A 47,036-nucleotide genomic window follows, 5' to 3' on the forward strand; every position below is an offset into this window, starting at 1 on the left:
ACGGAGAGACCCGGGTTCCGTTGGAACACTGCGCTTACTCGGCTGCAGCGTCCTCGGCAGGTGCTGCGTCAGCGGCAGGAGCGTCGTCCAGGACGGGCTCGAGCGAGAGCTTGCCGCGGTCGTCGATCTTCGTGATCTTCACGAGGATCTTCTGGCCGACCGAGAGCACGTCGTCGACGTTCTCGACCCGCTTGCCACCGGCGAGCTTGCGCACCTCGGTGACGTGCAGGAGGCCATCCTTGCCCGGGAGCAGCGAGACGAACGCACCGAAGGTGGCGATCTTCACGACGGTGCCGAGGAACTGCTCCCCGACCTCCGGGTTAGTGGGGTTGGCGATCGCGTTGACCTGGGCGCGGGCGGCCTCGGCCGAGGGGCCGTCGGTCGCGCCGATGTAGACGGTGCCGTCCTCCTCGATGGAGATCTGCGCACCGGTCTCGTCCTGGATCGCGTTGATCGTCTTGCCCTTCGGGCCGATCAGCTCGCCAATCTTGTCGACCGGGATCTGCACGCTGATGACGCGAGGCGCGGTGGGCGCCATCTCGTCCGGAGCGTCGATCGCGGCGTTCAGGACGTTGAGGATCGTCAGACGAGCCTCACGGGCCTGGGTCAGCGCGCCGGCGAGCACAGACGACGGGATGCCGTCGAGCTTCGTGTCGAGCTGGATCGCCGTGACGAACTCGCTGGTACCGGCGACCTTGAAGTCCATGTCACCGAGAGCGTCTTCCGCACCCAGGATGTCGGTCAGAGCCGCGTAGCGGGTCTCGCCGTCGACCTCGTCGGAGACGAGGCCCATCGCGATGCCGGCGACGGGGGCGCGCAGCGGCACACCCGCGTTCAGCAGCGACAGGGTCGACGCGCAGACCGAGCCCATCGAGGTGGAGCCGTTGGAGCTCAGCGCCTCGGAGACCTGACGGATCGCGTACGGGAACTCCTCGCGGCTCGGCAGCACCGGCACGAGGGCGCGCTCGGCCAGGAAGCCGTGCCCGATCTCGCGACGCTTCGGCGAACCGACACGGCCGGTCTCACCGGTCGAGTAGGGCGGGAAGTTGTAGTGGTGCATGTAGCGCTTGCTCGTCACAGGCGACAGCGAGTCGATCTGCTGCTCCATCTTGAGCATGTTCAGCGTGGTGACACCGAGGATCTGGGTCTCGCCGCGCTGGAAGATCGCAGAGCCGTGCACGCGCGGGATGACCTGCACCTCGGCGTCGAGCGGACGGATGTCCGCCAGACCACGACCGTCGATGCGGGCGCCCTCGGTGAGGATCCGTCCGCGCACGATCTTCTTCGTGACGGACTTGTATGCGGCGGAGAACTCGAGCGGCGCCGCGGCCGGGAGCGAACCCGCCTCGGTGGCCTCGATGAGCTCTGCCTTGACGCGGTCCTTGATCGCATCGTCAGCGGTCTGACGCTCGACCTTGTCCGCGATCTGGTACACGTCGCTGAGTTCGGCGAATGCGCGCTCCGAGACGAAGCTGTAGACCTCGTCGCTGTACGCGGGGAAGACCGGGTACACGCCCGGCTCCTTCGAGGCGGTCGCTGCGAGTTCAGCCTGAGCCTTGACGAGCTGCGCGATGAAGGGCTTCGAGGCCTCGAGGCCCTGGGCCACGACATCCTCGTTCGGCTTGGTGGCGCCGGCCTTGATCAGGTTCCAGCTGTGCTCGGTGGCCTCGGCCTCGACCATCATGATGGCGACGTCTTCCGTGCCATCGGCCTTGGTCACGACGCGACCGGCGACGATCAGGTCGAACACGGCCTCCGAGACCTGCTCGGCGGTCGGGAACGCGACCCACTGGTCGGCGTGCTCGCCCTGGCCGGGGATGAACGCGAGGCGCACACCGGCGACGGGACCCGAGAACGGCAGACCCGAGATCTGCGTCGACGCGGAAGCGGCGTTGATCGCGAGAGCGTCGTAGAACTCGCCCGGTGCGATCGACAGGACGGTGATGACGATCTGGACCTCGTTGCGCAGGCCGTCGACGAACGACGGACGCAGCGGGCGGTCGATCAGACGGCAGACCAGGATCGCCTCGGTGGAGGGGCGGCCCTCGCGACGGAAGAACGAACCGGGGATCTTGCCGGCAGCGTAGGAACGCTCCTCGACATCGACCGTCAGCGGGAAGAAGTCGAAGCCCTCACGCGGGTGCTTGCCTGCGCTGGTGGCCGAGAGGAGCATGGTCTCGCCGTCGAGGTACGCGGCGACGGCGCCCTGAGCCTGCTGCGCGAGGCGGCCGGTCTCGAAGCGGATGGTGCGGGTGCCGAAGCGGCCGTTGTCGAGAACGGCCTCGGTGGCGGTGATTTCAGGACCTTCCAAGAGGTCTCTCCTTCTTTGTTTAGACTCGCGAATCCATGTGACGCGCGAGCGTGTTCAAAGGAGCGGAACAGAGGGGTTCGGGCGCGCGGGCACTCCCGCGAATCTCGCCTGCGCTGGCCACCAGTAGAAAGCCACCCGACATCCGCCGAGGAACCCACCACAGGGGACCAGCTTCTCCGCCGATCGCTCCATGAGTCGATATGAAATTGTGCGGTTGACACACGTCAACCTCATCCACCCTACCAGCGCTGACCTCGAATCCTGCGTCTCGTCGCGCATCGCGGATCCGACATCTCGCGTCCACAGCCCGTTCACCGTGCGGACTCCGCGAAGCGACGGGCGTCCGCTGTGGTGGAGTCCATGCGCTTGTCAGTGATCGGCTGCGGCTACCTCGGTGCCGTACACGCCGCCGCCATGGCCTCCATCGGACACGACGTGATCGGCATCGACGTCGACGCGCAGAAGATCGCGGCCCTCGCTTCCGGCACCGCACCGTTCTTCGAACCACGGCTGCCGGAGCTGCTGGCGGATGGCCTGCGCTCGGGGCGGCTCCGCTTCAGCGACCGGATGGCGGACGCCGCGGGTGCGGACGTGCACTTCCTCGCCGTCGGCACTCCGCAGATGCCGGGTGGGCATGCCGCGGATCTGCGTCACGTCGATGCGGCAGTCGACGGGCTGCTCCCCCATCTGCGCGTCGGCGACGTCGTCGCGGGCAAATCCACCGTGCCGGTCGGTACAGCCGTCGCGGTGGCCGGGCGCATCGCCGTCACGGGAGCGACGCTCGTGTGGAACCCCGAGTTCCTGCGCGAAGGCTGGGCCGTGCACGACACTCTGAGCCCGGACCGCGTCGTGGTCGGCGCCGAGGCCGATGCGGCGGGTCAGCGCGCGGTCGGAGTCCTGCGGGAGGTGTACGCCCCGGCCCTCGACGCGGGGACACCCTTCCTCGTCACGGATCTCGCGACGGCCGAGCTGGTCAAGGGCGCGGCGAACGCGTTCCTGGCCACCAAGATCTCGTTCATCAACGCGATGGCCGAGATCGCCGAGGCGTCCGGTGCCGATGTGGCCCTGCTCGCCGACGCGCTCGGGCATGACACCCGCATCGGCCGACGCTACCTCGGCGCGGGCATCGGCTTCGGCGGAGGGTGCCTTCCTAAGGACATCCGCGCGTTCGCCGCACGGGCCGAAGAGCTGGGACGCGGCGAAGCGGTCGGGTTCCTGCGCGAGGTCGACAGCATCAACCACCGTCGCCGTGATCGGGCGGTGCAGCTCGTGGTCGACGCGCTGGGCGGGCTCGTGTTCGGCCGGCGGATCGCCATGCTGGGCGCCGCCTTCAAACCGTTCAGCGACGACATCCGCGATTCACCGGCCCTGGACGTTGCCGTGCGACTGCGCGGGCTGGGCGCGGATGTCGTCGTGACCGACCCGGCTGCCGTCGACAACGCCGCGGCTGCGCATCCTCAGCTCGGCTACGCGCGTGACCGCGACGAGGCGCTGCGGGAGGCCGACGCCGTCGTCGTCGTCACCGAATGGGACGAGTACCGGCGCGACCTCTCGCCCGAGCACGCCGGCGCACTCGTGCGGGGACGGATCATCATCGACGGACGGAACTGTCTCGACTCCCTCTCCTGGCGTGCTGCCGGTTGGCAGTACCACGGCATGGGGCGGCGTTGAGGCACCCACGGCAGGGGCGGCACCGAACACTCCACCGGAGCACGAGGTCAGCGGGCGAAGGCCGTCCTCGCTGCGGACGAGCGACCGAGGTAGACGTAGTCGTCGTGCTTCGCGAGCCGCCCGTCGCCCGCCGCCCGCCCGTGCAGCCGACGCCAGACCCAGGGCAGCGCGTGACGGCGCCACCATACCCCCGCGCCGATGGGCTCATGCTCGTGCATCGCGGCATCGAGCACTCCCAGTGTGTCCGCATCGGGCACTCCGAGCATCTCGCCGGCGCGATAGGCGAGGAAACGGTGCCCTCGACTGCTGAGGTGCACCAGGTCTTCGCCCCAGTTCGGGCGCTCGCCCAATGAGGGATGCAGGTCCGTGTCGATCAGGATCGCTCCGGTGCGAGCCGCGATACCGGTCAATGCGGTCGCGAAGGCGGAGAACCTCCTCGTGAAGAGCGATGCCGCGCGGCGCCCGGGAAGGAACGGCGTCACCAGAAGCACGTCGGCACCGATCCCCCGCAACTGTCGCACCGCCCCCTCGAGCTCCGCGGCGAGCGCTGTGACGTCGACACGGCGCTTCACGAGATCGTTCGCCCCGATCAGGATCGACGCGAGGTCGGGGCGCAGTTCGAGTGCTCGCGTCAGTTGCTGGCCGGTGAGGTCGCGCACGCGCTTGGACCGGACCGCCAGGTTCGCGTAGTGCAGGCTTCCTCTGGCGGCGAGCAGCAGGGCGAGGCGGTCGGCCCACCCGCGGAGGGCACCGTCGGGTGCCGGGTCGCACAGTCCTTCCGTCAGGGAGTCGCCGAGAGCGACGTAGCGGTGCCATCGACGGGCGGTGACCGGCGCGGACGGTTCCGGTCGCACGACGCGGCGGGAGCGCGCCCCGGAATCGGCCCTCTGCAGCATCCGAGCCTCGTCGAAGTGGCCGAGGAGCTGATCGCACACGCTCTCCCAGCTGCGCTCCTGCACGGCTACGCGCCCCGCATCGCCGAACGCGCGTCGCTTGCGCGCATCTCCGGCGAGATCGGCCACGCGCATCCGCAGATCGTCGAGGTCGCCCGGCCGGTAGAGCCAACCATCGATTCCCATGCGTACGAGGTCGAGCGGGCCGCCACGCCCCGTGGCTACGACGGGTACGCCACTCGCGTGCGCTTCCTGCAGGGTCTGCCCGAAGGTCTCACTCTCGCCCGGGTGCACGAAGAGGTCGAACGACGCCATCGCCGCGGCCAACTCACCGCCGTCGAGGTGGCCGAGGAACAGGGCGTCGGGGAGCAGGCCCTGCAGCCGTGCCCTGCTGGGTCCGTCTCCGACGATCACCAGTCGCGTGCCCGGGATGTCGCGGAGCGCGGCGAGGTCTTCGACCTGCTTCTCAGGAGCGAGGCGTCCCACATAGCCGATCACGACGTCGGCGCCCCACTCGGAGCGGAGCGCATACTGGCGCCGCGCGGGCTGGAAGCGTTCGGCATCGACACCTCTCCCCCACCGCCGGACGCGATCGATGCCGAGCGCGGCGAGCTGCCCGGCCGAGTCAGCCGAAGGCGCCAGGGTCAGGGTCGCGCGCCTGTGTAAGCGGGCGATGTGAGTCTGGGCGATGCCGGTGGTCGCCGCGATCCGGTAGCGCTCGGTGTATGCGGCGACATCGGTCTGGTAAGCGGCGACGGCAGGCAGGTCGAGGCGTTCGGCTGCGAGCACCCCCCGCCATCCCAGAGCGAACGGGGAGGCGAGGTGCACGACATCGGGCTGGAAGCGCGCGAGTGAGGACGCGACCCGGCGAGCGCTCGACGTGCCCACCCGCACATGACGGTACCCCGGCAGCGCGAGGCTCGGAATCGCCTCGATGCGTGCCCCGCTCACCTCGGCGGGGACGCCGACCGCAGCGGGGGCGACGACATGTGCCTCATGCCCTCGCCGCTCGAGGTGCCGCAGGATCTGCAGCACCGAGCCGGTGACGCCGTTCATGTGCGGAAGGAAGGATTCTGTGACGATCGCTACTCTCACAGCACCAGGATGACGGGACTCGGGAGCTCCATGCGCCGGAGACGCTCCCCTGCACCAGATGTTCACCGGATGCTGGAGAACGGGTCACCGGCTATCCGGTCTTTGGTTCCCGTTCACCCGTCGCGGGCACAGTGGGCGACGTGCCGACGGATCTGCTGACCGCATCGCTCGCCAGCCCGTGGAGCCTGGCGGTGATGAGTCTGCTCGTCGTCGGCGATGCCTTCTTCGTCGTCGTGCCGGGTGAGGTCGCGGTGACGGCGCTCGGCGCCGTCGCCGTAACCACGGGTTCCCCGCCGCTCTGGGCCGTGGTCATCTGCGCCGCCGTCGCCGCGGCCGTCGGAGACGCCTGCTGCTACCTCATCGGGCGTTCGGTGGGAACCGAGCGCTGGCGGTGGATGAGGATGCCCCGTGTGCAGCAGGCTCTGGTGTGGGCCCGACGCCGCTTGGACGGCGGGATGGCGACGGTGCTGTTCACCGCCCGGTTCGTGCCGTTCGCGCGCCTGGCGATCAACCTGGTCGCCGGAGCATCGCGCATCCATCCTCCCCGCTATCTCGCTCTCGTCGCCCTGGCCGCGACCGGGTGGGCGCTCTACCAGGCAGCGGTCGGTGCAGCCGTTGCGGCGATCCTTCCCGGCGGCCCCCTTGTCGCGGTGCCGGTGTCGATCGTGCTCGCGATCGGACTCGGAGCGGTGATCGACCTGTGCGTGCGCCGCACCAGAGGATGACCGGCCGGACCGGTTGCTCTAGGCTCGGGGCATGAGCACCGAAGAAGGCGCCTCCTCGTCCGAGGAGATGAAGCGCAAGTTCAAGGAAGCGCTCGAGAAGAAGAACGCGCACCACCGGCAGGGCGAGGCACACCTCGACGGCGACTCCGCCGTGCACAGTGCGAACGCCCCGCAGACCCGGCGCGAGTTCCGACGCAAGAGCGGTTGACCGCGCGGATGCGGGAGCCGGCTCGGCCGGCCTCCCGCATCCCTCACCCTCTCGTCGTGCGCGATCTCGCGTCAGGCGCGATCGGCGCGAAGCCTGGCCCGCTCCTCCTTCGCCGCCATCTCGGTGACCGCCGCCTCACGCAGCTCCTGCATGTCCGCAGCCTGCGGAGCGTCCGCGTTTCCGTGGGCGTCGACGCCGTCGAGCAGGGACTCGTCGAACGGCAGCTCGCCGCTGAGCACGCGCCGCACACGGTCGCGGTCGATCTGCTTCGTCCAGGTGCCGATCAGGAGCGTCGCCACCGCGTTGCCGGTGAAGTTCGTGAGCGCGCGGCCCTCGGACATGAACCGGTCGATGCCGACGATCACGCCGACACCGTCCACCAGATCGGGGCGGTAGGCCTGGAGACCACCGGCGAGGGTGGCGAGACCGGCACCGGTGACACCCGCTGCCCCCTTGCTGGCGATGATCATGAACACCAGCAGGCCGATCTGCTCGCCGATCGTCATCGGCTGCCCCATACCGGTGGCGATGAACAGCGAGGCCATGGTCAGGTAGATGGCCGTGCCGTCGAGGTTGAACGAGTATCCGGTCGGTACGGTGATGCCGACGACAGGCTTGGAGACGCCGACGAACTCCATCTTCGCGATCAGCCGAGGCAGCGCTGACTCCGACGACGAGGTGCCGACGATGAGCAGGTACTCCCTGGCGAGGTACTTCATGAGGGAGAAGATGTTCACCCGCGTGACCGTCCACAGCAGCACTCCGAGGATCACGACGATGAACAGGATGCAGGTGATGTAGAACGCGACCATCAGCGTTCCGAGGCTCCAGATGGCGGCGACACCAGTCTTGCCCACCACCGCGGCGATGGCGCCGAAGGCTCCGAGAGGCGCAAGCCACAGGATCATGCCGAGGATGCGGAAGACCAGTTTCTGCAGCTGCTTGACAGCCTCCATGATCGGGGCACCGCGATCGCCGAGCCCCTGCAGGGCGAAGCCGACGAGCAGCGCGATGAACAGCACCTGCAGCACGCTCTCCCCCGTGAAGGCCGAGAAGAACGTCGTGGGGATGATGCCGAGGATGAACTCCTGCGTGGTCTTGGCCTCGGTCTCGACCGCATCGTAGGTCGAGGAGGCCATGTCGAGACCGGCACCGGGGTGGATGATGTTGCCGACGACGAGGCCGATCGCGAGTGCGAAGGTCGACATGATCATGAAGTACAACAGCGCCAGTCCGCCGATCTTGCCGACGGTGGCCGCCTTGGCGATCGATCCCACCCCGACGACGATCGTGCAGAAGATGATCGGCGCGATCATCATCTTGATCAGAGCGACGAACCCCTTGCCCAGCGGCTCGAACGCCTGGCCGACCTCCGGCCACACGAGACCGACGACGGCGCCGAGGACGACCGCCAGCAGCACGGACACATACAGCCAGGTGTGCCGGTCCCACGATTGCTTCCCTCGCCGCCAATTGAATTTCGGCAGTGAGAATCCTGTTGTGAGCGCCATCGCGTCCTCCTCGATCATCGACGTCTTCGTCTGGTGGGCGGCTGCGTCGCCGCCGATCAGATCTCACGGTCTCCGACTTCGCGCACGGAGGCGAGTTGTGGTCGTATTGGTCACGGCACCGGAGCATCGACGATCGGAGGAAGCGATGGCGCATACCTCCCGCGCACGCAGCGCCGCATCCCGAGTCTTCGCGGTGCTGCTCGTCGCGGCCGTCGTGATCGGCGCGCTGGTGGCCGTCTACCTGGTGGTCGAGGCGCAGCGGTCGATCCGCGCCGAGGCCGAACGGGTGACGGCGGCCACCGCCGCCGCGTTCGCCTCCTCGCCCCTGGTGATCGACGGCCTGCGCGGGGATGATCCAGGCTCCGCGACCCCGGTGCTCGAGCCCTATTCGCTCGCGGTGATCGCCAGTGCAGGACTCGACTTCATCACGGTCATGACGCCGGACGGCACGCGTATCACGCACCCCGACACCGACCAGATCGGCGGACACTACCTAGGAACGATCCCGTCGTCGCCCATTCCACTCACCGAGGAGTTCACCGGCACTCTCGGCCCTTCGGTGCGCACCATCGCGCCGGTGACGACGACGGACGGCGCGCTGATCGGCTGGGTCTCGGCCGGCGTGACGACAGAGTCGATCACCGACACCCTGATCCGCCGCCTGCCTCTCACCCTCGGCATCACGATCGGCCTCGTCGCCCTCGGTGCCGGCGGTGCCGTGATCGCCCGACGCGTGACCCGCCGCATCGCGGGCGATCTGCCGCCCGGTCAGGTGCGCGACGCGGTCTCTTCCTACGAATCGATCCGCACTCTGGGCGAAGCCCTGCGCGCGCAGACCCACGAGCACGGGAATCGGATGCACGCCGCCGTCGCTCTGCTCGAACTCGGGCGCCGGGACGAGGCGATCGAGATCCTCACCGAGACTTCTCGACAGAGCCAGTCGCTCGTCGACCAGGTGACCGCACGACGACACGGGGATCCCGCCGTGGGTGCTCTCCTTCTCGGCAAAGCCTCCCAGGCCAAGGAACGCGGCATCGATTGGCGGGTGCGCATCGAACCCGACACACCTCGCACACCGCTGTCCCCGGTGGACGCCGTCTCGGTGCTCGGCAATCTCGTGGACAACGCCATGGATGCGGCCGCTGAGTCCGACGACCGCTGGGTTCAGGTCTCGCTCCGCCCGCACGGTGCCGGGATCATGCTCGAGGTCTCGGACAGCGGCCCCGGCATCCCGCCTTCCCTGCGGGAGCGTATCTTCGACCAGGGCTACTCCACGAAGCCCGCCGACGCGCAGGGTCGCGGCATCGGGCTCGCGCTCGTCCATTCCGTGGTCACCGGCGCCGGCGGTTCTGTGACCGTGAGTGACGATCCGACGACGTTCCGGGTCGTCCTCCCCGCAGCAGGGCCACGGAGGTCTCCGGCATGATCCGCACACTCATCGTCGATGACGATGCTCTGACCCTCGAACTGCATCGCGACTACATGGCCCGCCTCGACGGGTTCGTCGTCGCCGGCGAGTGCACGGGGGCTCGAGCCGCCATGAGGGCCGTGCTCGAGCGCCCCGATGCGTTCGACCTGGTTCTGCTCGACATCACGATGCCGGACGGCTCCGGCATCGACGTGCTCCGCACGCTTCGCGGGCGATCCGCGGCCGTGGATGTGATCGCCATCACCGGCGTCCGCGACGCCGACGCCGTTCGACAGATGGCCGCACTCGGTGTCTTCCAGTATCTGATCAAGCCGTTCCCCTTCGCGGTGTTCCGCGAGCGGATGGAGCAGTACCGTACGCACCGCGAACAGGCGCGGAGCACCGAGGGCGAAGCGACGCAGGCGGAAATCGACGCCCTGCTCGGGCGCTCCACCGCGACGATCCCCCTCCCCAAGGGGCTCTCGGCGGCCTCGCTCGACAGGGTCACCGCCGAGTTGCGCACCGACGGGCCGCTCTCGGCGAGCGAGGCGGCCGAGCGTCTCGGCATGTCGCGGGTCGCCGTGCGTCGCTACCTGGAGCACCTGGTCGCCGAAGGCGTGCTCACGAGGTCTGCGCGATACGGGACCCGCGGACGGCCGGAGACCGAGTACGGCTGGAAGAGGCGACCCGGCCCGGGGACCTGACCGTCAGCGCGGCAGCCGTCCGTCGTGCAGCACCGCGTGCGGATCGAAGCGCGCACGCAGATCACGAAGCCGGGCGATCTCGTCGTCGGACCCGCAGCGCTCGAGGGTCTGTTCCGGTTCGAGGAAGGTCGCCACGGTCTGCGATGCCTCGTTCGGTCCCAGCAGCTCTCGGAAGGCCTCGAGACTCATCTCTCCCGGTTCTGCGGGCACTCCCGGGATCACCGGCACGAGAGCGTGCAACAGCCAGCCCACGGATTCGAGCGAGGCGAAGCCCTCACGCCGCGGTGCATCGAGAGCACCGCCGAGCATACGGATGTCGATGCCCATGATCGGCCACTGCTCCGGCAGCTCCCGGAATTCGAGGAGGGCGTCGATGGTCGCATCGTCGAGCACGCTGAGCGCCATCGATGCCCCACGCCCCGGCGTGGGATCCGTCGGCTCGTTCGAGGCGGCCGCGAGTGCCGCCGGCGACGTCGGCCCGGTGATCTCCCTGCGCACCGTCCCTGCCCGCCGTATGGTGTCGATCAGCTCCTCCTGCGGCCCGTCGGCCGACAGCGCCTGGACCGTGAGGAAGCTCCTTCCCCTGATCTCCTCCGGAAGCTGCGGGGCGTCCGGCATGCGCATCGAGTTGAGGAAGACGTTGAGCGTCGACGGAGCCGAGGCTGCGAGGTCGCGGACGGCACGGACCACCGCTGGGGCATCAGCGACGTCGAAGGTGAGGTTCGCCCCCCAGACGGCGGGTGCCCGCACCAGATCGATCTCGGTCGCGGTCACGATCCCGACGAGGCCGCCGGCGCCCCGCAGCGCCCACATGAGGTCGGCATCGGTGTCGTCGTCGACGCGCTCGTGCGTGCCGTCGGTGCGCAGCACCCACGCCGCGCGCAGGTTGTCGGACCCGAGACCCGCCGTACGGCTGAACCACGAGTGTCCGCCACCCAGTGTGTACCCCGCGACGCTCACCACGGGACTGGTTCCGGCAGGAGCGACCCACCCCGTGCCTTCGAGCGCCTCGACGACAGCTCCCCAGCGCACGCCGGTACCGACTCTGACGATGCCGCTTTCGAGGTCGACCTCCAGATCGTCGAAAGCACCCATGCGCACGAGCACGGTGCCGGCCAGGGATCCGGAGGCGCCATGACCACTCGGCTGGATCGCGAGCGGCGTGCCGGACTCGCGTGCCGCACTCAGCAGTGCACGGAGGTCGTCGACGTCGGCAGGTATCGCCACCGCATCCGGCCGCTGCTCGATCGCGAGATTCCACGGCTGTCGCGCTGCATCGTAAGCGTCGTCTTCGGGGAGGAGGAAGGTGCCGGTGAGTCGTTCCTGGAGCGCGACGAGCGCGGGGTGTGTGGGCATGACGCCACCGTACGATATCCCTCGGACATCGTCGATGGCGTCATGCGCCGCTCACTCGCCCGCGAGACCGCCGAGCATGTGGCCGAAGGAACGCCCCTCTCCCAGGTACGTCGCCGGATCGTACGGGTCGGCGACGGCGGTCGCCTCGCGTCGGGCGATCGCCTCCGCCAACTCCCTGGCCCCCTTCTCGACGCGCTTAGCGAGCGGCGCGACGTCGTCTCCCGCCCCACCCCAGTCGCTCGACGCCGCGAACACCCCGGTCGAGACGGGTTCCGCATGCAGATAGGCGAAGAGCGGGCGGATCGCGTAGTCGATCGCCAGCGAATGCCGCGCGGTGCCGGCGTTCGCACCGATCAGCACAGGCGTGCCGGTGAGGGCATCCGGGTCGAGCACGTCGATGAAGGACTTGAACAACCCCGAGTAGCTCGTCGAGAAGATCGGTGTCACCGCGATCAGCGCGTCGGCGGAGACCACCGTGTTGATCGCCGTCTCCAGGGCCGGCGGCGCGAACCCGGTGAGCAGGTTGTTCGTGATGTCGTGCGCATAGTCCCGCAGCTCGATCACGTCGACGCTCGCTTCGATGTCGTGCTCGGCGAGGGCTTTCACGGTCTCGGCCGCGAGTCGGTCCGCGAGCATCCGCGTGGACGACGGGTTCGACAGGCCGGCGGAGACCACGGCGATACGACGCACGGTCATGTCACGCCTCCGTGCGGCCGAGCCCGAAGGCTGCGCCTGCGGGGGCCGGGCTGTCCTGGTAGGGCGAATCGCCTGTCAGGTTGTCACCGCGGTTGGCACCGGGGCGCGCCTGACGGGTCGGACCGTCGCCGAACTCGGCCCTGACGCGTGCCGCGTGGGTCGGCGCGTCGGGCACGGCGGCGGGGCGGTCTTTCGCGAGCTCCTTGCGGAGCACCGGCACGACCTCGGAACCGAGGATGTCGAGCTGCTCCAGCACCGTCTTGAGCGGCAGACCCGCGTGGTCGATCAGGAAGAGTTGCCGCTGGTAGTCGCCGTAGTGCTCGCGCATCGCGGCGTACCGGTCGATCACCTGCTGCGGGGAACCCACCGTCAGCGGAGTCATCTCGGTGAAGTCCTCCATGCTCGGCCCGTGACCGTAGACGGGCGCGTTGTCGAAGTACGGACGGAACTGGTCCACCGCGTCCTGCGACTTCGCGGCCATGAACACCTGTCCGCCCAGACCCACGATCGCCTGTTCCCGTGTGCCGTGGCCGTAGTGCTCGAAGCGCTGGCGGTACAGCTCGATGAGGCGCTGGTAGTGCTCCTTGGGCCAGAAGATGTTGTTCGCGAAGAAGCCGTCACCGTAGTACGCAGCCTGCTCGGCGATCTCCGGGGTGCGGATGGATCCGTGCCATACGAACGGCGCGATCCCGTCGAGGGGGCGCGGAGTCGACGTGAAGCCCTGCAGCGGCGTGCGGAACTTGCCCTCCCAGTCGACGACGTCCTCACGCCACAGCTTGTGCAGCAGGGCGTAGTTCTCGATCGCGAGCGGGAGCCCCTGGCGGATGTCCTGACCGAACCAGGGATACACCGGACCGGTGTTGCCACGACCGAGCATGAGGTCCATGCGGCCGTCCGAGACATGCTGCAGCATCGCGTACTCCTCGGCGATGCGCACGGGATCGTTCGTGGTGATGAGCGTCGTCGACGTGGAGACGATCAGGCGCTCGGTCTGCGCAGCAAGCGCCGCGAGGAAGGTCGTGGGGCTGGAGGACCAGAACGGCGGGTTGTGGTGCTCACCGATCGCGAAGACGTCGAGTCCGACCTCTTCGGCGTGCACGGCGATCGCCGTGGTCGCCTTGATGCGCTCCTGCTCACTGGGGGTGATCCCGGTGGTGGGATCGCGGGTGATGTCGCTGACCGACATGATGCCGAACTGCATCGCCTGCGCGCCTGACTGCTCGCTCATGATTGCTCCGTGTCTCCGAACCGGACGACTCGCATCCCGTTCTATTCATTTGAATGTATCTGTGTCAACGCGCTCACTTCAACTTTATTCCCGGCCTGTAGCCTCGAACGATGAGCAGTGCCGGCGCCGACATCTCAGGGCCCACCACAGGATCGGTTCCCCGCAGGCGGAGACGTGTGCCGTTCTGGGACAACGCGCGCTACGTCTGCATCGTGCTCGTCGTGCTCGGTCACGCGATCCAGCGCCTGACGTACGACTCCGACATCGCCTTCGCGTTCTACCTCGCGTTGTACGCGTTCCATATGCCGGCGTTCGCCATCATCTCCGGCTACTTCTCGAAGTCCGGCTCGCCCTCCAAGACGCAGATGGCCAGGGTGATCACGGACATCCTGCTCCCCTACGTCATCTTCGAGACGCTGTGGACACTCACCAAATGGCTGGTCGAGGGCCAGGTCGATCCGAACATCACGAAACCGAGCTGGACGCTGTGGTTCCTCCTCGCGCTCGGGATCTTCCGGCTCGTGCTCCCGTACCTCGCACTTCTTCGGTGGCCACTGCTGTGGACCGTGGTCATCTCGGTCGGCGTGGGATACCTGCCGAACGTCGACAGCACGTTCTCGCTGTCCCGCACCCTGGGGCTCCTTCCCTTCTTCACGCTGGGCTGGTGGCTGCGCGAGCACGACATCGTCGACAGGTTCCGCCTCCTCGACTTCCGCCCCTGGTGGATCCGGGGCGGCGCCGTCGCGATCTTCGCTCTGGCCGGCTTTGCGGCCTGGAACTGGCTTCCGCTGTGGCAGGCGTCCGACCTGCGGCACTGGCTCTTCTACGAGGACTCCTATGCCGACCTGGGCGGGGAGCAGTGGTGGGCCGGCGGGGTGCGGATACTCCTGATGTTGCTCGCCGTCGTGCTCAGCGCCGCCTTCTTCGCCCTCATCCCACGGGGCGCCCACTGGTGGACGGCATTCGGCCAGTACACGATGTACGTGTTCCTCCTGCATTCGTTCGTGCTGTACCCCTTCCGCGAGAGCGGGATCCTGCAGAGCCTCGAGCCGACCTGGATCTGGCTCCCCCTCGTCACCGTGGCGTCAGTGCTGATCGCCCTCGCGCTGGCGACGAAGCCGGTCAGGTGGGTCTTCCGCCCGCTGGTGGAACCCCGCCCAGGGTGGCTCTTCGCCGACCCGGCGCTCGCCTCCAAGGAGGGGCGCCGGAACGACCCGACGGGCTCGCGGCGCCCGCGCCAGACCGGACGATAACCTCGAAGGTGTGAGCCGCGCACAGACCGTTCGAGACCGCATCGTCGAACGCATCGAGGAGACGGGGTTCGGCGCTCACGGGCTGCACGTCCGCGTCGCCACCGAGACCGCCGACCACCGCTGGACCGACGACGTGCGGGAGGACGTGCACTCCGTCGCGAAAGGCGTCTGCGTTCTGGCTGCGGGACTGGCCGCCGACGAGGGTGCGGTGTCGCTCGACATGCCCGTCGGCACGTACCTCCCCGGCTTCGAGCTGGGAGCTGGCGTCGAGGACGTCACGCTGCGGCACCTGCTCTCGATGACCAGCGGGATCGATCTGCCCTGGTCGGAGACGCTGATGACGGACTGGCCGGACCTCGCCCGCGAGTTCCTGCGACGCCCGTCGGGCGGACGGTCGTTCCAGTACTCGAACGCGAGCACGTACACCGCGATGACGGCGCTGGCCGCGCTAGTCGGAGACATCGGCGACTATCTCGTCCCCCGTCTCTTCGACCCGCTCGGCATCATCGACGTGGAGTGGGAGCGCAGCCCTCAGGGTCGCATCGTCGCCGGAGGCGGGCTCTCTCTGCGCACCGAAGAGCTCTCCCGTCTCGGACTCCTGATCAGAGATCGCGGGGTGTGGGAGGGCCGACAGCTGATCGCCCCAGGATGGATCGACGCGATGCACACGGAATGGCGGGTCGCCGGCGAGAGCGCGGGCTACGATCGCTACGCCCTTGCAGGGTGGGGCGGGCCGGGGCCGGCGTGGAGACTTCACGGCGCCTACGGCCAGCTGCTCATCTTCCTCGACGACGCGGTGGTCACGATCACGGCAGACGATCACTTCGGCGCGGATGCCATCGCCGCGTTCGCGGTGGAGGCGCTCACGAGCACACACGAGCCGTGACCGCTCAGGCGAACAGCCCGGCCCCTACGTAGGACCCCGGCTTCGCCCCCGCCGGCACCGCCCAGATGCCCGAACCGACGTGGCGGATGTACTCGTTCATGAGATCTGTCGACAACCGACGCTGCAGCGAGATGAACTGGGCAGGATCGCGCTGGTACGACAGGAAGAAGAGCCCGGCATCGAGGCGTCCGAGCGTGTTGTTCCCGTCGACGTAGTTGTAGCCGCGGCGGAGGATGCGGATGCCGTCGTTCTTCTCCGGATGCGCGAGACTCACGTGACTGTTCGCGTCGATCGCCTTGCTGTGGAAGTCCGGTGCCGTGAACTCGTCTCCGCCGGAGAGCGGTGCGCCCTCGCCCTTGTCCCGACCGATGATGGTGTCCTGCTCCGACAGGCGCACGCGGTCCCAGGTCTCGATGAGCATCGCGATCTTCCTGGCCACGAGGTAGGACCCGCCGGACAGCCACGCCGGTTCGTCCTTCTCCGATACCCAGACGTGATCGCCGAGCGCCTCGGTGTCATCGGCCAGGATGTTCGCGGTGCCGTCCTTGAACCCGAAGAGATTGCGCGGCGTCGCCTGCGTCGCCGTCGTGCGCGACGTCTTGCCGAATCCCAGCTGCGACCAGCGCAGCCGAGCCCGGCCGAAGGCGATGCGGCTGAGGTTGCGGATCGCATGCACCGCCACCTGCGGGTCGTCGGCGCAGGCCTGGATGCACAGGTCGCCGTGAGAGGTCTGCGGATCGAGATCGTCACCGAGGAACGCCGGGAGCCGTTCCAGCCCCGGGGGACGCTGCGCGGCGATCCCATAGCGGTCGCCGTCCTCGTTCTCGAAGAGTCCCGGCCCGAAGCCGAACGTGATCGTGAGCCCGGCGGCGGGAAGCCCCAGCGCCTCCCCCGTGTCGTCCGGCGGCGCTTCGGCCGGCCCACCGACCGCACCCGTCGCACTGACTTCGAGGCCCTGCGCCATGCGGGAGGCCGCGTACGACCAGTCCTGCAGCAACGAGATGAGGTCGTCGCGATCCGTGCGCGGCATCATGTCGAAGCTGGCAAAATGCAAATGGTCCTGCACCGGAGTGGTGATGCCTGCCTGGTGATCGCCGAAGAACGCGTATGCGGAATGCGCGTCCTCCGCCGCACGCGCCCGCCCGAGCGCGACGCCGCCGGCGAGACCCGCACCGGCGCCGACCGCGAGGCCCGCGACGCCGCCCCCGATGGCCAGGCCGAGCAGGCCCCGCCTGCTCAAACCGGCAGGAGCGGACGCCGCGCCCGTCGATGACTCTTCGGGTGCGGCATCCGCTTCTGGTTCGTTCACGTCCGTGATGGTATCCCGTAGCGTGCGGCTGATCAGTCGAGGACCGTGCTGGTGAGCTGCGAGAGCGGCTCGGCCAGAGCGTTGATCAGGTCGGTGAACTCGCGCTTGTCGGCCTCGGTCAGTTGCGAGTAGCCCACGAAGCCGTCGGCCAGCGAGCCGTGAGCCGCGAGAGATTCCTCGAGCGCGGTGTAACCCGACTCGATCTCCGCGACCAGAGCCTTCCCCTCGTCGCCCTGCGCGACGGCGAAGTCCTGCACGAGCGAGAACGCCATCTTCGACCCTTCGACGTTCGCGGCGAAGTCGTAGAGGTCGGTCCCGGACCACCAGTCCTCCTCCCCGGAGATCTTCCCGGTCGCGACCTCGTCGAGCAGCGCGATGGCGCCGTTCGAGATGCCGCCGATGCCCTGGTCGTCGAGGGCGGTGGTGAAGTCGTCGGAGTGCACGTAGTCGTAGAGCTCCTGCACGTCGGCGAGCAGCAGATCGCCGTAGTCGGCGCGCTCCTCCGGCGTGGACGGCGCCCAGTCCTGCCACGCGGGGGTCTCCCCGTCGGCGTTCAGCGCGTCCTGCGCCGGAACCCACAGGTCCTTCTCGATGCGGTGGAAGCCCGTCCAGTCCAGTCCTTCGGCGACGGCATCGACCTCGCGATAGTCGATGCGCGGGTCGAGGTCACCCAGCGCCTCGGCGACCGGCTCGATGCGCTCGTAGAACGCGCGGGTCTGCGGGAAGAGCGTGCGCGCGGTCTCGTCGTCACCGGACTCGTAGGCGGCGACGAAGTCCTCGACTGCGGGGACGAGCTGCCCGACCTGGTCCTTCACGAACGCACCGTAGAGGTCGACGGCCTTCTGCTTCTGCTCGGCGTCTGGACCTTCCACCGCGACGCGATCCCCGGTCACGGTGAACGCGGTCTTCCCCACGCCATCGCCGATCATCCCCGGCTTGCAGAGAGTGAAGTAGTCACCGGGCTGTGCGACGACCGTGAGCGTGCGCGAGGCGGCCGGCGCGATGTTCTCGACCTCGCCGACGATCCGGAGGCCGTCCGCTGCGAGGAGGTAGAACTCCGTGACCTGAGCGGTGTCGTTCTTGACGTTGAAGGTCAGGGTCCCGCTCTTCGCGGTCGCCGCGGAGACCGCGCAGTCGCTGTCGGTCGAGGAGACGTCGAAGGCCGCGGTGGCTCCGGCGTCGCTCTTCGCGACGCAGCCGCTCAGGACGAGAACCGCGGCGCCGGTGGCTGCCAGCGCCCCCAGGATCCGGTGCGAGGTGGTCATGCTGCTCCTTGTGGTGAGAGGGAGGGAGATTCAGACGAGGGCTCCGTCGGGTCCTGCGGCTTCGACGGGCGCTTCGAGCGGAGTCCGCGGACGTAGAGCCATCCGACGACGGAGATGTACGCGACCCAGGCGACGACCTGCATCCAGGTCATCGCGGGCATGAAGCCGACCGTCGCCTGCAGAATCGATGCGAGGGGGCCACCGGGAGCGATCGTCGCCGAGACGTCGAACGCCCACCCGAACGGGAAGGCGGCCCATCCGACAGCCACGCCGCCGGTCACTGCATCGATCGGTGCCAGCGCGGTGAACGGCCCGGGAAGCACACCGGCCTCCTGCAGATCCATCAGCGCGTAGGCGAGCACGCCGGCCGCGACGATCACGAGGAACCCGCCGGTCCAGGCGAAGAAGCGACGCAGATCGAGTCGCAGCGCACCGCGGGAGATCAGCCATCCGACGACCACGGCCGTGAGGAGCCCGAGCAGGGCGCCCATCAGCGCCGAGGGTGCGTCGCCGAAAGACTGGACCATCGACCACAGCAGCAGCGTCGTCTCGATGCCCTCTCGGGCGACGGACACGAAGCCGATCGCGATGAGCGCCCACAGGCCGCCGGCGGTGAGGGCGCGGTCGATGCCACCCTCCAGCGTCGCCTTCATGCTGCGCCCGGCCCGCTGCATCCAGAAGATCATCCAGGTCACCATCGCGACGGCGAGCAGCGACAGGCCGCCACCGATCAGCTCCTGCGCCTGGAACGTGAGTTCGTAGGCCCCGAAGGTGAGCACCGCGCCGATGCCGAGAGCCAGTGCGATCGCGAGTCCGACGCCCGCCCACATCTTCGGGAGAGCGTCCTGCCGTCCGAGACGACGGAGGTAGGCGACGAGGATGCCGACGACGAGTGCGGCTTCGAGGCCCTCGCGGAGCCCGATGAGAAAAGTGGCGAGCACGGAAGAACACTCTCTGGCGGTGACTGAGGTAAGGCAGCCCTTACCGAGGAGACTCTAGCACCGAGATCGACCTCCACCGCACACGAGGGACGGAAGTAACGGAGCGCAACACAGGATCCCACCCCGGTCGACGCGACGTAGCCTCGGTCCATGGCTGAACTCTCGCTCCCCATTCTCGACCTCTCCCAGCTCGACGAAAGCCCCGAGGCCGCGGCACGATTCCGCGACGACCTGCGGGCGGCGACCCACGACGTCGGCTTCTTCTACCTCACCGGCACCGGGATCTCCCCCGCACTCGAGGCACGGCTCCACCGGGCCGCCCTGGACTTCTTCGCCCTCCCCGAAGAGGACAAGCTGGCCATCGAGAACGTGAACAGCCCGCACTTCCGCGGCTACACGCGCATCGGCGGAGAACGCACCCAGGGGAAGGTCGACTGGCGCGAGCAGATCGACATCGGCCCCGAGCGCGAACCCGTCGACGACGGCCCCGCCTTCAACCGCCTCATCGGGCCGAACCTCTGGCCGTCGGCGCAGCCCGAGCTGCAGGATGTCGTGGCCGAGTGGCACGAGACCCTGTCCGAGGTCGCTCGCAAACTGCTGCGCGCCTGGGCCCAGACCCTCGGCGCCGACGAGTCCTACTTCGACGAGCACTTCGGCGAGCCGTCGACCCTCATCAAGATCGTCCGCTATCCCGGAACGCACGAACCAGAGCCTCAGCAGGGCGTCGGTGCGCACAAGGACTCCGGCGTGCTCACCCTCCTCTGGGTGGAGCCGGGCAAGGGCGGTCTGCAGGTCGAACGCGACGGCACCTGGGTCGACGCTCCCCCGGTGCCCGGAGCTTTCGTCGTGAACATCGGCGAGCTGCTGGAGTACGCGACGGGCGGGTACCTCAAAGCGACGAACCACCGCGTGGTCTCGCCGCAGGCACCGGACGAGCGGATCTCGATCCCGTTCTTCTTCAACCCCGCGCTCGACAAGCGGCTGCCCCTGATCGAGCTGCCCGAGGAGCTGGCCGCCGAAGCGAACGGGGTGACCGATGACCCGAGCAATCCCATCCACGCGCTCTACGGCGAGAACGCCCTCAAGTCACGCTTGCGCGCCCACCCGGATGTCGCCGCGATCCACCACGCCGACCTCGTGAACGCGCCCGCCTGACGCACGGGTCACAACTCCTGCCCGCCGCCGAGAGCGACGATCTGCCGGAGCGCCTGGAGGTGGGCCGCGAAAGCATCGCGGCCCGCCTTCGTCGAACGCACCCACGTGCGCGTGCGACCCCCGACGACGCCCTTGCGCGCGAGCACGTATTCCGCGGTCTGCAGGTGTGCGATCGCTTTACTCAACGGCGAATCACCACATTGGAGGATGTCGCGGAGCGCCGGGAAGTCGAACTCCATGCCGTCGCCGAGCGCGGCCATCAACGAGAACCGGATCGGCGAGGCGAAGTTGTCGTCCAGCTGCGTGCGCGGGTGCGGCCGGAACCCCGCCTCAGCCACGACCCTCCCGCCCCGGAACGAACGACACCAGGACGAAGAGCACGATCACGACGACACCTCCGACGACACCGGCGAGCCCCGATGCGCTGCCCCCTCCTCCCCCCAGCACGAGAGCCACAGGTATGACTGCCGCGAGCAAGAATGCCGCCACATGCGGCCACCGCCAGGAAGCACCGATGGCGGGAAGCCCGACGGGTGTGTTGAAAGCGACGATCCAGGCGAGGAGAACCAGCATCACCAGCAGGCTGATCACGCTGCGCAGCACATCGTCCGGCGCCCCCGCGAGCATGGTCAGCACGCCGAGAGCGACGCCGACGAGCAGGGTCCCCCATCGGATCGGAGCGGGCAGGGTGACCCGCGGAGGCCGCGGGGACCGCGCATCTCCGGCCGCGCGGAACAGCTGGAGCACGCCGTAACCGCCGATACCCACCAGGACTATGCCCGCGGGGATCAGCACGACGCCGACCGGGAGACCGGGATCCAACGCGACGAGACCGAAAACGACGACAGCGCCGACGAGAACCACGACTTCGCCGAGGATGAGCGGCCACCGGGAAGCGCTCCAGCGCCACTGCATCCCATTGCGTTGCGCCATCCCGCTCGCCAGCTGCCCCCACACCAGAAAGGTGAACAGGATCACCTGGGAGGCGAGGACATCGCTCTGCCGGAGGACGAGCGCGAACGCGACGAGATACCCGGCCGTGATCACCGCATTGGCGATCTGGAGCCCGGCGAGCGCACGTCGGTCGACGGCGCGGCCTCGGCGCTCCACCACCGCGTCCGCTGCGGCCAGATACCGGCGCGCGATGTCGGCATCCGGCGGCACGAGAGCGTCGTGACCGGGAATCGGCTTCTGCTGCATGTCGGGCCTCCCCCACTTTCCTTGTGGAAAGCTCTCTACTTTCCTATCGGAAAGCGAGTGGGGAATCAACCCTCGGACATGACGAAGGCCGCCCCACACCATGGGGCGGCCTTCTCAAGAATGTTCTGCGCGATTGAACGCAGGATCGCAGTGCCTTAGCGGCGGAGTCCGAGACGCTCGATCAGCGAGCGGTAGCGCGCGATGTCGATGTCCTGGAGGTAGCCGAGCAGACGACGGCGCTGACCGACGAGCAGGAACAGCCCACGACGCGAGTGGTGGTCGTGCTTGTGCTCCTTGAGGTGCTCGGTGAGGTCCTTGATGCGCTGCGTCAGCATTGCGACCTGCACCTCGGGGGATCCGGTGTCACCGGGGTGCGTCGCGTACTCTTCGATGATCGCCTTCTTGACGTCTGCTTCCAGTGCCATAGATTCGATCCCCTCTCTGCTTGTTGCGCGGCGCCCGACGCCTGATACGTGGGCTCTCTTTATCCGCGGCCGATCAAACGGCAACCTGACGAGTCTACCAGCCGACGACCGCCCTCGGTGACACCGGCGGCGGAGCGAGTCCGTCAGGGTCAACTAGTCTCGAAACGTGCAGAAGAAGTTCGAGGAGTGAGCGCCCGCCGCGGTCATCTGATCGACCTCTCCCCCTTGAAGTCCAGTCCGGCGTTCGCCCGGATGTGGATCGGGTCGACACTCGCCGGCATCGGCGGACAGCTCACCATCGTCACGGTGATGCTGCACGTGTTCGCCCTGACGCAGAACACCTTCGCGGTCTCGATGATCGCCGTGGCCGGACTCGTGCCGATGATCCTCGCCGGCCTGTACGGCGGCATGCTCGCCGATGCGTTCGACCGACGCCGGGTGGCACTGATCGCGGCGACCATCACTTTCCTCTCCACCGCCCTGCTCGCGGCTCTCACCTGGACGGGCATGGAGACCATCTGGTGGCTGTACGCGCTGAGCATGATCAACTCCGCCGCCAATTCGGTGGGCATGGCCACGCGCACGGCGATCGTGCCGCGGCTCATCCCCCGTGAGAAGCTCGCCGCAGCATCCGCGCTGAACGGTGTGGCCTTCGGGCTGACGGTCATGGCCGGACCTGCGCTGGCGGGCCTCCTCGTCGCCCTCACCGGCTACGGCTGGACGTACACGATCGACGTCGTGCTCATGCTGTCGATGTTCCTGGGACTGTGGACGCTCCCGGCGCTGCGGCCGGAGGGAGAGATCGTCCGACCCGGCCTCGAGTCGCTGGTGGACGGCTGGCGCTTCCTCCGCAGAGCAGGCAACATCCGGATGCAGTACATCATCGACATCATCGCGATGACGTTCGGGCAGCCGCTCGTCCTCTTCCCCGCGCTCGGCACGGTGCTGCTGGGCGGCGGAGCGCTCACGACCGGCATCCTCACGGCCGCTGTGGCCGTGGGGACGTTCGCCTCGAGTCTCTTCTCGGGCCGGGTCGTTCAGTACCGCTGGCACGGCCGTGGCATCGCCCGGGCCGTGGAGGCCTATGGCGCGTCGATCCTGCTGTTCGGGATCGTGCTGCTCGTCGGCGCGTTCTCGTCACCCGCGACCGAGACGGCTCCCCACATCGGGTTGATCGTCGCCGCCTGCGTCGCCCTCGCCCTGTCCGGTGCATCCGACAACGTCAGCTCGATCTATCGGAACACCATGATGCAGGCCGCCGTACCCGACTCGATGCGCGGACGCCTCCAGGGCCTGTTCATCGTCGTGGTCGCCGGCGGGCCCCGCGTCGGGGCGCTGTACGCGGGCACGCTGGCGACACTCACGACCCTCTGGTTCCCTCCCCTGCTCGGTGGAGTGCTGGTCATCGCCCTCGTCGCCGCGCTCGCGCAGCGCAACCGCCGGTTCCACGACTACGACGCAGAGAACCCCGAGCCCTGACGGGCCCGGGGTTCCGGTGGCTCTCCGACGCGGTCAGTCCTGCTGCAGAGCGCCCTGCAGGTCGAGGCTGATCGTGACATCCTTGCCGACGAGCACGCCGCCGGTCTCGAGCGCGGCGTTCCAGGTGAGGCCGAAGTCCTCGCGGTTGATGACGGTCTTGGCAGAGGCGCCGGCCTTGTAGTTGCCGTAGGGGTCGGTGCCGAAGCCGCCGAAGTCGAGCTCGAAGCTGACCGGCTTGGTGACGCCGCGGATGGTGAGGTCGCCGTCGACGTACAGGTCGTCGCCCTTGACGTGCGCACCGGTGGAGACGAACTCCATGGTCGGGAAGTTCTCGGTGTCGAAGAAGTCCGCCGAGCGCAGGTGCGCGTCGCGACCCTCGTCGTTGGTGTCGATGGAGGTCACGTCGACCGTGGCCTCGACCTTGGCGTCCAACGGGTTCTCCGGAGCGATCAGGGTCGCGCTCTTCACACCGAAGGTGCCGCGCACCTTCGAGATCATCATGTGGCGCACGCTGAAGGTGACCTCGCTGTGCGAAGGGTCCAGGACCCAGGTGCCGGGACGGTAGCCGGGGATGTCGATGCTGGTCATTGCTTCTCCTCTGGAGACTTCAGCCGCTGCTGCGGCAAGGGACAGGGGCCGCGTCGCCGCGACCACTGTGACAACTTACATTCATTCGCATGTATTCCCCTGAATGAAGAAACTTTTCCCGCACATGCCGCGAGGCGCCTCCCTCCCGGAGGAGAGAGACGCCTCGTGGAAGAGACCGATGTCAGCCGACGGCGACCAGATCGATGATGAAGATCAGCGTCTTGCCGGAGAGGAAGTGACCGCCGCCGACCGGGCCGTAGGCGAGATGCGGCGGGATGATCAGCTCGCGGCGACCGCCCACCTTCATGCCGGGGATGCCGTCCTGCCACCCCTGGATCAGGCCGCGCAGCGGGAACTGGATCGTCTCGCCACGGCCCCACGAGGAGTCGAACTCCTCGCCGGAGTCGAACTCGACGCCGGCGTAATGGACCGTGACGGTGTCGCCGGGCTTCGCCTCGGCGCCGTCACCCTCGATGATGTCGCGGACGACGAGCTCCGCCGGAGCGGGAGTGCTGGGGGCTTCGAACTCAGGCTTTGTGCGTTCAGTCATGTCTCCATCAAACCCGAGGCCGGCGGACCCGGTCAACGCACGCGCACCTGCTCACAGCGAACACCTCACGCCCTCGCCGGCGAACCTCGGCAACAAGCTCTTGACACTCATGCAGGGCCGGGTGCACCCTGTTTACAGATCAACTCAGCGCCCGGGAGACTCGCAGGCATCGCCGCAGCACCGGGCGCTGAGTCTTGTCCTGGAGCGATTCCCGGCCCCTCACTCGACGTATCCTGCGAGGAGCTCGGCGATCTCCACCGGTCGGCTCAGCATCGCGCAGTGTCCGCCGGGCAGCTCATCCGCGACCACTCCCAGGCGGGTCTCGGCGAGGTCGCGCAGGAATGCGGCAGGGAAGAAGCGATCGTCGGCGAACAGCACGAATCTCGTCGGCACGTCGGGCCACGCCGCCAGAGGCCACGGCCTCTCCATCGCCGCCTGCGACGGATGCGCCCGCTCCCGTCGGAGCGCCTCCTCTGCCAGCTCGTGCGGAACTCCGTTGTAGAAGCTGACGAGGGGGTCGTCGTTCCCGGTCAACCCGCCGTCCCGCGCCGACTGGGCGGCAGACGCCGTGACGTATCCCGAGTTCGCCCACCACTGATCCGGGGACTCGCCCGGGGACGGGATCATCCCCGCCATCAGGACGAGGAGATCGGCGGAGAGGCGCTCGGCGACCAGCGGCGCGGTGAAGGCCCCGAAGGAATGACCGACGACCACCACCCCCGCCTGCGCACCCACCAGTTCCGCAACCGCCTCGGCGTAGTCGTCGAGAGTGAGCGTGTCGTCGTCGGCGGGAAGGTCGGGCGCGAACACCTCCTGCCCGCGCGCCCGCAGCTCGGCGGCGACCAGATGCCAGGACCATCCGACATCTCCGCCACCGTGGATCACGACGAAGGTGCTCATCCGCCACCGCCTTCCCTCCGAGAAGGGTACGCCGTCGCGTGTCGCGTCAGTAGGCCAGCAGGGCCGCCCTGGTCGCCCTGGTGCGGATCAGGAGCGCGCGCTCGTCATCCACGGCCATGGGGTCGCGGCCGGTGATCGCCCGCTGACGGACAGCGGCGAGCTCGGTCGCCTCTTTGATGAAGGCGCGCATCAGCGGACGACGGTCCCCCCGCAGCTGCGACGCCCAGGCGAGTCCGACCTTGCGCCCGGCAGGCGTGGCGAGCATGGTGACCTCCTCGGGCGTGAACCATCCGGCCGCGGCGTAGTCCTCGAGGCGGGCACGGGTGAGTCGGGCCTCCTCACGACGCAACGCGACGATGCACAGGATGAATCCGATGAAGAGCGGCACCTGAAGGGTGAAGTAGAGACCGAAGAAGTCGGCGAACGTCGCCGAGCCGTTCCAGAGGGCGTGGAGCAGGATCGCCCCGACCACCCCCACCGCGCCAGCACCGAGCGCGGCCTTCGCGGAGCCGTGACGCCGAGCGACGAGGCCGATCGCGAAGCCGGTGATCGCGGTGAACATGGCATGAGCGAAGGGCGAGAAGAGCCCGCGCACCACGAACGTGACGGTCAGCTGCTCGCCGCCACCCTCGATGAGGCTCACCCCGAAGTACTGGATGTTCTCGGTGAAGGCGAAACCCGCCCCGACCAGCGCGCCGTACACGATGCCGTCGACAGGGCCGTCGAACGCTCGTCGGGCGAGCAGGAAGATGAGGAAGACGCCGAGCCCCTTCCAGAGCTCCTCGACGATAGGCGCCTGCACGACGGCGGTGAACTCCTCGGAGCGAATGTCGAGCAGGAGGGTCAGCGCGGTGTCGACGAGAAGGGTGAGCCCGACGGCCGCGACGGCGCCCCATGCGATGGCGAACGCCACCAGCCGCTTGGGCTCGGGCTCCCACCGATCGATCAGGCGCACGCCCAGGAACACGATGGTCAAAGGGATGAGCGCGAGCACCAGCCCCACGACGGAAGCGAACGATCCGAGCGCCCAGACGAAGTAGCCGACGAGGGCGATCAGGAGGAAGCCGAGCACCCCGAAGAGCCAGAGCGACACCGTGCGCCCGTTCCTCGTCGGAACGGGCAGCGCCGGGAGCGACTCCGCCGGCGACGGGGCGACGGGAGCCGGCGGCGTGTAGGGCGTCGGCTGCGCGAGGGACGATGCATACCCCGTCGCCGAGGGGCGGGCCGCGGGCGCCGAAATAGGGCTCGCGTGCGGTGCGGGCGCGAACGGTTGCGGCTGTGCCTGGCGTAGCGAGGTCTGCAGCGATGCCGCCGGCGGAGGCGGCGCATACGGCGCCGGCTGCGGCGGCGAGGGCTGCTGCGGCTGGGACGGTCCTCCGGAACTCATAGGCAAAGCTTATGGGCACAACGCCGGGCACCCGGATATGGCGACCCCCTCCACCCGGCGACCTGCACCCACCCGGTAGCGTAGAAGCATGCGGTTCGCTCACCTGCGCCGTCCCGACTCCCCTCTCGCGGTTCTCGCCGTCGTGGAGGGCTCGGACGCCGTCCTCGTCTCTGATCTCCTGACCGACCCTCCTGCCACGCTGCAGCAGCTGATCGAGAGAGGGGACGATGGTCTCGACGCACTGCGCCGCGCTCTGGCGGACACCACCGCGCCGCGGCATCCGCTCGCGGGATGGGCGTTCGCCTCGGCCGTGCTCGCTCCGCCCGCGGTCCTGGCCGTCGGCCTCAACTACGCCGCGCACTCGAGTGAGCTCGGTCTCAAGACCGATGCCGCCCCGACCGTCTTCACGCTCTGGCCGAACTCGCTCACCGGACACGACCAGACCACATCCTGGCCGCGCACGCTGAGTGAGGCCGTCGACTACGAGGCCGAGCTCGGCGTGCTCATCGGCTCGCCTGCGAAGGACGTCGCCGAGGCTGATGCGCTTTCGCACGTCTGGGGATACACGGTGGTCAACGACATCACCGCCAGGAACATCCAGTTCTCCGAGGCTCAGTGGTCACGCTGCAAGTCGTTCGACGGATTCACCCCGACCGGACCGTTCGCGGTGACCGCGGATGAGATCGCCGACCCGCAGGACCTGCACATCTGGACCGTCGTCGACGGTCACACCGTGCAGGATGCGAGCACCGATCAGATGGTGCGCTCGGTGGCGAAGCTGATCGCGCACCTCTCGCAGTCGCTCACGCTGCTCCCCGGCACCCTCATCTCGACCGGCAGCCCCGGCGGTGCCGGCTACTCGCGCGACCCGCAGATCTTCCTTCGCGACCGGTCCACCGTCACGGTGGGCATCGACGGCATCGGCGAGCTCACCACCCACTGCCGCATCACCGACTGACTTCACGGATAGACGAAGGGGACAGATGCCGGCGCATCCGTCCCCTTCGTCTATCCGTCTGTGAGATCAGATCTCGATCAGGTCTTCCGGTGAGATCACCGGGATCGCGGCCGTGATGGTCTCGAGTCCCGAAAGTCGCGCAGGCGAGAGCTGTTTGACGACCTCGTCGCGCGACATGAGACCGGCCTCCACCACGAGGTCGGCCACGCTGCGGTTGGTCAGCAGTGCGGTCTTCGCGAGAGCGGCCGCCGCGGCGTAGCCGATGAACGGGGTCAGCGCCGTGATGACTCCGACCGAGGCACCGACCATCGCGCCGAGGCGGTCGCGGTTCGCGGTGATGCCGTCGACGCAGTTCACTCGCAGAGTCCACATCGCCTGACGCATCCAGGTGATCGACTGGAAGATCGAGTGCGCGATGACCGGCTCGAAGGCGTTGAGCTGCAGCTGTCCAGCCTCCGCCGCCATCGTGACCGTCATGTCCGCCCCCGCGACGGCGAACGCCACCTGGTTCACGACCTCGGGGATGACCGGATTGACCTTGCCGGGCATGATGCTGGAGCCCGCCTGCATGGCAGGAAGGTTGATCTCGCCGAGACCCGCCTGCGGGCCGGAGGAGAGGAGACGGAGGTCGTTGCAGATCTTCGACAGCTTCATCGCGTTGCGCTTGAGCGTCGAAGAGAACGACATGAAGGAACCGGTGTCGCTGGTGGCCTCGACGAGGTCACCGGCAGTGCGGAGGTCGAGCGACGTGATCTCGCGCAGGTGCTTGAGCACGGCGGGTGCGTAACCGGGGTGGGTGGTGATCCCGGTGCCGATCGCGGTGGCGCCCATGTTGATCTCGAACATCAGCGAGGCGTTCTCGGTGAGACGGGTGTGGTCGTAGCCGAGCGTCGTGGCGAAGCCGTTGAACTCCTGCCCCAGCGTCATCGGCACGGCGTCCTGCAGCTGCGTGCGCCCCACCTTCAGCACATCGTGGAACTCGCGCGATTTGCCCAGGAACGACAGCCGCAGCAGGTCGAGCTCCTCGAGCAGCGAGCGCAGGGTCAGCGAGAGGCCGATCTTCACCGCGGTCGGGTACACGTCGTTCGTGGACTGGCTGCGGTTGGTGTGGTCGATCGGCGAAAGGAAGGCGTAGTCGCCCTTCTCGCGGCCCGCCATCTCGAGCGCGATGTTGGTGATGACCTCGTTCGCGTTCATGTTGGTCGACGTGCCGGCTCCACCCTGGATGACGCCGACCGTGAACTGCTCGTGGAACTCGCCGTCGATCACGCGCTGAGCCGCCCGGTCGATCAGGTCCGCCCGCTCCGGGTCGAGCACGCCGATCTCGCGGTTCGCACGGGCGCTGGCCTGCTTGACCATCGCGAGGCCGACCACGAGGTCGGGATACACCGAGATGGGCCGCTTCGTGATCGGGAAGTTCGCGTCGGCGCGGGCGGTGTGGATCCCCCAGTATGCGTCGACGGGAATCTCCATGCTCCCGAGCGAATCGGTCTCGGTGCGGGTCAGGGTAGGCGCGGCAGAAGCCATGTCACATCCTCGTGGGTCGTGGCGGGTGAGAAGGGTGGGGGATGTCTTCAGTCTACGCCGCTCAGCGTGCGGGTTTGCGGGAGAAGGCTTCGAGTCGCCCTTCCGGGTCGAGCTTCGCCATGCGCTCCAGCCAGGCCTCGGAGAAGTAGTCGCCGGTGTCGGCACCGGTCACCGGGACCACGGTGTGGGTGATCGTGTCGGGGTACACGTGCACGAGCTGGAACGCCTGAGCGGCGTCCATTCCGTTGACCTCGGCAGACGGGCGCGCGACGTTCATGGTGTAGCACGTCGCCGATGCCACGCTCACCGGCACGCCGGCGAAGGTGCCGTGCGAGGAGTAGTGCAGATGCCCGGCGAGGATGCCTCGGACGTCGCTGCCGCGGACGACGGCGGCGAGCTCGTCCTGATGTCGCAGCTCCAGGATGTCGAACAGCGGGAGGTGGCTCGGAAGAGGCGGATGGTGCATTGCGAGCAGGGTGCCGTGCGGGGCCGGCTCGGCGAGGACCTCCGCGAGCCAGGAGAGCTGACCGTCATCGAGATCCCCGTGATGCCAGCCCGGGACACTCGTGTCCAGCGCCACGAGTCGGAGACCGTCGAGGTCCCAGACACCGGTCACAGGCTCCTCGGTCGGAGCCAGATCGAGCAGACCCTCACGCAGCGCCGGACGTTCGTCGTGGTTTCCCGCCACCCAGATCACCGGGGCGCCGAGTTCCGCCGCGACCGGCTCGACCGCCGCGCGCAGACGGCGATACGCGTCGGGCTCGCCGAGGTCGGCCAGGTCACCCGTGACGACGATCGCCGTCGGATGCGGATGCACCGCGCGGATCGCGTCGAGCGTGCGGTCGAAGTTCGCCTCGACGTCGTAGCGTCCGCCCAGGCGCGCTCCCCCCGCGAGGAAATGCGGGTCGCTGACGTGGATGAGCACGTGCGACGCGGGCTCGTGCCTGCCGAAGACGTACGGACTGCCGGTTCCTGCGGACATGGCCTCAGCCTATTGCCGCACCGGCAGCGGCGGACGCGACCCGCGCTGGCCCTCCGAGGTCAGTGACCGACGACGAGGAGCAGGATGCCGCTCACCACGGCAGCGGCGCAGAGCGCGAAACAGCCGTAAGCGCCGACCAGGGCCACCGTCTTCTGGCCCTCGGTCAGCGGGCTCTTGCGTGCCGCCTTCGCCGCCTGCTTCTCGGCGCGCTTGAGTTCCTTCTCCGTGATCACGGTGATGGCGTCCGTGAACTCTGCAGGACTCACCACAGGGGCCCGCCCGCTGCGCACGAGCAGTCGGAGTCCCAGCGCGTAGAACGTGACGATGGCGGCGGCGCCGATGAGGGCTGCCGCGAACACCTGGAGGAAGGCGACCCAGTCGATCACGACGTTCATTCGGACTCCCCGTTCCGGTCGGCGTCGGGCTTCGTCGTCGAGGCCGCAGCCTTCGAGGAGCCGGCACCGGCCTTGGCCTCCGCCTTCTTGGCCTTCTTCTTCTCGGCTTTCTTCTCGGCGTCCTTCTTCGCCTGAGCCTTCGCCTGCTCGCGCGCCTCGGCACGGGCCCTGGCCTCGGCCTTGGCCTGCTCGATGCGCTGCTGACGGCGCGTCGGCGGAGGCGTATCGGGGAGTTCGACGGCCCTGCCGGACTCGGCGACGTCACTCATGGCGTTCGCCGGGGTGACAGCATTGCGACGCGAGCGCATGAAGAGGCCGAGAATGATCACCAGGGCGATCACGGCATCGATCGCCACTCCCCAGTTGCCCAGCCAGACCACCAGCAGCGCCGCGAGAGCGCCTACGCCTCCGGCAGCGGGAAGCGTCAGCAGCCAGCCGACTCCGATGCGGCCGGCGGTCCGCCAGCGCACGGTGGACCCGCGGCGGCCGAGGCCGGAGCCGATCACCGAACCGGACGCGACCTGCGTGGTGGAGAGGGCGAAGCCGAGGGCGCTGGAGGCGAGGATGGTGGCCGCGGTCGAGCTCTCCGCAGCGAAGCCCTGCGCGGGCTTGACGTCGGTCAGCCCCTTGCCGAGGGTGCGGATGATGCGCCATCCGCCGAGGTAGGTGCCGAGGGCGATGGTGAAGGCACACGCGACGATGACCCACAGCTCGGGCTCGTGATGGGCGCCGGACTGCCAGCCGATCGTGATCATCGCGAGGGTGATCACTCCCATCGTCTTCTGCGCATCGTTGGTCCCGTGGGCGAGCGCCACGAGGGACGACGTGAAGATCTGCCCCCATCGGAAGCCGTCGCGGCCGTCGGGCTTCCCGTCGTAGCGACGGGTGACCGAGTAGGCGATCTTCGTCGCGGCGAACGCGATCAACCCTGCCGTGACAGGGGCGATCAGGGCGGGGAGCACGATCTTCGAGAGCACCATGCCGAAGTCGATGCCCCCGATCCCGGCACCGACCAGAGTGGCGCCGATGAGTCCGCCGAAGAGCGCGTGCGACGAGCTCGAAGGCAGACCCAGGAGCCATGTGAGCATGTTCCAGGTGATCGCGCCGATGAGACCGGCGAAGATCAACGAGAGGAACAGATCGGCTCCCGCGGAGATGATCGCATCCTCGCGGATGATGCCGCCCGAGATGGTCTTGGAGACCTCGGTGGACAGGAAGGCGCCGACGAGGTTCAGCACTGCGGCGAGGAGGACGGCGGTCTTGGGCTTCAGCGCGCCGGTGGCGATCGGCGTCGCCATGGCATTCGCCGTGTCGTGAAAGCCGTTGGTGAAGTCGAAGAAGAGTGCCAGCGCGATGACAAGCACGACGATGAGGGCTGCGGTTTCCACCGTTCGCTTTCGGTCGTTTGAGGAAGAAGGAGATGTCGACGAGATCGACGTGACGAACGAAGAGTTCACCGTGGGTTTGACTTCCGTTAACCGGCCCCGGTGAATTCTCCCACCCTCCCCCGTGCCGGTCAACTCGACCTGGGATAGCGTGAGACGGTGACTGACGCCCCTGCCGCCGACCGCCGCTCGACCCTTCGCACCCATCACGGTGACACTTTCGACGATCCCTACGAATGGCTTCGCGCCAAGGAATCCGCCGAGGTCATCTCCCACCTCGAAGCGGAGAACGCCCACACCGACGCAGAGACGGCGCACCTCGCCGATCTGCGCGAGAGACTCTTCCAGGAGATCAAGGGCCGTGTCCAGGAGACGGACCTGTCGGTCCCCACCCGCCGAGGGGACTGGTGGTACTACAGCCGCACCGAGGAGGGAGCCCAGTACGGCATCCACTGCCGCGCCGCTGCCGCCCCGGACGACTGGACTCCCCCGCGTCTCGAGCCAGGAGTCGCGGTTCCGGGAGAGATCGTGCTCCTCGACGGCAATGTCGAATCGGAAGGACACGACTTCTTCTCGCTCGGCGCTTTCGACACGTCTGACGACGCCACGAAGCTGCTCTGGTCCACCGATTTCGAGGGTGACGAGCTCTACACCGTGCACGTGCGCGACCTCGCCACGGGCACCACGCTCGACGACGAGATCCCGAACACGGGCGGCGCCTTCTTCACGCCCGACGGCACCGGGGTGCTCTACACGACCCGTGACGAGGCCTGGCGCCCCGACACCCTGTGGCTGCACCGCCTCGGCACGCCGGTGTCGGACGACGTGCGGCTCTTCCACGAGCCGGACGAGAAGTTCTGGCTCGGGGCAGGGATCACCCGCAGCCGCCGGTATCTGGTCATCGCGGTCGGCTCGAGCATCACGAGCGAGGAGTACCTCGTCGATCTGACCGGCGAGCTCACCGCTCAGCCGCAGCTGGTCTGGCCGCGTCGCGAAGGCGTCGAGTATTCCGTCGAGCACGCGGTCGTGGGCGGCGAGGACCGGTTGCTCGTGCTGCACAACGACGGAGCCCTCGACTTCGAGCTCGTGTCGGTCGCCGCCGCGGACCCCCGGGGATCGCGGCACGTGGTGGTGGCGCACGAACAGGGCAGACGCCTGCTGGGTGTGGACGCGTTCCGCGACTTCGCCACCGTGGAGTACCGCAGCGAAGGACTCGAACGCGTCGGCCTGCTCGACTACGAGACGGATGTCGTCGACGAGCTGGCCTTCGACGAGCCGCTCTACTCCGCCGGAGTGAGCGGGAACCCCGAATGGCACTCCCCGTTCCTGCGCCTGGGATACACGTCGTTCGTGACGCCGGGGACCGTGTACGACCTCGATCTCGCGACCCGCGAGCTCGTGCTGCGCAAGCAGGTGCCGGTGCTGGGTGGATACGACCCCGCCGACTACGGGCAGAGGCGTGAGTGGGCGACCGCTGCGGACGGCGTCCGCGTGCCGATCTCGCTCGTCTGGAAGCGCTCGTTCGGCGAACCCGGGGGCGAGGCACGGCCGGTGCACCTGTACGGGTACGGCTCGTACGAGCACTCGATCGATCCCGGCTTCTCGGTCGCACGCCTCTCCGAGCTGGACAGGGGTGTGATCTTCGCGGTGGCGCACGTCCGCGGTGGAGGAGAGATGGGGCGACAGTGGTACGAGGACGGCAAGCTCCTCCACAAGCGCAACACCTTCACGGACTTCGTCTCCTGCGGCGAGCACCTGGTCGAGACCGGGGTCACGGCACCGACTCTCATGGTGGCCGAGGGCGGCAGCGCCGGGGGCCTGCTGATGGGGGCTGTGACGAACCTCGCGCCCGGGCTCTTCGCCGGCATCCTCGCCGGGGTGCCTTTCGTGGACGCCCTGACCACGATCCTCGACCCGTCGCTGCCGCTGACCGTGATCGAGTGGGACGAATGGGGCGACCCCCTCCACGACCCGGATGTCTACGCCTACATGAAGTCGTACAGCCCGTACGAGAATGTCCGAGACGGCGTCGAATACCCGCGGATCCTCGCGGTCACATCCCTGAACGACACCCGTGTGCTCTACGTGGAGCCCGCGAAGTGGGTCGCCCGTCTACGCGAAGCCGGGGCGAAGGACGTGCTCCTCAAGTGCGAGATGGTCGCCGGGCACGGCGGCGTGAGCGGGCGCTACAACTCTTGGAAGGAGCGGGCCTTCGAACTCGCCTGGCTCCTCGAGACGCTCGGCCTCGCCGACGCCTGAGCGCCGGACCTCCTGGTGTGAGCGCCCGTTCGTGGGCGCCACATCAGGCGATCACGTCAGAACAGTCCAGGGTCTGCACCGGCACAAGACGCACACCTGAGAACCCGCGGCTGTTTCACCGCGCGACCCGGGCGCGATTCGACGCGCGACATAGAGCACGCGAGATCAGGCGAACACGCCGCTTCAGGCACGCAGGAGGAGAAGTCGCCTGATTCCGCGAGGTCGCCTGATTCGGCGTGATGGATCCGATCGCTCTCGGACTCAGCCGAAGAGCGCCGCAGCCTCGTCGTAGCGGTAGCGCGGAACGGTGTTCAGTTCGCCGAGCGCATCGGCGAACGGCACCCGCACGATGTCGGTGCCCTGCATGGCGACCATCTGTCCCCACGCGCCGTCCACGATCGCGTCCGCCGCATGCAGCCCCAGGCGCGTGGCAAGAACGCGGTCGAAGGCCGACGGCGATCCACCGCGCTGGATGTGGCCGAGGATCGTCGCACGCGTCTCGATGCCGGTGATGCGCTCGATCTCGGGGGCGAGCTGGTCGCCGATACCGCCGAGGCGCGGTCGATTGAAGGCGTCGAGCCCCTTGTCGCTGTATGCCTCGTCCATCCCGAGGAGCTTGAACCCCTCGGAGACGACGACCAGGGGCGCGCGACCGCGGTCGTGGGCGCTGGTGACGAGCTCCGTGATGTCGTCGATCGACATCGGTACCTCGGGGATGCAGATGACGTGCGCACCGGCAGCCATTCCGGCGTGCAGGGCGATCCAGCCGACGTGCCGACCCATGACCTCGGCGACCATGCAGCGCTGGTGAGAGTCACCGGTCGTGCGGAGGCGATCCATCGCGTCCGTGGCGATGTTCACGGCTGTGTCGAAGCCGAACGAATAGTCCGTCGCCTGCAGGTCGTTGTCGATCGTCTTGGGGACGCCGATCACCTTGATGCCGTCCTTGGCGAGGCGGTCGGCGGCTGCGAGCGTGCCTTCACCGCCGATCGCGATGATGCCGTCGATCTTGTGCCCGTAGAGGGTCTTGGCGATGTTCTCGGCTCCCCCGCGCTCGCCCTCATACGGGTTCGTGCGGCTGGTGCCGAGGATCGTGCCGCCCACCTTCGACAGCCCCTTCACCTCGTGCCGGGTCAGCGGCATGAAGTCCCCGTCGACGAGTCCGCGCCACCCGTCACGGATACCGACGAACTCCAGGTCGTACGAGGTGGTGCCCTTGAGCACGATGCCGCGGATGACCGCGTTGAGGCCGGGGCAGTCGCCGCCGCTCGTCAGGATGCCGATCTTCATGCTGGTGCCTTCAGACGTTCGGGAGATGGGGGGAACAGGCGACGCTGCCTTCGATCGACACTAGCGCCCCGGCACACCCGGGCGCCATTCGGGCTCGATGAAAAACGCCGATCTTGACAAGGCGATTCGCCGATATCGATGAACTTCCCGCCGGCGCCGGCTTTCGCGCCAGATCCCGCGTTAAGAACAGCCGATCTTGAGGCTTACGCCCCGCCCAGCGCCTGTCGCAGCAGGTGCATGAGCGCCGCCAGCTGCACCGGCTCCCCGGCCGACTCCTCGACCGCTTCCCCGTCGAGGGCGCGTGCCGCGAGTCCCTGCTTCTGGTCGATCAGCTCGGCGATCTTGGTGTCGATGGTGTGCGCGGCGATGATCCGCCACGCCGTCACCGGCTCGTCCTGCCCGATGCGGTGCACGCGGTCGATCGCCTGCGTCTGCTCGGCTGCTGTCCACGACAGCTCGGCGAGGACGACGTTCGACGCCGCCTGCAGGTTGAGTCCCACACCGGCCGCGGTGAGCGAGCAGACGGCGATGCCGACCTCGGGGTCGCCGTTGAAGTCGTCGATCGCCTGCTGGCGGGTCGTGGACGTCTGGTCCCCACGGATCGAGACCGAACGGATGCCGGCGGCGGCGAAGTGCGCCTCGGCCTGGTCCATGACGTCGATGTGCTTCGCGAAGAACACGACCTTGCCGACCGAACGCTGCAGCTGAGCGGCGTAGTCGGCAGCCAGTGGCGCCTTGGCCTGACCGATGCGCCGGACCATGGTGAAGACATTGTCTCCCCCGGTGCCGGCGGCTTTCGACTCCTCGAGCTCGTTCTGGGCGACCAGCCGCACGATGTCGTCGTCGATCTCTCCGGGTGCGAGTCCACGGTCGCCGCGGGCCTCGATGATGCGCCGGTAGCGAGCGGCGAGCCGCTCCCCCAGCTCGCGCTCGGCCTGTCGGATGCTGCGTCCGAACTCATCGTCGAGCTGCACCGGCAGGTCGGCGATCAGCTTGTCGGGCAGGTCGGCGGCGACGTCCTTCTTCTTGCGACGCACGATGCCCATCGAGATGACCGCATCGCGCGCCTCAGGGTAGAAGGCCTTGTCCGCCGGGGTGAATCCGGTCGCATCGAGCTTCTCCATGAGCTCGGGCCCCGGCTTCTCACCGGTGGTCCAGCCGAGGAAGCGCCAGATCGCGTCGAAGTCCTCCACGTCGTTGATCAGCGGCGTACCCGTGAGGGCGAGCATCAGGGGGTCGTGCCCGGGAGTGCGCTCGCGCACCTGGGCGGCCAACGACAGCACGTTCTGGGAACGCTGCGAGGAGAGATTCTTGATGAAGTGCGCCTCGTCGACGACCATGCCGCGCAGCCCGATCGAGGCGAGCCAGGACATGTGCCGATCGAGGATCTCGTAGTTCACGATGAACACGTCGGCGAACGCATCGATGTCGTCGCCGTCACCCTGGATCACCGTGGCACGACGCTGTGGAGTCCAGCGCTCGACCTCGCGCGCCCAGTTCATCTTCACGACGTTGGGGACGACGACGAGCAGCGGGTACGCGCCCGCCACGGAAGCGGCAAGCACTGATTGCGCGGTCTTGCCGAGTCCTGGCTCATCGGCGAGGAGGAAGCTGCGGTGCCCCGCCTTCACGGCTTCGAGGAACCGGGACTGGTGCACCATGACCTCGAGGCCCTTGGGCGAGATGTGGTCGAACTCCGGCGCCGGAGGCAGATCCATGGACGCGGCGGATCCGCCGGCTCCGGTCTCGAAGGCCTTGTACAGCGGCCCCATGAGCTCCCAGCCGTCGAGGCGGCGTCGCGGCGTGGCGCTCGAACGGGGCGTCAGGTCGGGAGCGAGGAAGGGATTGGCCAGTTGTCGAGCTTCGACGGACGGCGGGGTGACCTGTCGCTCGGCGATCGCCGCCGGGATCGTGGAGATCTGCACCGGTGCCGCGTCGGCGATGATGAGCTCTTCCGGGGCGAGGTCGGCGCCGGATTCGAGCAGCCAGTCGCGGCGCATGCGCTTCGCCACCGGCGATGTCGCCTGGTCGGCCTCCAGCAGCTGGATGAGCGAGGTGTCGCGCGCAGCCGTCTTCGCGAGGATCGTGGCGACGCCGTCGAGCCGCTTCAACAGCTCGGCGCGAGCAGGATCACCGATCTCGGCATCCGCCTTCACACGCGCGCGCTCTTCGCGCACCAGGAAGGCGATCACCTGGAACTTCACCCGATTCGTGGGGCCGAGCTTCCCTCGCTGCGACTTGGCCTCGATCTCGCGCACCTTGCGCGCGAGGATCGGGATGAGGGGTGCCTCGTCGTCACGACGGGACGTCTTCTTGCGCCGCGTGGCGGCGGTTGCCGTAGTCGGCATGCTCCTCCTGAGCGTGAAGGCTCCGGCTTCCCCAGGAAGCCATGGGCCGTTCTCGTTGTCCGCGTGTGGCGTGAGCCAGGACCGTACGAACAGTGGATCTTCTTCCCGTCGGGGATCGCGAGATTCGCGAAGTTCGGCGGGAGCCGATGTCCATTCTATGTCATCGTGCCCGCGTGGACGCGATCGCCTACGCCGAGCCGCCCATTCGAACCGCCGAACGGGTCGCGCGCTACGACGTCAGTCCGAGGGCCCGTGCGGCATCGTTCACGTCGGCACCCATCTGCTCCATCAGCTTGTCGATGCCCTCGAAGGCCACCATGCCCCGCAGTCTGTCGACGAACTCGACCGTGACGTCGTGCCCGTAGAGGTCGAGGCCGGTCTCGCCCAGCACGTGGGCCTCGACCTGGCGCACGAGGACATCGTCGAACGTGGGGTTGGTCCCGACCGAGATGGCCGAAGGGTGCCGGATGCCGGTGTCGTGGTCGACGAGCCACCCGGCATAGACGCCGTCCGCCGGAACGAAGGCATCGACGATGGTCGAGAGATTCGCGGTGGGGAAGCCCAGCTCCCGCCCGCGCTTGAGCCCGTGCACGACCTCGCCGCGCACATCCGGGTACCGCCCGAGAACGGTCGCGGCTGTCGCGACATCGCCCTCCATCAACAGTTCGCGGATCCAGCTCGACGACACGCGCCGCGAAGAACCCGGAAGGTAGACGTCATCGACGACCTCGACCGAGAAGCCGTAGCGGGGTCCGAGTTCGCGCAGCAGCTCCGGCGTCCCCGCTCCCCTGTTCCCGAACCGGAAGTCCTGCCCGACCAGGACCGTCGACACCTGGAGGGCTCCCACGAGGATGTCGACGACGAAATCCTCCGCGCTGCGGGCCGCGAGTTCCTCGTCGAACGTGAGCACCAGCGTCGCGTCGAGCCCGAGCTCACCGAGGAGCTCGAGCTTGCGGTCGACCGTGACGACGTTCTCGGGGCAGCGATCCGGGCGGATGACGGCCAACGGGTTGCGATCGAACGTGACCGCGACCGATCGGCTCTCGGTGGCAGCAGCCGCCTCCTCGAGGCGCGCGATCACAGCGCGGTGGCCGGCGTGGACCCCATCGAACTTGCCGATGGCGACCGCGCTCGGGCCGAAGTCGTCCGGCACCTCATCCGGGCTTCGGAAGATGATCACGCGTCGACCTCGACAGGGCGCGCGACTTCGGCGGGGCGATGCGTGCGCAGCCACCAGATGCCGAAGATCGGGAGGACCAGCGGGATGAACAGGTAGCCCCGCCCGAACAGCGACCACACGGTCTCATGCTGGAACAGCTCGGGCAGCAGAATGCTCAGCAACCCGACGACGAGCACGCCGGTGAGCTCGAAGACGATCGCGATCCAGGCGACGGTGTACCAGCCGCGACGACGAGCCAGGACGAGGGCGAGCGTGGCCAGGATGTACACGAGCGCGGCGAGTGCGGAGAGCGAGTACGCGAGCGGCGCCTCGTCGAACCGACGGACGATCTGCACGAAGCTGCGTCCCGTGGCGGCCAGCGCCATGACGGCGTAGACGATCACGAGGACACGACCGATTCCGGTCATCCGAGAGGAGGGGGCGGTGGAGCTCATAGCGCATTCCATCCTAGAGCCGCGGAAGACGGCCGGTCTCCGCGCAGGCCTCTCGCCTCACGCGAGCTGGACGGCCCAGATGACCTGCATCCGCCAGAGCATGATCGCGATCGCGAGTGCGGCGACGCCCAGGATCACGGTGCTCCAGCGGCTGCGTTCCATGAGCGCCCACAGCACCGCGCCGACGGGCAGGAGCACGGCGGAGACCAGGTAGACCCAGAATTCGAGCAGGTCTCCGGTCGGCGGGTTTCCTGAGAAGGGCGCGATGATGGCGACGATCACCTGAACGATGAGCAGCGCCTCGACGAGGGCCAGAGCACCGACGCTGAAGTCACTCGGTCGCCTGCCGATCAGCCCCGCGACGAGACAGAACACGCCCGCGGCGACCGCGACGACGATCTGCACGATCGTGAACCACAGGATCATCGGTCGCCCTCCGGCATGTTCATGGCGCTCTTGAGGTCTGCGCCGCGCCTCTCGACGATCCCGATCAGAACCCCGTCCTCGTCGATCGCTGCGCCGAGGCGGCTCTCGAGACGGACGGCCTGCCCTGCGAGACGCTTGCCGTGGCGGAGGTCCCGCGCGTCATCGACCGACATCGCAAGGACCGGGAGAAGGCGTCCTGCAGCCTCACCGGGGGTCAGGGTCGGTGCACCCTCGAGCGCTTCGATGCCGACGGCATCCGTCACATCGAACGGCCCGACACGAGTACGTCGCAGCGCGGTGAGGTGACCGCCGACGCCGAGAGCGGAGCCGAGGTCGCGGGCGAGCGAACGGATGTACGTTCCGGATGAACAGTCGACCACGACGTCGAGATCGATGTACCCGTCGCCCTCGCGACGGCCGAGCAGATCGAACCGCGAGACGACCACGTCGCGCGCTGCGAGCACGACCTCTTCACCGGCACGCACACGCTCGTACGCGCGGCGACCGTCCACCTTGATGGCGGAGACAGCGCTGGGGACCTGGGAGATCTCGCCCGTGAGCCTCGCGATTCCGGCGGACACCGCTTCATCGCTGACGGACTCCCATGCCTCGGGAGCCGCCGTCGTGAGGATCCCCCCCTCCGCATCGTCCGTGCTGGTCGTCTGCCCGAGACGGATGGTCGCCGCATAGGTCTTGTCCGCGCCGACGATGTAGGTGAGGAGCCTGGTCGCTCCCTCGATGCCGATGACCAGCAGACCGGTCGCCATCGGGTCGAGCGTTCCGGCGTGCCCCACCTTGCGGGTGCCGAACGCTCGTCGCGTGCGGGCGACGACGTCGTGGCTGGTCAGCCCTGCGGGCTTGTCGACGAGAAGGATGCCGGGCGAGACCATCCCCCCAGCCTACCGAGAGCGCGACCGGCGACCTGCCGCCCGGTCGCCCTGCTCGCTCTCCGTCCGCGCTGTGCATGGGCTCGCTTAGAGTGGAGGGGTGCCTCTCCCGCCGGCCCCGCTCGAGCTGATGTCGCCATTGCCGACGTGGTATCGGGCGACCGCACGCGACCTTCCGTGGCGCCGATCCGAGTTCCATGATGAATTCGGCGCCTGGGGCGTTCTCGTGAGCGAATTCATGCTGCAGCAGACCCCGGTGACGAGGGTCATTCCGCATCTCGAGGCATGGCTGGATCGGTGGCCGACCCCTGCCACGATGGCGATGGCGTCGACGGCGGAGGTCGTGCAGCAATGGGCGAACCTGGGATATCCCCGACGCGCGCTCTGGCTGCACCGCGCTGCCGTCGAGATCACGGATCGTCATGGCGGAGTCGTTCCGCGTGACGTGGACGCGCTGCTGGCGCTCTCCGGCATCGGCGACTACACCGCCCGCGCCGTCGCGGTCTTCGCCTACGGCGACCGACACCCCGTGGTGGACACGAACACCCGGCGGGTTCTGGCCCGAGCTGTCGAGGGCCGCGCGCAGCCGGCACCCGCATCGCGCCGTGACCTCGATCTGATGGCCTCACTGCTTCCGGATGACGTCGACGAGGCCGCTGTCTTCAACGCGGCGGCGATGGAGCTCGGGGCCACGGTGTGCACGTCACGGGCACCACGATGTGAGCTGTGCCCCCTGGCCGGCAACTGCGCCTGGCTGGCGGCCGGCCGGCCCGACACGGGCGACGAACGCCGACGCCAGGCCACGTACGAAGGATCCGATCGACAGGCCCGTGGCGCGGTGCTGCGTCTGCTGCGGAACCAGGATCCCGATGCCGTCCCGCTCGATGCCGTACTCCCGGAGTGGCCCGACACCGGCCAGCGCGACCGAGCGATCGACTCGCTGATCGCCGACGGACTCGCCGAAGCCGACGGGGCCACCCTGTTCCTGCCCCGCTGACGGCGCCCCGCGCGACGGCGGTTCACGGACGACGACGAATCAGACGTGTTGATCCGTGCGATGTGCAAGTACCGTCAGTTCGACCCGGCTCCGCACGTCGAGCTTGGCGAAGATCCGGCCGAGGTGGACTTCGACCGTGCGGACCGAGACGTTCAGCTCCTCGCCGATCTCGCGGTTCGCTGCACCTCGGACCGCGCGCATCGCCACTTCCAGCTCCCGGGCGGTGAGCCGGAGCGACCAGGCGGCGCGGCATGCCGAGAGCGGCCCGACCGCCGGGACGATGCTCCCCTCCCTCGCCTCGAGTCGGTCCAGCCTCCGGCGCACCGACTTCGCCCATGCCGTCGCGCCGGAGAGCTCGAACAGTCGTTCGGCATACTGCAGATGGATCCTCGCGGCAGAGTGATCGTCGCGGATCGCATGCCGGCTTCCGAGCATCATCTCCACGCGCGCCCGCTCGAACGGCGAACGCAACGTTCGCGCGATCTCCGCGACCTCGTCGCCGTCCGCACGCCATCGCCCGTCCGCCGCCGTCGCGATGCGTGTCCGCAGCTGCTGCGCCAGCGCGATCTCCGGAGGCTCGAGAGACGCGGCCGCCAACGGGACTCCGGGAGAAGGCGAGGCCAGCTCGTCCAGACCCGGCACGGTCATCGTCGTCTGCGGGGCGCCGAGATCGGACCAGAGCCGGACCGTGGCCGCGGCATCGTCGAAGGAGCCGGTGAGGAAGGACCGGACACCACGGTCCACGAGCAGATCCATCTTCGCGCCAGGCGGAAGGGTGAGCGTGAGCGACCGGGCGAACGGGCCGAGTTCGCCGTGCACCGCCAGATCGAGGCGTCGGGCGAGGACGACTCCGAGCCCGGCGAGGGGCAGCGCGATGGGAAGGGTGAGCGCCGCCTGGATCAGCCTGTCCCGCGCGACACCGATGTCACCTCGCCACGCGAGCAGGAGGACCTCGACGACCGACCGATACGCATGGACGACCGGGCTGTGCTCGTAGCCCGGCACGAAAGGATCAGGACCGCCGGACGGCGTCGATTCATCGACGACGAGCAGACGCAGCCCCAGATCGATGTCTCCCTCGACCGCGGCGCGCAGAGTTCGGAGCATCCCCCCGCTCACCGAGCTCGACTCCGTCACCATGTCGGCATCGCGATCTCCGGCCACGAGCCACCCCAGCGCGACGACCGGATCCCTCAGCTCCTGCTCGGCACCGATCCGCACGGCACCGTCCCGGAGGGCATCGAGCCACAGGCGCATCCCCCGCCGGTCTCCTCGCTCGGCGCAGAGGATGGCGGCGAGAGCGGCTGCTCTGGTCCAATGACGCCAATCGCTCTCGTCGGCGGATCCCGGCCGCACGGTGGTCGGATCGATCCCGGGAACAGCCCCCTGCACGAAGGTCTGCGCCACGATCAGAGCCCCGAGCCCCGCCCACCTGTGTCGTTCACCGCTGTGCGGATACAGCGTCCCCAACCAGGCGACGGCCTCCACCGCGAACCCGGCACCGACCGCCGACGCCCCGGCCACGAGCCGCGCCTCGTCCTGATCCTCGCCCACTGCATGTTCTGCCGCCTCGCGCGCCAGCATCAGTGCACGCTCCGGATGTCCGGCTTCGCTCAGCTGCCGCGCGATGAGGGTGAGCTCCCGTGCGGTCGACGGGTCGCCCTCGAGAGATGCCCGAGCCCGGTGCCAGTCCGCGCTCATCGGGTCACCACGATCGAGGAAGACCGCGCTCAGACGCTCATGGACCAGCGCGGTCCCGGCAGTGCAGGTCGTCGCCCGCACCCAGATCGAGAGTCGGGCGTCGACGAAACGCACGCGGCCGGCGTGCAGGGTCAAGTGATCGCCGACGGCGGCAGCGGCGATCTCGGTCGCCGTGCGTCCGTCGAACTCCAGGAGCGGACCCAATGAATCGTCCAAGCAGACCGCGAGCGCGAGGAGGAGCTGACGATCCCGCTCGTCGAGCAGCAGTCCCTCGAACCTGCGTGAGATCGCCGCGACCAGGGGCAACGGCGACGGCAACGGTCGGAGCCCATGGCGTTGGTGCGGAGTCAACCGCTCGACGACAGCGCGGATCGTGGCAGCGTCGGCATCCAGATCGCCGGCCAACCGGGCGAGCACATGTGGAGCACAGCCGAGATCCTGCGCGAGCAGTTCTTCCAGGAGGAGACCGACGGCGGCGGGCGCGATGAACGGCCCCCCAGACGTGCCCGTACCCTCGATGCCGATCCCCCTCAGCTTCGCGGGAGCCGGTCCCGCGAAGCCGAGCGTATCAAACGGCGCTCACTCCGCGTCGTCGTCCGTACGGTAGGGGTCCGCGTCACCGGCATGGGATGCCGACGAAGCGAGCTTGGCGACGTCGGCATCACGCTGCTGCGCCTCACGGAGCAGCGCCCCGATGTGGTCGGCGTTCTCCGGAAGCGCGTCGGGGATGAACTCGAGCGTCGGAACCAGCCGAGTGCTCAGCTGCCGTCCGACCTCGCTACGCAGCATTCCGGTCGCCGACGTGAGCGCCGCACCACTGGAGATGCGCTCCTCCTCGGTCCCCAGCACCGTGTAGAACACGGATGCATGCTGAAGGTCTCCGCTCACACGGACATCCGTGATGGTGACGAAGCCGAGGCGCGGGTCGCGCAGCCCCTTCTCCAGCCGTTCGGCGAGGATCACGCGGATCCGATCCGCGAGACGGGCCTGTCTTTCGCCTGCCATTGTTCTCTCCCTGTCCAGGAACCCTCAGGGCGTCCCCCGTCTCCGTGCTCGGAAGGAGCAGGAGAGGGAGACGCCCGAAGGTGTTTCGAAGTGATCAGCCGCGAGGCTTCTCGACGAGCTCGGTCGTCTCGATCTCATCGCCGATCTGGATGTCGTTGTACTTGCCGAGGCCGATACCGGCCTCGTAGTCCGTGCGGACCTCGGTGACATCGTCCTTGAAGCGACGCAGCGACTCGATGGCGAGACCATCGGCCAGCACGACGCCGTCGCGGATGACGCGAGCCTTGGCATTTCGCGTGATCGTTCCCGACCGCACGATGACACCGGCGATGTTGCCGAACTTCGAGGAGCGGAACACCTCGCGGATCTCGGCGACACCCGACTGGACCTCTTCATACTCCGGCTTGAGCATGCCCTTGAGCGAGCTCTCGATCTCGTCGATCGCGTTGTAGATGACGGAGTAGAAACGGATGTCCACACCTTCACGGGCGGCACGCTCACGCGCCTTCGTGTCGGGACGGACGTTGAAGCCCACGATGATCGCGTTGTCGATCGTCGCCAGGTTCACGTCGGACTCGGTGATGGCACCCACACCGCGGTGGATGATGCGCAGCTGCACCGAGTCGTCGACCTCGATCTTGAGGAGCGACTCCTCGAGTGCCTCGACGGCACCGGAGACGTCACCCTTGATGATGAGGTTGAGCGACTCGACCTTGCCCTCTTCGAGCGCACGGGTGAAGTCCTCGAGCGAGATGCGCTTGCGGGCCTTGGCCAGCTGGGCGTTGCGCTCGACCGCTTCACGCTTCTCAGCGATCTGGCGGGCCATGCGGTCTTCCTCGGTGACGATGAAGACGTCGCCGGCACGCGGCACGGAGTTCAGACCCTGCACCTGCACCGGACGCGACGGGAAGGCCTCGAGGACCTGCTCGCCGTTCTCGTCCGCCATCGCACGCACACGGCCGTACGCCGTGCCCGCGACGATCGCATCACCGATCCGGAGCGTTCCGGACTGGATGAGCACCGTTGCGACCGAACCGCGGCCCTTGTCGAGCTTCGCCTCGATGGCGACACCACGAGCGGCCTTGTTCGGGTTGGCGGTCAGGTCGAGACCGGCGTCGGCGGTGAGCAGCACGGCGTCCAGGAGTTCCTGGATGCCGGTGCCCGCACGAGCCGAGACGTCGACGAACATGACGTCTCCACCGAACTCCTCGGCGACCAGCCCGTACTCGGTCAGCTGCTGACGCACCTTCGAAGGGTTGGCGTCGGGCTTGTCGACCTTGTTCACCGCGACCACGATCGGCACGTTCGCCGCCTGGGCGTGGTTCAGCGCCTCGACCGTCTGCGGCATGATGCCGTCGTCGGCCGCGACCACGAGGATCGCGAGGTCGGTGACCTGCGCACCACGAGCACGCATGGCGGTGAACGCCTCGTGACCCGGGGTGTCGATGAACGTGATGGCGCGCTCGATGCCCTCGTGCTCGGTCCACACCTGGTAGGCACCGATGTGCTGGGTGATGCCACCGGCTTCACCCTCGATCACATTGGTCTGACGGATCGCGTCGAGCAGTCGCGTCTTACCGTGGTCGACGTGACCCATGACGGTGACCACCGGCGGACGGATCTCGAGGTCGTCTTCGCTCTCGGCCTCCAGCTCGGCCTCCAGGTCGAGGCCGAAGCCCTCGAGGAGCTCCTTGTCCTCGTCCTCGGGCGAGACCATCTGGATCTTGTAGCCGAGCTCAGCACCCAGGACCTCGAACGTCGCCTCATCGAGGGACTCGGTGGCCGTGGCCATCTCACCCAGGTTGAAGAGGATGGTGACGAGGGTTCCGGGCTGGACCGTGTAGCCGGTCAGCGTCTCGATCTTGTCGGCGAAGTCCGCGATCGATGCGCCGCGGCGCATGCGGATGATCTCTCCGTTGCCGCGGGTGACGTTGACGCCACCGACGACCGGAGCACTCCGCATCTCGAACTCTTGCCGCTTCGCCCGCCGCGACTTGCGCTGCTTGCTCTTGCCGCCGCCCTTGCCGAAGGCACCTGCGGTACCACCGCCGGGACCACGGCCGCGACCGCCACCGCCACCGGGACGACCGGCGAAACCGCCGCCGCCGGGGCGTGCTC

Annotated in this window: 41 protein-coding genes; 12 read left to right on the plus strand and 29 right to left on the minus strand. The window is 68.3% G+C overall.

The annotated features are described in order from the left end of the window. Positions 1 to 34: 34 nt before the first annotated feature. The gene (locus GZ64_RS0106305; protein ID WP_021198619.1) at positions 35 to 2,311 is read right to left on the minus strand and encodes a polyribonucleotide nucleotidyltransferase; all 2,277 of its coding nucleotides are present in this window, start codon (positions 2,309 to 2,311) and stop codon (positions 35 to 37) included. A gap of 360 nt (positions 2,312 to 2,671) precedes the next feature. Between GZ64_RS0106305 and GZ64_RS0106310 the strand changes: the two genes are divergently transcribed. After that, positions 2,672 to 3,982 carry a UDP-glucose dehydrogenase family protein gene (locus GZ64_RS0106310; RefSeq protein WP_029265535.1) on the plus strand — a complete coding sequence of 437 codons (1,311 nt, stop codon included), beginning with the start codon at positions 2,672 to 2,674 and terminating at the stop codon, positions 3,980 to 3,982. A gap of 47 nt (positions 3,983 to 4,029) precedes the next feature. Here GZ64_RS0106310 and GZ64_RS0106315 read toward each other — a convergent pair whose 3' ends face one another. Next, entirely contained in the window at positions 4,030 to 5,931 is a 1,902-nt protein-coding gene (locus GZ64_RS0106315) for a GDSL-type esterase/lipase family protein (RefSeq protein ID WP_231479829.1), read from the minus strand. Positions 5,932 to 6,110: 179 nt separating this feature from the next. Between GZ64_RS0106315 and GZ64_RS0106320 the strand changes: the two genes are divergently transcribed. Together GZ64_RS0106320 and GZ64_RS20000 are read left to right on the plus strand one after the other, a co-directional pair. Next, complete coding sequence (locus tag GZ64_RS0106320) at positions 6,111 to 6,695, plus strand: DedA family protein (protein ID WP_029259006.1); 585 nt, start codon at positions 6,111 to 6,113, stop codon at positions 6,693 to 6,695. Between the two features lie 31 nt (positions 6,696 to 6,726). Further along, a complete protein-coding gene (locus GZ64_RS20000) occupies positions 6,727 to 6,903 on the plus strand; it encodes a DUF5302 domain-containing protein (protein WP_017830923.1) in 177 nt (58 codons plus the stop codon). 71 nt (positions 6,904 to 6,974) lie between these two features. Here GZ64_RS20000 and GZ64_RS0106330 read toward each other — a convergent pair whose 3' ends face one another. Beyond that, the gene (locus GZ64_RS0106330; protein WP_029259005.1) at positions 6,975 to 8,414 is read right to left on the minus strand and encodes a cation:dicarboxylate symporter family transporter; all 1,440 of its coding nucleotides are present in this window, start codon (positions 8,412 to 8,414) and stop codon (positions 6,975 to 6,977) included. 145 nt (positions 8,415 to 8,559) lie between these two features. On the opposite strand from GZ64_RS0106330, the gene GZ64_RS0106335 reads away from it, so the two are divergent. Both GZ64_RS0106335 and GZ64_RS0106340 read left to right on the plus strand, forming a co-directional pair. Continuing rightward, positions 8,560 to 9,840 carry a sensor histidine kinase gene (locus tag GZ64_RS0106335; RefSeq protein ID WP_029265537.1) on the plus strand — a complete coding sequence of 427 codons (1,281 nt, stop codon included), beginning with the start codon at positions 8,560 to 8,562 and terminating at the stop codon, positions 9,838 to 9,840. Next, positions 9,837 to 10,526: a response regulator gene (locus GZ64_RS0106340; RefSeq protein WP_029265539.1), complete on the plus strand. Its 690-nt coding sequence runs from the start codon at positions 9,837 to 9,839 to the stop codon at positions 10,524 to 10,526. The genes GZ64_RS0106335 and GZ64_RS0106340 overlap by 4 nt, the downstream gene beginning before the upstream one ends. Before the next feature lie 3 nt (positions 10,527 to 10,529). Here the strand turns inward: GZ64_RS0106340 and GZ64_RS19405 are convergent, their stop codons facing one another. The 3 genes from GZ64_RS19405 to GZ64_RS0106355 are packed head-to-tail and all read right to left on the minus strand — an operon-like array spanning position 10,530 to position 13,806. Next, positions 10,530 to 11,882: an FAD-binding oxidoreductase gene (locus GZ64_RS19405; protein ID WP_051667864.1), complete on the minus strand. Its 1,353-nt coding sequence runs from the start codon at positions 11,880 to 11,882 to the stop codon at positions 10,530 to 10,532. A 51-nt stretch (positions 11,883 to 11,933) separates the two neighbouring features. Next, positions 11,934 to 12,578 (minus strand): FMN reductase, encoded by a 645-nt coding sequence (locus tag GZ64_RS0106350; protein ID WP_029259001.1) that lies wholly within the window; start codon positions 12,576 to 12,578, stop codon positions 11,934 to 11,936. A 1-nt stretch (position 12,579) separates the two neighbouring features. Beyond that, positions 12,580 to 13,806: an LLM class flavin-dependent oxidoreductase gene (locus tag GZ64_RS0106355; protein WP_029265542.1), complete on the minus strand. Its 1,227-nt coding sequence runs from the start codon at positions 13,804 to 13,806 to the stop codon at positions 12,580 to 12,582. Between the two features lie 110 nt (positions 13,807 to 13,916). Here GZ64_RS0106355 and GZ64_RS0106360 point away from each other — a divergent pair, with 110 nt between their 5' ends. Beyond that, a complete protein-coding gene (locus tag GZ64_RS0106360) occupies positions 13,917 to 15,059 on the plus strand; it encodes an acyltransferase family protein (RefSeq protein WP_029265543.1) in 1,143 nt (380 codons plus the stop codon). Between the two features lie 10 nt (positions 15,060 to 15,069). After that, a complete protein-coding gene (locus GZ64_RS0106365; RefSeq protein ID WP_029265545.1) occupies positions 15,070 to 15,945 on the plus strand; it encodes a serine hydrolase domain-containing protein in 876 nt (291 codons plus the stop codon). A 4-nt stretch (positions 15,946 to 15,949) separates the two neighbouring features. Here GZ64_RS0106365 and efeB read toward each other — a convergent pair whose 3' ends face one another. Genes efeB through efeU form a run of 3 tightly spaced genes read right to left on the minus strand, consistent with a single transcriptional unit; the run spans position 15,950 to position 19,460 of the window. After that, positions 15,950 to 17,254 carry an iron uptake transporter deferrochelatase/peroxidase subunit gene (efeB, locus tag GZ64_RS0106370; protein ID WP_029265546.1) on the minus strand — a complete coding sequence of 435 codons (1,305 nt, stop codon included), beginning with the start codon at positions 17,252 to 17,254 and terminating at the stop codon, positions 15,950 to 15,952. A gap of 32 nt (positions 17,255 to 17,286) precedes the next feature. Then, positions 17,287 to 18,519, minus strand: a complete 1,233-nt coding sequence (efeO, locus tag GZ64_RS0106375) for an iron uptake system protein EfeO (RefSeq protein WP_029265547.1) — start codon at positions 18,517 to 18,519, stop codon at positions 17,287 to 17,289. Continuing rightward, a complete protein-coding gene (gene efeU, locus GZ64_RS0106380) occupies positions 18,516 to 19,460 on the minus strand; it encodes an iron uptake transporter permease EfeU (protein WP_029265548.1) in 945 nt (314 codons plus the stop codon). The genes efeO and efeU overlap by 4 nt, the downstream gene beginning before the upstream one ends. A gap of 150 nt (positions 19,461 to 19,610) precedes the next feature. Between efeU and GZ64_RS0106385 the strand changes: the two genes are divergently transcribed. Next, the gene (locus tag GZ64_RS0106385) at positions 19,611 to 20,615 is read left to right on the plus strand and encodes an isopenicillin N synthase family dioxygenase (RefSeq protein ID WP_029258995.1); all 1,005 of its coding nucleotides are present in this window, start codon (positions 19,611 to 19,613) and stop codon (positions 20,613 to 20,615) included. An 8-nt stretch (positions 20,616 to 20,623) separates the two neighbouring features. Here GZ64_RS0106385 and GZ64_RS0106390 read toward each other — a convergent pair whose 3' ends face one another. The 3 genes from GZ64_RS0106390 to rpsO all read right to left on the minus strand — a co-directional run bounded on the left by GZ64_RS0106390 (position 20,624) and on the right by rpsO (position 22,240). After that, positions 20,624 to 20,953 carry a transcriptional regulator gene (locus GZ64_RS0106390; RefSeq protein WP_021198603.1) on the minus strand — a complete coding sequence of 110 codons (330 nt, stop codon included), beginning with the start codon at positions 20,951 to 20,953 and terminating at the stop codon, positions 20,624 to 20,626. Beyond that, positions 20,946 to 21,815, minus strand: a complete 870-nt coding sequence (locus tag GZ64_RS0106395) for a hypothetical protein (RefSeq protein ID WP_029258994.1) — start codon at positions 21,813 to 21,815, stop codon at positions 20,946 to 20,948. The genes GZ64_RS0106390 and GZ64_RS0106395 overlap by 8 nt, the downstream gene beginning before the upstream one ends. A gap of 155 nt (positions 21,816 to 21,970) precedes the next feature. After that, positions 21,971 to 22,240: a 30S ribosomal protein S15 gene (gene rpsO / locus GZ64_RS0106400; RefSeq protein ID WP_017830938.1), complete on the minus strand. Its 270-nt coding sequence runs from the start codon at positions 22,238 to 22,240 to the stop codon at positions 21,971 to 21,973. A gap of 186 nt (positions 22,241 to 22,426) precedes the next feature. Between rpsO and GZ64_RS0106405 the strand changes: the two genes are divergently transcribed. Next, positions 22,427 to 23,719 carry an MFS transporter gene (locus GZ64_RS0106405; RefSeq protein WP_029265549.1) on the plus strand — a complete coding sequence of 431 codons (1,293 nt, stop codon included), beginning with the start codon at positions 22,427 to 22,429 and terminating at the stop codon, positions 23,717 to 23,719. Between the two features lie 33 nt (positions 23,720 to 23,752). Here the strand turns inward: GZ64_RS0106405 and GZ64_RS0106410 are convergent, their stop codons facing one another. From GZ64_RS0106410 to GZ64_RS0106425, 4 genes are all read right to left on the minus strand, one after another. After that, positions 23,753 to 24,307, minus strand: coding sequence for a YceI family protein (locus GZ64_RS0106410; RefSeq protein ID WP_029265550.1), 555 nt, complete (start codon positions 24,305 to 24,307; stop codon positions 23,753 to 23,755). A gap of 181 nt (positions 24,308 to 24,488) precedes the next feature. Next, a complete protein-coding gene (locus GZ64_RS0106415) occupies positions 24,489 to 24,857 on the minus strand; it encodes an FKBP-type peptidyl-prolyl cis-trans isomerase (protein WP_021198599.1) in 369 nt (122 codons plus the stop codon). A gap of 219 nt (positions 24,858 to 25,076) precedes the next feature. Next, positions 25,077 to 25,757: an alpha/beta fold hydrolase gene (locus tag GZ64_RS0106420; protein WP_021198598.1), complete on the minus strand. Its 681-nt coding sequence runs from the start codon at positions 25,755 to 25,757 to the stop codon at positions 25,077 to 25,079. 46 nt (positions 25,758 to 25,803) lie between these two features. After that, a complete protein-coding gene (locus GZ64_RS0106425) occupies positions 25,804 to 27,144 on the minus strand; it encodes a PrsW family intramembrane metalloprotease (RefSeq protein WP_231479830.1) in 1,341 nt (446 codons plus the stop codon). An 88-nt stretch (positions 27,145 to 27,232) separates the two neighbouring features. On the opposite strand from GZ64_RS0106425, the gene GZ64_RS0106435 reads away from it, so the two are divergent. Continuing rightward, a complete protein-coding gene (locus tag GZ64_RS0106435; protein ID WP_021198596.1) occupies positions 27,233 to 28,102 on the plus strand; it encodes a fumarylacetoacetate hydrolase family protein in 870 nt (289 codons plus the stop codon). Positions 28,103 to 28,168: 66 nt separating this feature from the next. On the opposite strand, the gene GZ64_RS0106440 is transcribed toward GZ64_RS0106435, so the two are convergent. The 4 genes from GZ64_RS0106440 to GZ64_RS0106455 form a co-directional block, all read right to left on the minus strand. Beyond that, a complete protein-coding gene (locus tag GZ64_RS0106440; protein WP_021199419.1) occupies positions 28,169 to 29,629 on the minus strand; it encodes an aspartate ammonia-lyase in 1,461 nt (486 codons plus the stop codon). A gap of 61 nt (positions 29,630 to 29,690) precedes the next feature. Next, a complete protein-coding gene (locus tag GZ64_RS0106445) occupies positions 29,691 to 30,611 on the minus strand; it encodes a phosphodiesterase (RefSeq protein WP_029265551.1) in 921 nt (306 codons plus the stop codon). Between the two features lie 59 nt (positions 30,612 to 30,670). Further along, the gene (locus GZ64_RS0106450; protein ID WP_021199417.1) at positions 30,671 to 31,006 is read right to left on the minus strand and encodes a hypothetical protein; all 336 of its coding nucleotides are present in this window, start codon (positions 31,004 to 31,006) and stop codon (positions 30,671 to 30,673) included. Then, entirely contained in the window at positions 31,003 to 32,394 is a 1,392-nt protein-coding gene (locus tag GZ64_RS0106455; RefSeq protein WP_029265552.1) for an inorganic phosphate transporter, read from the minus strand. The genes GZ64_RS0106450 and GZ64_RS0106455 overlap by 4 nt, the downstream gene beginning before the upstream one ends. A 156-nt stretch (positions 32,395 to 32,550) precedes the next feature. Here GZ64_RS0106455 and GZ64_RS0106460 point away from each other — a divergent pair, with 156 nt between their 5' ends. Beyond that, positions 32,551 to 34,650 carry a S9 family peptidase gene (locus GZ64_RS0106460; RefSeq protein ID WP_029265553.1) on the plus strand — a complete coding sequence of 700 codons (2,100 nt, stop codon included), beginning with the start codon at positions 32,551 to 32,553 and terminating at the stop codon, positions 34,648 to 34,650. Positions 34,651 to 34,911: 261 nt separating this feature from the next. Here GZ64_RS0106460 and GZ64_RS0106465 read toward each other — a convergent pair whose 3' ends face one another. From GZ64_RS0106465 to truB, 6 genes are all read right to left on the minus strand, one after another. Beyond that, complete coding sequence (locus GZ64_RS0106465; RefSeq protein ID WP_021199414.1) at positions 34,912 to 35,940, minus strand: 6-phosphofructokinase; 1,029 nt, start codon at positions 35,938 to 35,940, stop codon at positions 34,912 to 34,914. Between the two features lie 203 nt (positions 35,941 to 36,143). Continuing rightward, positions 36,144 to 38,288 (minus strand): DEAD/DEAH box helicase, encoded by a 2,145-nt coding sequence (locus tag GZ64_RS0106470; RefSeq protein WP_021199413.1) that lies wholly within the window; start codon positions 38,286 to 38,288, stop codon positions 36,144 to 36,146. A 229-nt stretch (positions 38,289 to 38,517) separates the two neighbouring features. Further along, entirely contained in the window at positions 38,518 to 39,468 is a 951-nt protein-coding gene (locus GZ64_RS0106475; RefSeq protein ID WP_021199412.1) for a bifunctional riboflavin kinase/FAD synthetase, read from the minus strand. After that, positions 39,465 to 39,902, minus strand: coding sequence for a hypothetical protein (locus GZ64_RS0106480; protein ID WP_231479831.1), 438 nt, complete (start codon positions 39,900 to 39,902; stop codon positions 39,465 to 39,467). Before GZ64_RS0106480 ends, GZ64_RS0106475 begins: the two co-directional genes overlap by 4 nt. Before the next feature lie 57 nt (positions 39,903 to 39,959). Then, positions 39,960 to 40,328 carry a hypothetical protein gene (locus GZ64_RS0106485; RefSeq protein WP_029258985.1) on the minus strand — a complete coding sequence of 123 codons (369 nt, stop codon included), beginning with the start codon at positions 40,326 to 40,328 and terminating at the stop codon, positions 39,960 to 39,962. Further along, on the minus strand, positions 40,325 to 41,218 hold the full coding sequence (gene truB / locus GZ64_RS0106490; RefSeq protein WP_029258984.1) for a tRNA pseudouridine(55) synthase TruB: 894 nt from the start codon (positions 41,216 to 41,218) through the stop codon (positions 40,325 to 40,327). The genes GZ64_RS0106485 and truB overlap by 4 nt, the downstream gene beginning before the upstream one ends. A 127-nt stretch (positions 41,219 to 41,345) precedes the next feature. On the opposite strand from truB, the gene GZ64_RS0106495 reads away from it, so the two are divergent. Beyond that, positions 41,346 to 42,212, plus strand: a complete 867-nt coding sequence (locus tag GZ64_RS0106495) for an A/G-specific adenine glycosylase (protein ID WP_029258983.1) — start codon at positions 41,346 to 41,348, stop codon at positions 42,210 to 42,212. Positions 42,213 to 42,251: 39 nt separating this feature from the next. Here the strand turns inward: GZ64_RS0106495 and GZ64_RS0106500 are convergent, their stop codons facing one another. From GZ64_RS0106500 to infB, 3 genes are all read right to left on the minus strand, one after another. After that, entirely contained in the window at positions 42,252 to 44,330 is a 2,079-nt protein-coding gene (locus GZ64_RS0106500) for a response regulator transcription factor (protein WP_029265554.1), read from the minus strand. Positions 44,331 to 44,492: 162 nt separating this feature from the next. Next, complete coding sequence (gene rbfA, locus GZ64_RS0106505; protein ID WP_021199404.1) at positions 44,493 to 44,918, minus strand: 30S ribosome-binding factor RbfA; 426 nt, start codon at positions 44,916 to 44,918, stop codon at positions 44,493 to 44,495. Positions 44,919 to 45,012: 94 nt separating this feature from the next. Continuing rightward, positions 45,013 to 47,036 (minus strand): translation initiation factor IF-2 (infB, locus tag GZ64_RS0106510; protein WP_029265555.1); only part of this gene is annotated, 2,024 nt, incomplete at its 5' end.

It is taken from the genome of Microbacterium sp. Cr-K32 (genome assembly GCF_000708345.1).
Taxonomy (GTDB): domain Bacteria; phylum Actinomycetota; class Actinomycetes; order Actinomycetales; family Microbacteriaceae; genus Microbacterium; species Microbacterium maritypicum_A.

What these genes read in the sequence shown, in the direction of transcription:
- GZ64_RS0106485 (WP_029258985.1), bottom strand. Translation starts at nt 40,328, where the DNA reads ATGATCCTGTGGTTCACGATCGTGCAGATCGTCGTCGCGGTCGCCGCG.
- GZ64_RS0106480 (WP_231479831.1), bottom strand. Translation starts at nt 39,902, where the DNA reads ATGAGCTCCACCGCCCCCTCCTCTCGGATGACCGGAATCGGTCGTGTC.
- GZ64_RS0106445 (WP_029265551.1), bottom strand. Translation starts at nt 30,611, where the DNA reads ATGTCCGCAGGAACCGGCAGTCCGTACGTCTTCGGCAGGCACGAGCCC.
- GZ64_RS0106415 (WP_021198599.1), bottom strand. Translation starts at nt 24,857, where the DNA reads ATGACTGAACGCACAAAGCCTGAGTTCGAAGCCCCCAGCACTCCCGCT.
- GZ64_RS19405 (WP_051667864.1), bottom strand. Translation starts at nt 11,882, where the DNA reads ATGCCCACACACCCCGCGCTCGTCGCGCTCCAGGAACGACTCACCGGC.
- rpsO (WP_017830938.1), bottom strand. Translation starts at nt 22,240, where the DNA reads ATGGCACTGGAAGCAGACGTCAAGAAGGCGATCATCGAAGAGTACGCG.
- rbfA (WP_021199404.1), bottom strand. Translation starts at nt 44,918, where the DNA reads ATGGCAGGCGAAAGACAGGCCCGTCTCGCGGATCGGATCCGCGTGATC.
- GZ64_RS0106315 (WP_231479829.1), bottom strand. Translation starts at nt 5,931, where the DNA reads ATGAACGGCGTCACCGGCTCGGTGCTGCAGATCCTGCGGCACCTCGAG.
- GZ64_RS0106420 (WP_021198598.1), bottom strand. Translation starts at nt 25,757, where the DNA reads ATGAGCACCTTCGTCGTGATCCACGGTGGCGGAGATGTCGGATGGTCC.
- GZ64_RS0106360 (WP_029265543.1), top strand. Translation starts at nt 13,917, where the DNA reads ATGAGCAGTGCCGGCGCCGACATCTCAGGGCCCACCACAGGATCGGTT.
- GZ64_RS0106465 (WP_021199414.1), bottom strand. Translation starts at nt 35,940, where the DNA reads ATGAAGATCGGCATCCTGACGAGCGGCGGCGACTGCCCCGGCCTCAAC.
- GZ64_RS0106450 (WP_021199417.1), bottom strand. Translation starts at nt 31,006, where the DNA reads ATGAACGTCGTGATCGACTGGGTCGCCTTCCTCCAGGTGTTCGCGGCA.
- GZ64_RS0106335 (WP_029265537.1), top strand. Translation starts at nt 8,560, where the DNA reads ATGGCGCATACCTCCCGCGCACGCAGCGCCGCATCCCGAGTCTTCGCG.
- GZ64_RS0106440 (WP_021199419.1), bottom strand. Translation starts at nt 29,629, where the DNA reads ATGGCTTCTGCCGCGCCTACCCTGACCCGCACCGAGACCGATTCGCTC.
- GZ64_RS20000 (WP_017830923.1), top strand. Translation starts at nt 6,727, where the DNA reads ATGAGCACCGAAGAAGGCGCCTCCTCGTCCGAGGAGATGAAGCGCAAG.
- truB (WP_029258984.1), bottom strand. Translation starts at nt 41,218, where the DNA reads ATGGTCTCGCCCGGCATCCTTCTCGTCGACAAGCCCGCAGGGCTGACC.
- GZ64_RS0106470 (WP_021199413.1), bottom strand. Translation starts at nt 38,288, where the DNA reads ATGCCGACTACGGCAACCGCCGCCACGCGGCGCAAGAAGACGTCCCGT.
- GZ64_RS0106340 (WP_029265539.1), top strand. Translation starts at nt 9,837, where the DNA reads ATGATCCGCACACTCATCGTCGATGACGATGCTCTGACCCTCGAACTG.
- GZ64_RS0106425 (WP_231479830.1), bottom strand. Translation starts at nt 27,144, where the DNA reads ATGAGTTCCGGAGGACCGTCCCAGCCGCAGCAGCCCTCGCCGCCGCAG.
- GZ64_RS0106385 (WP_029258995.1), top strand. Translation starts at nt 19,611, where the DNA reads ATGGCTGAACTCTCGCTCCCCATTCTCGACCTCTCCCAGCTCGACGAA.
- GZ64_RS0106310 (WP_029265535.1), top strand. Translation starts at nt 2,672, where the DNA reads ATGCGCTTGTCAGTGATCGGCTGCGGCTACCTCGGTGCCGTACACGCC.
- GZ64_RS0106395 (WP_029258994.1), bottom strand. Translation starts at nt 21,815, where the DNA reads ATGCAGCAGAAGCCGATTCCCGGTCACGACGCTCTCGTGCCGCCGGAT.
- GZ64_RS0106435 (WP_021198596.1), top strand. Translation starts at nt 27,233, where the DNA reads ATGCGGTTCGCTCACCTGCGCCGTCCCGACTCCCCTCTCGCGGTTCTC.
- GZ64_RS0106355 (WP_029265542.1), bottom strand. Translation starts at nt 13,806, where the DNA reads ATGAGCGAGCAGTCAGGCGCGCAGGCGATGCAGTTCGGCATCATGTCG.
- GZ64_RS0106495 (WP_029258983.1), top strand. Translation starts at nt 41,346, where the DNA reads ATGTCGCCATTGCCGACGTGGTATCGGGCGACCGCACGCGACCTTCCG.
- GZ64_RS0106330 (WP_029259005.1), bottom strand. Translation starts at nt 8,414, where the DNA reads ATGGCGCTCACAACAGGATTCTCACTGCCGAAATTCAATTGGCGGCGA.
- GZ64_RS0106350 (WP_029259001.1), bottom strand. Translation starts at nt 12,578, where the DNA reads ATGACCGTGCGTCGTATCGCCGTGGTCTCCGCCGGCCTGTCGAACCCG.
- GZ64_RS0106410 (WP_029265550.1), bottom strand. Translation starts at nt 24,307, where the DNA reads ATGACCAGCATCGACATCCCCGGCTACCGTCCCGGCACCTGGGTCCTG.
- efeO (WP_029265547.1), bottom strand. Translation starts at nt 18,519, where the DNA reads ATGACCACCTCGCACCGGATCCTGGGGGCGCTGGCAGCCACCGGCGCC.